The 57,671-nt window shown below is 47.7% G+C and carries 52 protein-coding genes (2 of these 52 only partly in view); 39 read left to right on the plus strand and 13 right to left on the minus strand.

Annotated features, from left to right (window positions below):
* The 4 genes from ACM5Q9_RS01585 to ompA all read right to left on the minus strand — a co-directional run.
* Nucleotides 1-93, minus strand: partial view of an OmpA family protein gene (locus tag ACM5Q9_RS01585; protein WP_418142979.1) — the 5' end (the start) only. 498 nt of this gene lie to the left of the window's left edge; the window shows 93 of its 591 coding nt (coding positions 1-93); its start codon is at nt 91-93; its stop codon lies beyond the left edge, outside the window.
* Nucleotides 86-769, minus strand: coding sequence for an HAD-IA family hydrolase (locus tag ACM5Q9_RS01590; RefSeq protein ID WP_418142980.1), 684 nt, complete (start codon nt 767-769; stop codon nt 86-88). Before ACM5Q9_RS01590 ends, ACM5Q9_RS01585 begins: the two co-directional genes overlap by 8 nt.
* Complete coding sequence (gene ubiG / locus ACM5Q9_RS01595; RefSeq protein ID WP_418142981.1) at nt 757-1,488, minus strand: bifunctional 2-polyprenyl-6-hydroxyphenol methylase/3-demethylubiquinol 3-O-methyltransferase UbiG; 732 nt, start codon at nt 1,486-1,488, stop codon at nt 757-759. Before ubiG ends, ACM5Q9_RS01590 begins: the two co-directional genes overlap by 13 nt.
* Nucleotides 1,489-1,639: 151 nt before the next feature.
* The gene (gene ompA, locus ACM5Q9_RS01600; RefSeq protein ID WP_418142982.1) at nt 1,640-2,203 is read right to left on the minus strand and encodes an outer membrane protein OmpA; all 564 of its coding nucleotides are present in this window, start codon (nt 2,201-2,203) and stop codon (nt 1,640-1,642) included.
* A gap of 502 nt (nt 2,204-2,705) precedes the next feature.
* On the opposite strand from ompA, the gene gyrA reads away from it, so the two are divergent.
* The 21 genes from gyrA (at nt 2,706) to ACM5Q9_RS01705 (ending at nt 24,556) form a co-directional block, all read left to right on the plus strand.
* On the plus strand, nt 2,706-5,387 hold the full coding sequence (gene gyrA / locus ACM5Q9_RS01605; RefSeq protein WP_418143147.1) for a DNA gyrase subunit A: 2,682 nt from the start codon (nt 2,706-2,708) through the stop codon (nt 5,385-5,387).
* A 12-nt stretch (nt 5,388-5,399) separates the two neighbouring features.
* A complete protein-coding gene (gene serC / locus ACM5Q9_RS01610) occupies nt 5,400-6,533 on the plus strand; it encodes a 3-phosphoserine/phosphohydroxythreonine transaminase (RefSeq protein WP_418142983.1) in 1,134 nt (377 codons plus the stop codon).
* Complete coding sequence (pheA, locus tag ACM5Q9_RS01615) at nt 6,526-7,614, plus strand: prephenate dehydratase (protein ID WP_418142984.1); 1,089 nt, start codon at nt 6,526-6,528, stop codon at nt 7,612-7,614. Before serC ends, pheA begins: the two co-directional genes overlap by 8 nt.
* Before the next feature lie 9 nt (nt 7,615-7,623).
* On the plus strand, nt 7,624-8,526 hold the full coding sequence (locus tag ACM5Q9_RS01620; RefSeq protein WP_418142985.1) for a prephenate dehydrogenase: 903 nt from the start codon (nt 7,624-7,626) through the stop codon (nt 8,524-8,526).
* Nucleotides 8,526-9,842, plus strand: a complete 1,317-nt coding sequence (gene aroA / locus ACM5Q9_RS01625; RefSeq protein WP_418142986.1) for a 3-phosphoshikimate 1-carboxyvinyltransferase — start codon at nt 8,526-8,528, stop codon at nt 9,840-9,842. Before ACM5Q9_RS01620 ends, aroA begins: the two co-directional genes overlap by 1 nt.
* Before the next feature lie 6 nt (nt 9,843-9,848).
* Complete coding sequence (gene cmk / locus ACM5Q9_RS01630; RefSeq protein WP_418142987.1) at nt 9,849-10,520, plus strand: (d)CMP kinase; 672 nt, start codon at nt 9,849-9,851, stop codon at nt 10,518-10,520.
* Between the two features lie 188 nt (nt 10,521-10,708).
* Complete coding sequence (gene rpsA, locus ACM5Q9_RS01635; RefSeq protein WP_418142988.1) at nt 10,709-12,421, plus strand: 30S ribosomal protein S1; 1,713 nt, start codon at nt 10,709-10,711, stop codon at nt 12,419-12,421.
* Nucleotides 12,422-12,424: 3 nt separating this feature from the next.
* A complete protein-coding gene (locus ACM5Q9_RS01640) occupies nt 12,425-12,787 on the plus strand; it encodes an integration host factor subunit beta (protein ID WP_418142989.1) in 363 nt (120 codons plus the stop codon).
* Nucleotides 12,788-12,935: 148 nt separating this feature from the next.
* Nucleotides 12,936-13,277, plus strand: coding sequence for a LapA family protein (locus ACM5Q9_RS01645; protein WP_418142990.1), 342 nt, complete (start codon nt 12,936-12,938; stop codon nt 13,275-13,277).
* Between the two features lie 15 nt (nt 13,278-13,292).
* Nucleotides 13,293-14,519, plus strand: a complete 1,227-nt coding sequence (lapB, locus tag ACM5Q9_RS01650; RefSeq protein WP_418142991.1) for a lipopolysaccharide assembly protein LapB — start codon at nt 13,293-13,295, stop codon at nt 14,517-14,519.
* Nucleotides 14,519-15,448, plus strand: coding sequence for a D-glycero-beta-D-manno-heptose-7-phosphate kinase (rfaE1, locus tag ACM5Q9_RS01655; protein WP_418143148.1), 930 nt, complete (start codon nt 14,519-14,521; stop codon nt 15,446-15,448). Before lapB ends, rfaE1 begins: the two co-directional genes overlap by 1 nt.
* A complete protein-coding gene (gene rfaD, locus ACM5Q9_RS01660) occupies nt 15,445-16,437 on the plus strand; it encodes an ADP-glyceromanno-heptose 6-epimerase (protein ID WP_418142992.1) in 993 nt (330 codons plus the stop codon). The genes rfaE1 and rfaD overlap by 4 nt, the downstream gene beginning before the upstream one ends.
* 136 nt (nt 16,438-16,573) lie before the next feature.
* A complete protein-coding gene (locus ACM5Q9_RS01665) occupies nt 16,574-16,993 on the plus strand; it encodes a ComEA family DNA-binding protein (protein WP_418142993.1) in 420 nt (139 codons plus the stop codon).
* Nucleotides 16,994-17,029: 36 nt separating this feature from the next.
* Entirely contained in the window at nt 17,030-17,938 is a 909-nt protein-coding gene (gene cysM, locus ACM5Q9_RS01670; RefSeq protein ID WP_418142994.1) for a cysteine synthase CysM, read from the plus strand.
* A gap of 174 nt (nt 17,939-18,112) precedes the next feature.
* Entirely contained in the window at nt 18,113-19,105 is a 993-nt protein-coding gene (locus ACM5Q9_RS01675) for a hypothetical protein (protein WP_418142995.1), read from the plus strand.
* A gap of 5 nt (nt 19,106-19,110) precedes the next feature.
* Nucleotides 19,111-19,263 carry a cbb3-type cytochrome oxidase assembly protein CcoS gene (gene ccoS / locus ACM5Q9_RS01680; protein ID WP_418142996.1) on the plus strand — a complete coding sequence of 51 codons (153 nt, stop codon included), beginning with the start codon at nt 19,111-19,113 and terminating at the stop codon, nt 19,261-19,263.
* Nucleotides 19,264-19,472: 209 nt separating this feature from the next.
* The gene (gene ccoN / locus ACM5Q9_RS01685) at nt 19,473-20,954 is read left to right on the plus strand and encodes a cytochrome-c oxidase, cbb3-type subunit I (protein WP_418142997.1); all 1,482 of its coding nucleotides are present in this window, start codon (nt 19,473-19,475) and stop codon (nt 20,952-20,954) included.
* A 14-nt stretch (nt 20,955-20,968) separates the two neighbouring features.
* Nucleotides 20,969-21,652: a cytochrome-c oxidase, cbb3-type subunit II gene (gene ccoO / locus ACM5Q9_RS01690; RefSeq protein WP_418142998.1), complete on the plus strand. Its 684-nt coding sequence runs from the start codon at nt 20,969-20,971 to the stop codon at nt 21,650-21,652.
* Between the two features lie 178 nt (nt 21,653-21,830).
* Nucleotides 21,831-22,745, plus strand: coding sequence for a cytochrome-c oxidase, cbb3-type subunit III (gene ccoP, locus ACM5Q9_RS01695; RefSeq protein WP_418142999.1), 915 nt, complete (start codon nt 21,831-21,833; stop codon nt 22,743-22,745).
* Between the two features lie 22 nt (nt 22,746-22,767).
* Entirely contained in the window at nt 22,768-24,285 is a 1,518-nt protein-coding gene (gene ccoG, locus ACM5Q9_RS01700; RefSeq protein WP_418143000.1) for a cytochrome c oxidase accessory protein CcoG, read from the plus strand.
* A 19-nt stretch (nt 24,286-24,304) separates the two neighbouring features.
* Nucleotides 24,305-24,556: a FixH family protein gene (locus tag ACM5Q9_RS01705; RefSeq protein ID WP_418143001.1), complete on the plus strand. Its 252-nt coding sequence runs from the start codon at nt 24,305-24,307 to the stop codon at nt 24,554-24,556.
* A 319-nt stretch (nt 24,557-24,875) separates the two neighbouring features.
* On the opposite strand, the gene ACM5Q9_RS01710 is transcribed toward ACM5Q9_RS01705, so the two are convergent.
* The 3 genes from ACM5Q9_RS01710 to ACM5Q9_RS01720 form a co-directional block, all read right to left on the minus strand.
* The gene (locus tag ACM5Q9_RS01710; RefSeq protein WP_418143002.1) at nt 24,876-25,616 is read right to left on the minus strand and encodes a helix-turn-helix domain-containing protein; all 741 of its coding nucleotides are present in this window, start codon (nt 25,614-25,616) and stop codon (nt 24,876-24,878) included.
* Between the two features lie 240 nt (nt 25,617-25,856).
* Entirely contained in the window at nt 25,857-26,759 is a 903-nt protein-coding gene (locus ACM5Q9_RS01715) for a LysR family transcriptional regulator (RefSeq protein ID WP_418143003.1), read from the minus strand.
* Between the two features lie 84 nt (nt 26,760-26,843).
* The gene (locus ACM5Q9_RS01720; protein WP_418143004.1) at nt 26,844-27,467 is read right to left on the minus strand and encodes a PIN domain-containing protein; all 624 of its coding nucleotides are present in this window, start codon (nt 27,465-27,467) and stop codon (nt 26,844-26,846) included.
* A gap of 293 nt (nt 27,468-27,760) precedes the next feature.
* On the opposite strand from ACM5Q9_RS01720, the gene clpB reads away from it, so the two are divergent.
* From clpB to ACM5Q9_RS01745, 5 genes are all read left to right on the plus strand, one after another.
* Nucleotides 27,761-30,340: an ATP-dependent chaperone ClpB gene (clpB, locus tag ACM5Q9_RS01725; RefSeq protein ID WP_418143005.1), complete on the plus strand. Its 2,580-nt coding sequence runs from the start codon at nt 27,761-27,763 to the stop codon at nt 30,338-30,340.
* A 304-nt stretch (nt 30,341-30,644) separates the two neighbouring features.
* The gene (locus tag ACM5Q9_RS01730) at nt 30,645-30,854 is read left to right on the plus strand and encodes a cold-shock protein (protein ID WP_189383560.1); all 210 of its coding nucleotides are present in this window, start codon (nt 30,645-30,647) and stop codon (nt 30,852-30,854) included.
* 492 nt (nt 30,855-31,346) lie between these two features.
* Entirely contained in the window at nt 31,347-32,189 is an 843-nt protein-coding gene (locus tag ACM5Q9_RS01735; RefSeq protein WP_418143006.1) for an energy transducer TonB, read from the plus strand.
* A gap of 11 nt (nt 32,190-32,200) precedes the next feature.
* Entirely contained in the window at nt 32,201-33,256 is a 1,056-nt protein-coding gene (locus ACM5Q9_RS01740; protein WP_418143007.1) for a MotA/TolQ/ExbB proton channel family protein, read from the plus strand.
* Between the two features lie 16 nt (nt 33,257-33,272).
* Nucleotides 33,273-33,770: an ExbD/TolR family protein gene (locus tag ACM5Q9_RS01745; RefSeq protein WP_418143008.1), complete on the plus strand. Its 498-nt coding sequence runs from the start codon at nt 33,273-33,275 to the stop codon at nt 33,768-33,770.
* 76 nt (nt 33,771-33,846) lie between these two features.
* On the opposite strand, the gene ACM5Q9_RS01750 is transcribed toward ACM5Q9_RS01745, so the two are convergent.
* Together ACM5Q9_RS01750 and glnE are read right to left on the minus strand one after the other, a co-directional pair.
* Entirely contained in the window at nt 33,847-34,515 is a 669-nt protein-coding gene (locus ACM5Q9_RS01750) for an epoxyqueuosine reductase QueH (RefSeq protein ID WP_418143149.1), read from the minus strand.
* A 70-nt stretch (nt 34,516-34,585) separates the two neighbouring features.
* Nucleotides 34,586-37,405 carry a bifunctional [glutamate--ammonia ligase]-adenylyl-L-tyrosine phosphorylase/[glutamate--ammonia-ligase] adenylyltransferase gene (gene glnE / locus ACM5Q9_RS01755; RefSeq protein WP_418143009.1) on the minus strand — a complete coding sequence of 940 codons (2,820 nt, stop codon included), beginning with the start codon at nt 37,403-37,405 and terminating at the stop codon, nt 34,586-34,588.
* 275 nt (nt 37,406-37,680) lie between these two features.
* Between glnE and ACM5Q9_RS01760 the strand changes: the two genes are divergently transcribed.
* Together ACM5Q9_RS01760 and ACM5Q9_RS01765 are read left to right on the plus strand one after the other, a co-directional pair.
* On the plus strand, nt 37,681-41,205 hold the full coding sequence (locus ACM5Q9_RS01760; protein WP_418143010.1) for a YhdP family protein: 3,525 nt from the start codon (nt 37,681-37,683) through the stop codon (nt 41,203-41,205).
* Between the two features lie 23 nt (nt 41,206-41,228).
* On the plus strand, nt 41,229-41,468 hold the full coding sequence (locus ACM5Q9_RS01765; protein WP_418143011.1) for a hypothetical protein: 240 nt from the start codon (nt 41,229-41,231) through the stop codon (nt 41,466-41,468).
* Between the two features lie 153 nt (nt 41,469-41,621).
* On the opposite strand, the gene ACM5Q9_RS01770 is transcribed toward ACM5Q9_RS01765, so the two are convergent.
* Nucleotides 41,622-42,053 (minus strand): hypothetical protein, encoded by a 432-nt coding sequence (locus ACM5Q9_RS01770; protein WP_418143012.1) that lies wholly within the window; start codon nt 42,051-42,053, stop codon nt 41,622-41,624.
* 107 nt (nt 42,054-42,160) lie between these two features.
* Between ACM5Q9_RS01770 and ACM5Q9_RS01775 the strand changes: the two genes are divergently transcribed.
* The 5 genes from ACM5Q9_RS01775 to lon all read left to right on the plus strand — a co-directional run bounded on the left by ACM5Q9_RS01775 (nt 42,161) and on the right by lon (nt 48,328).
* Nucleotides 42,161-42,286 (plus strand): hypothetical protein, encoded by a 126-nt coding sequence (locus ACM5Q9_RS01775; protein WP_418143013.1) that lies wholly within the window; start codon nt 42,161-42,163, stop codon nt 42,284-42,286.
* Nucleotides 42,287-42,391: 105 nt separating this feature from the next.
* Nucleotides 42,392-43,702 carry a trigger factor gene (gene tig, locus ACM5Q9_RS01780; RefSeq protein ID WP_418143014.1) on the plus strand — a complete coding sequence of 437 codons (1,311 nt, stop codon included), beginning with the start codon at nt 42,392-42,394 and terminating at the stop codon, nt 43,700-43,702.
* Nucleotides 43,703-43,704: 2 nt separating this feature from the next.
* Nucleotides 43,705-44,361: an ATP-dependent Clp endopeptidase proteolytic subunit ClpP gene (gene clpP, locus ACM5Q9_RS01785; RefSeq protein WP_418143150.1), complete on the plus strand. Its 657-nt coding sequence runs from the start codon at nt 43,705-43,707 to the stop codon at nt 44,359-44,361.
* Between the two features lie 85 nt (nt 44,362-44,446).
* The gene (clpX, locus tag ACM5Q9_RS01790) at nt 44,447-45,763 is read left to right on the plus strand and encodes an ATP-dependent Clp protease ATP-binding subunit ClpX (protein WP_418143015.1); all 1,317 of its coding nucleotides are present in this window, start codon (nt 44,447-44,449) and stop codon (nt 45,761-45,763) included.
* A 105-nt stretch (nt 45,764-45,868) separates the two neighbouring features.
* On the plus strand, nt 45,869-48,328 hold the full coding sequence (gene lon / locus ACM5Q9_RS01795; RefSeq protein WP_418143016.1) for an endopeptidase La: 2,460 nt from the start codon (nt 45,869-45,871) through the stop codon (nt 48,326-48,328).
* An 89-nt stretch (nt 48,329-48,417) separates the two neighbouring features.
* Here lon and ACM5Q9_RS01800 read toward each other — a convergent pair whose 3' ends face one another.
* Entirely contained in the window at nt 48,418-49,200 is a 783-nt protein-coding gene (locus ACM5Q9_RS01800) for a hypothetical protein (RefSeq protein WP_418143017.1), read from the minus strand.
* A 55-nt stretch (nt 49,201-49,255) separates the two neighbouring features.
* Entirely contained in the window at nt 49,256-49,702 is a 447-nt protein-coding gene (locus ACM5Q9_RS01805) for an OmpA family protein (protein ID WP_418143018.1), read from the minus strand.
* A gap of 637 nt (nt 49,703-50,339) precedes the next feature.
* Between ACM5Q9_RS01805 and thrS the strand changes: the two genes are divergently transcribed.
* The 6 genes from thrS to ptsP all read left to right on the plus strand — a co-directional run bounded on the left by thrS (nt 50,340) and on the right by ptsP (nt 56,368).
* On the plus strand, nt 50,340-52,274 hold the full coding sequence (thrS, locus tag ACM5Q9_RS01810; protein WP_418143019.1) for a threonine--tRNA ligase: 1,935 nt from the start codon (nt 50,340-50,342) through the stop codon (nt 52,272-52,274).
* Nucleotides 52,275-52,302: 28 nt separating this feature from the next.
* Nucleotides 52,303-52,851 carry a translation initiation factor IF-3 gene (gene infC / locus ACM5Q9_RS01815; RefSeq protein WP_418143151.1) on the plus strand — a complete coding sequence of 183 codons (549 nt, stop codon included), beginning with the start codon at nt 52,303-52,305 and terminating at the stop codon, nt 52,849-52,851.
* Nucleotides 52,852-52,913: 62 nt separating this feature from the next.
* Entirely contained in the window at nt 52,914-53,876 is a 963-nt protein-coding gene (gshB, locus tag ACM5Q9_RS01820) for a glutathione synthase (protein WP_418143020.1), read from the plus strand.
* An 8-nt stretch (nt 53,877-53,884) separates the two neighbouring features.
* Nucleotides 53,885-54,298, plus strand: coding sequence for a PTS sugar transporter subunit IIA (locus tag ACM5Q9_RS01825; protein WP_418143021.1), 414 nt, complete (start codon nt 53,885-53,887; stop codon nt 54,296-54,298).
* A gap of 28 nt (nt 54,299-54,326) precedes the next feature.
* The gene (locus ACM5Q9_RS01830) at nt 54,327-54,596 is read left to right on the plus strand and encodes an HPr family phosphocarrier protein (RefSeq protein WP_418143022.1); all 270 of its coding nucleotides are present in this window, start codon (nt 54,327-54,329) and stop codon (nt 54,594-54,596) included.
* Nucleotides 54,597-54,616: 20 nt separating this feature from the next.
* Nucleotides 54,617-56,368: a phosphoenolpyruvate--protein phosphotransferase gene (gene ptsP, locus ACM5Q9_RS01835; protein WP_418143023.1), complete on the plus strand. Its 1,752-nt coding sequence runs from the start codon at nt 54,617-54,619 to the stop codon at nt 56,366-56,368.
* Nucleotides 56,369-56,574: 206 nt separating this feature from the next.
* On the opposite strand, the gene ACM5Q9_RS01840 is transcribed toward ptsP, so the two are convergent.
* Nucleotides 56,575-57,671: the 3' portion of an NAD(P)H-dependent flavin oxidoreductase gene (locus tag ACM5Q9_RS01840; RefSeq protein ID WP_418143024.1), read on the minus strand. 70 nt of this gene lie beyond the right edge of the window; 1,097 of the gene's 1,167 nt are visible here — the last part of the coding sequence; its start codon lies off the right edge, out of view; its stop codon occupies nt 56,575-56,577.

Raw genomic sequence — 57,671 nt, forward strand, 5'->3', positions numbered from 1 at the left:
GCTACCCGGACCGGGGTTAAGAACACAGCCCGAAAGTAGCGTGGAAGATGCCAGTAAGAATTTCAAGGAGGCCCAATGCCAGGAATTAACCATTTTTAACCCCATTTTTTTGAGTCAGGTGTGCAATCGCATCCCAAAGCTCATCGACGCTGTGTACGGTAAGGTCGGCCTGCCACTCATGTATGCTGTCTTTATTGTTGCAATATCCGTAGGAAACGGCAATGGTGGCCATATTGGCAGCTTTGCCAGCGATGATGTCACGCTCGTCATCACCAATGTAGATGCAATGCTCGGGCAGGCTGTTGGCAAGCCGTGCTGCATGTAACAAAGGGGCAGGATGAGGTTTGGAGTAGGGTGTGGTGTCTCCGCACACATTGGCGGCACTGCGGGATGTGAGCTGGAAATGGTCGAACATGGGAAAGGACAGGTCTGCCGCTTTGTTGGTGACAATACCCCAACCCATATTGTTCTGGTTGATTTTGTCCAGCAGTTCATTGATGCCGGCAAACAGCTGGCTGTGATTGGTCATGCAGCTTTTATAATCCTGCAAGAACTGCTGGCGTACTGCTTCGTACTCATCATGATCAGGCAGCAGGTTCAGTGCAGCGCCAAGCAATCCTCGTGCGCCTTGAGAGGCATATGGCCTTAAGGCAGCATATTCAAGGGCAGGCAGGCCCTTGCGGATACGTTGTAAATTGGCCGCATGTGCAAGATCCGGAGCGCTGTCAACCAAGGTGCCATCAAAATCAAAGAAAACTATTCTTCGCATTTACGGGTCGCTATTAAATAATTAACTGAAGTATCACTGCTGAGTTTATATTTCTCGGTCAGAGGATTGTACTCCAGTCCTTTCATGCTGATTAATTCAAGTTTTGCATTACGGGCAGAGGAAACCAGTTCGCTGGGTTTGATGAAACTGCCGTAATTATGTGTTCCTTTGGGAAGCAGATTCATTATGTACTCGGCTCCTATAATGGCATACATGAAAGATTTCATGTTTCGGTTAAGTGTGGAGAAAAATACCCAGCCACCTGGTTTAACCAATTTTGCACAGGCGTCAATGATGGATGCCGGGTCGGGGACATGTTCCAGCATTTCCATGCAGGTGACCGCATCGTATTGTGCCGTGCGTTCCTGGGCGATTTGTTCAACTGCCACTTTAAGGTATTCTACTTTTATACCTGATTCAAGTCCGTGCAATTTTGCAACAGTCAGTGACTTTTGGGCAAGGTCTATGCCTGTCACTTTGGCGCCGGTTGCCGCCATGCTTTCCGAGAGTATGCCTCCGCCGCACCCTACATCAATGATGGTTTTGTTGGCCAGGGGGCCTGCTAATGATTGAATCCATTCAAGCCTGAGTGGATTGATGGCGTGTAATGGCTTGAATTCACTGGTGGGGTCCCACCATTTGGAAGCCAGGGCGCTGAATTTTTCCAATTCAGCCGGATCAGCATTGATGGGTTCGGAAGTGGGGGCGGAAGTATTCATAGGATCTTGTTCTTGAAACCTGAAAATAATCGGGATGTAAACCGTAAGAACCCAAGTTTATCATAGGCCAAGAAAAACTGTCCGGAAGGCAGGCAGTAAAAAGCCCCCAGATGGGGGCTTTTTACTGTAGGCAAAATTAAACTGCCTGCGATTACTTGCGTGAACCGACGATTTCGATTTCTACGCGACGGTTTTTAGCGCGACCTTCACGAGTTGCATTTGATGCAATCGGGTCGTTTTCGCCTTTACCTGAAGCGATAATCTGATCAGCAGGAACGCCTTGGGAGATCAGGTAGTTTTTGACTGATGCAGCGCGACGCTCTGACAAGCCTTGGTTGTATTGTGCTGTACCGATAGAGTCGGTGTATCCAACAGCAATAACTGATTCAAGGTTCAGTTGTTTAGTCTGCTCAGCAACCTGGTCAAGGATCTTGCGACCTTCAGGTTTCAGGGTGGATTTGTCGAAGTCAAAGAAAGTATCAGCGTTAAATGTTACTTTTTGTGCTGTGATGTCGGCTACGCGTTCTGCGCCACAACCTTGAGCGGCTGTTGCAGGTGTCCAGAAGTTGTCGCGCCAGCAATGTTCATTTGTGCCGTTCATCCAAACCAGACCGTATGGGTTTACCCAATTGTCGACAGTTTGCGCTGATGCTACGCCAGAAGTTGCGGCAGCAACCACGGCGAATGCTAATGCGAATTTAGAGGGCTTATTCATGTTTCTCCTCGTTGAGCTTGAAAGCTAAAAAATGACTCGCAGCGAAACCCGCCGCATGATTGGAAATCAGGGTCAGTATAGCAACGCTTGAATGTTCATTCAAAGGGTTAAACTAGATTTTCCCGTGTTCTTGATTAGATCTTACGCGATTTTCCTGTGGCTTGTAGAGCGTAAGCCCAACATTTTTAAAGGTTCTTTTCAATTCTGTCGTTTATATACAAATTTTGTTGGATTTGAGCAACAAGCTATGGGGCAGGGTTTGTGCGTGGTCGGCATTAAAATCTTTAAGCATTTAAAGACGGCTTTAAAGCCTAAAACTTAAAGTAATTGATTTGAAATCAAGACGGGAGTTTCTGGAATAAAATCTTTTTCTGTCAACCAATTGATGTTTGCCGGTACGCTATAAATGTTAGAATCAACGTTTCGCCCAAATTGGCTTTTTCATTATAGGCAAGTGCATTTATTGTGTGTTTGTCTAACCAGATAAAAATTTGTGAGTAATATGGATTCCTTTGCCAAGGAGACGCTTCCAATTTCGTTGGAAGAAGAAATGCGTCGTAGTTATCTTGACTACGCTATGAGTGTGATTGTCGGTCGTGCCTTGCCGGATGTCAGGGATGGCCTCAAGCCAGTTCATCGTCGTGTGCTGTTTGCCATGCATGAGCTCAACAACGACTGGAACAGGGCATACAAGAAATCTGCACGTATTGTCGGTGATGTCATCGGTAAATATCACCCTCACGGCGATCAGGCGGTTTACGATACCATCGTGCGTATGGCGCAGGATTTTTCACTGCGTTACATGCTGGTCGATGGACAGGGTAACTTTGGTTCCGTCGATGGCGACAGCGCAGCTGCCATGCGTTACACGGAAATCCGTCTTGCCAAGATTGCTCACGAATTGTTGGCTGACATAGACCAGGAAACCGTGGATTTTGGGCCCAACTATGATGGTAGCGAACAGGAGCCCCTGCTGTTGCCTTCCAGGTTGCCGAACCTGCTCGTTAATGGCAGCTCGGGTATTGCGGTAGGCATGGCGACCAATATCCCGCCACATAATCTGGCCGAGGTGGTCGATGGTTGCCTGTTCTGCCTGCGCAATCCCAGTTGCAGCATTGACGAATTAATGGAGTTGATCCCGGCACCCGATTTCCCCACAGGGGGCATCATTTATGGCATGTCGGGTGTGCGTGAGGGTTATCGAACCGGACGCGGACGTGTTGTGATGCGTGCGAAAACGCACTTTGAAGACATGGAAAAGGGGAATCGTCAGGCTATTGTGGTTGATGAACTTCCTTATCAGGTCAATAAGAAGACCTTGCAAGAGCGGATTGCCGACCTGGTCAATGAGAAGAAAATTGAAGGTATTTCAGACATTCGCGATGAGTCCGACAAGGACGGTATGCGTCTGGTTATTGAACTCAAGCGCGGTGAAGTGCCTGAAGTGGTCCTGAATAATCTGTACAAGCATACCCAGTTGCAAGATACGTTTGGCATGAACCTGGTGGCCCTGGTAGAGGGGCAGCCTCGTTTGCTGAATCTTAAACAACTGGTTGATTACTTCCTGCAACATCGTCGTGAGGTGGTTACGCGTCGTACGGTATTCCAGTTACGCAAGGCCCGTGAGCGCGGACATGTGCTTGAAGGCCTGGCAGTTGCTTTGGCAAATATCGATGATTTTATTACCATTATCAAGGCAGCCCCCACACCACCGGTGGCCCGTCAAGAGTTGATGGCCCGTAGTTGGGACTCTTCCCTGGTCAGGGAAATGCTGGCCCGTGCCGATGCTGATAACGGTGGCGTGCTGGGCGGAAGTGCTTCTTATCGTCCCGAAGGACTGGCTTCTGTATTTGGTATTCAGGCAGATGGCTTGTATCGCCTAAGCGATGTGCAGGCCCAGGAAATCCTGAACATGCGTTTGCAGCGCCTGACAGGCCTGGAGCAGGACAAGATCGTCAATGAATATAAAGAGATCATGGAAACCATTTCAGATCTGCTTGATATTTTGGCAAAACCCGAACGAATTACCACCATCATTGCTGACGAACTGCTGCTCATCAAGACAGAGTTTTCAACGAATGCTAAAGATGAGCGCCGTTCGGTCATCGAAGCCAATGCCACAGAGCTTGACACCGAAGACCTGATTACACCCGCTGATATGGTGGTGACCTTGTCAAATAGCGGTTATATCAAAAGCCAGCCTTTGTCCGAATACCGAGCCCAAAAACGGGGCGGCAGGGGCAAACAGGCAACGGCCATGAAAGAAGATGACTGGATCGACCAGTTGTTTATTGCCAATACGCATGATTACCTGTTGTGTTTCTCTGATCACGGACGCGTCTATTGGTTGAAAGTCTGGGAAGTGCCGCAAGGTACCCGTGGCTCACGCGGACGTCCAATCGTGAATATGTTCCCCTTGGTTGATGGTGAAAAAATTACGGTGGTCTTGCCGGTCAAGGCATTTGTTGATGACCGTTACGTATTCATGGCAACCTTGCGTGGCACGGTTAAAAAGACACCGCTCTCCGACTTCTCCAATCCTCGCAAGGCCGGCATTATCGCAGTGGCCCTTGATGAAGGAGATCACCTGATCGGCGCGGATCTGACCGATGGCGAACACGATATCATGCTGTTCTCTGATGCCGGCAAGGCCGTGCGTTTTGATGAAAACGATGTGCGTCCAATGGGGCGTACGGCGCGCGGTGTTCGCGGCATGAACCTTGAAGACGGACAAAGCGTGATTTCTCTGCTGGTTGCCGGTGATGAAACGCAAAGCGTGTTAACGGCCACCGAAAACGGGTTTGGCAAGCGGACCTCTATCACGGAATATACCCGTCATGGACGTGGTACCAAGGGTATGATTGCTATTCAAACCAGTGCCCGCAATGGCAAGGTGGTGGGGGCTGTCCTGGTTGAACCGGATGATGAAATCATGCTGATCACGACAGGTGGGGTCCTGGTACGGACCCGGGTATCCGAAATTCGTGAAATGGGTCGGGCAACACAGGGCGTTACCCTTATTAACGTTGATGATGGAAGCCTGTTGTCGGGTGTGCGACGGGTTGTTGAAAGTGATGTCGATAATGATGACGAGGTGGTGTCAGATGCCATTTCTGAAGCGCCTGATGATGCTTCCGGTGCTGTTCCGGATCAGGATGATTCTCAACCTTCAATAGATGAATAAGTGAAAGCGGTTATGAATAAGCAATATTGGAATTTTTCAGCAGGACCATCCATGCTTCCCCGCGAAGTTTTGCAGCAGGCCGCCGAGGAAATGCTCGATTGGCATGGTAGTGGTCAGTCAGTAATGGAAATGAGCCACCGAGGCCCTGAATTTACGCAAATTTGTGACGAGGCTGAAGATGACTTGCGTACTTTGCTGGACGTCCCTGAGGATTATGCGGTCATGTTCATGCAGGGCGGTGCAACGGCTGAAAATGCCATATTGCCCATGAACTTGATTGCAAGAAACGCATCACATTCGGCAGACTATGTGTTAACCGGCATTTGGTCTGGCAAGTCCTATAAAGAGGCAACTCGTTACGGCACCGTCCGCATTGCCGCACAAAGCCATCAGGCCAGGGAAATCAATGGCCAGATGTATGAGCCCTGGACTTGGGTGCCAGCTTTCGAGGAATGGAAAGTCAGCCCGGATGCTTCATATTTGCATTATTGCAGTAACGAAACTATCGGTGGCGTTGAGATTGGTGCCTTGCCCAATATGCAAGCCATAGGTGCTGGTACGGTTCCATTGGTCGTGGACGTATCTTCCCATTTTCTGTCTCGTCCGTTAGATGTAAGGCAGACTGGCATGGTCTATGCCGGTGCGCAAAAAAATGCCGGCCCTGCCGGTGTCACGGTTGTCATTTTGCATCGCGATTTATTGGGTCATGCCTTGCCCTATTGTCCAAGTGCCTTTGATTATGTCAATGTGGCCCGTGAGCGTTCACGTTTTAATACGCCACCAACTTATGCGATTTATGTTGCCGGGTTGGTGTTCAAGTGGTTGCTGGCTAAAGGCGGACTTGCTGCCATCGAGTCTGAAAACATCAGCAAGGCGCAGGCTTTGTACAAGCAGCTTGATAGCAGTGATTTTTATCGCAACTCGGTGCAGCCTGAATACCGTTCCCGCATGAACGTGCCATTTACTTTGTGTGATGACAAGCTGAACGCTGCTTTTCTTGAGGGTGCCCAAAAACAGCATTTATTGAACTTGAAAGGCCATAAATCAGTCGGTGGCATGCGCGCTTCCATTTATAATGCCATGCCTATGGAAGGGGTGCTGGCCCTTGTTGATTACCTTAAAGAGTTTGAACGCCAACATGGATAAATTGCTGCAGGAAAAGCTTAAGCCGCTGCGTGAGCGAATAGATAGTATCGATCATGAAATACTGAGTTTGTTGAATCAACGTGCTCAGGCAGCCATGGATGTGGGTAAGATAAAGCATGAGTTCCAGGCTGATGGTCCTGTGCTTAAACCCGAGCGCGAGGCGCAAATTATCCGTCGTTTGCAGACGCTCAATGAGCGTGGTGTTTTTCCTCGCGAGTCTGTGCATGCTGTATGGGCTGAAATCATATCGGCCTGCCGTGGGCTTGAGCGTGGCTTGACGGTTGCCTATCTTGGGCCAGAGGGTTCGTTTTCAGAGCAGGCCGCATTTGAATATTATGGCCATGCGATACAGAAATTGCCTTGTCCTTCCTTTGATGAGGTGTTTCGTGCTGTAGAAGCAGGGCAGGCTGATGTAGGCATGGTTCCTGTAGAGAATTCGACGGAAGGGGCGGTCAACCGGACACAGGATTTGCTTTTGTCCACCACTCTTAAGGTGCATGGGGAACGTATTATCGCTATTCGTCATTGTTTAATGACACAAGGCGGTGATATGGATAATGTCAGTGTCATCATGGGGCATCCGCAGGCCTTGGCGCAATGTCATAATTGGTTGCAGCAACATTACCCCAATGTAAAAAGGGTGCCGGCGGCCAGTAATTCAGAGGCAGCCAGGCATGCGGCACTAGATCCTACCGTTGCGGCAATTGCCGGAGAGGCTGCGGCGCTTATCTGGAATCTGCCAATTGTTGCGGCAGGCATTCAGGATGATCCCAACAATAAAACCCGATTCCTCGCAATTGGACATCTGGATTCCCTGCAAAGTGGTAAAGACCAAACAAGTCTTATTTTTGCTGTGCCCAATCGGATTGGCGCGGTGTATGACTTGCTTAGTCCCTTTGTCCAGAATAATGTGTCAATGACCCGCTTCGAGTCACGCCCGGCCCGTACCGGTCAGTGGGAATATTATTTTTATGTTGATATTCTTGGTCATCGCAATGATGAAAATGTTGCCAAGGCATTGCTAGAGCTTGAAAAAAAATCCGCTTTCTTTAAGATTCTCGGCTCTTATCCCCTGCAATAAAGGTAATGTATGTCGGTGAATGACACGTTGGCCACATCGGCTGAATCGTTCTTTATACCTGTGGTCAGCGTGGTTGGAGTGGGCCTTATTGGCGGGTCTTTTGCCAAGGCGCTTAAAAATGGTGGTCATGTAGGATGCGTGTTAGGCGTAGGGCGGGATCAGGCCAGCCTTGAAAGGGCGTTACAACTGGGCTTGATTGATCGCATTGCCACCCTTGAGGAGGCAGGTAAAACGTCGGATTTTATTTTGATTTCTACGCCTGCCTCGGTGCTTGGAAGGATTTGTGACGTCATTGGCCCTTTGCTTAAGCCAACAGCGGTGATTACCGATGCGTGCAGTACCAAGGTACAGGTTATCAATGATGCCCGCCGGTCCTTGGGAAACCGCGTTGCGCAGTTCATACCCGGGCATCCCATTGCTGGTTCTGATGAATCGGGTCCTGCTGCAGCTGATCCTTTGCTGTACTGGAATCGCAATGTCATTTTGACGCCATTGCCCGAGAATGCGGATAATGATATTAAACAAGTAAGGCAATGTTGGCAGGCCTGTGGTGCAGTCGTGCGTGAAATCACTGCGACAGAGCATGACCGGATTTTTGCTGCAGTCAGCCATTTTCCACATTATCTCTCTGCCGTTTATATGTCAGTCGTGAGTCGGTCCGACTCGGCAAGCCTGGCCTTGGCGCTGGCCGGTACGGGTTTCCGGGACTTTACAAGAATTGCGGGTGGTTCGCCGGAAATGTGGCGGGATATCTTTATAAGCAATAAAGAAGCCATGCTGAAAGAAATAGATGCTTTTTTGCCGGTGCTTGAACGCACCCGGGCAATGATACAAAACAGTGATGCTGAAGGTTTACATGCATGGCTGGAACAGGCCTCTTTGGCCCGCAAGAAATGGGGAGAAGGTAAATAATGCGTACGCCTTTCATTGATTTGAGTGTCTCGGTAGCGGCCAGTGGCGAGGTGAATCTGCCTGGGTCGAAAAGCATATCCAACCGCGTGCTTTTGCTCGCTGCGCTGGCAGCAGGCAAAACGCGTATAAGTGGATTGCTTGATTCTGATGATACGAAGGTGATGTTAAATGCACTCGAGACGCTGGGTACCCCGGTAGAACGTCATGACCAGCAAACGGTTACGATTGGCGGTCAGGGTGGTTTTTCCAATAGGCAAGCTGATATTTTTCTGGGTAATGCCGGCACGGCGTTCCGGCCTTTAACTGCTGCTTTGGCGGTCTGGGGTGGCAATTACCGCTTGCATGGCGTGCCTCGCATGCATGAACGTCCTATCGGCGATCTCGTTGATGCGTTGCGCTCAATGGGGGCCCGTATCGATTGTGAGCAGAATGAGGGGTATCCTCCGCTTAAAATTGCGCCGGGCAGATTGAACATTAATGGGTCGGTCAAGGTGCAAGGCTCTGTGTCCAGCCAGTTCCTTACTGCCTTGTTGCTGGTTGCGCCTCTGATTGCACAAAAAACCGCGCAAGATGTTGTCCTTGAGGTGGAGGGAGAGCTTATTTCAAAGCCTTACATCCAGATTACCTTGAACATGATGGCCCGCTTTGGTGTAGTGGTGCAGCAACAAGGTTGGGCGCGTTTTACTATCGCCTGCGATGCTGTTTATAAAAGTCCCGGTCAAGTGGAAATTGAAGGTGATGCATCTTCTGCGTCGTACTTTATGGCATTGGGGCTTATTGGCAAAGGGCCTGTGCGTATTAATGGCGTGGGTAAAGACAGTATTCAGGGGGATATCAGGTTTGCTGAAACCATTCAGGCAATGGGCGGGAAAGTTGATTATGGCGATAATTGGCTGGAAGTGAGCGGGCCTGATTTGGCAAAAGGTGAAAAGCTGAAAGCCTTCGATGAGGACTTTAACCTTGTGCCTGATGCTGCCATGACTGCCGCTGTCCTGGCCTTGTATGCCGATGGTCCTTGTCTGTTGCGTAACATAGGTAGCTGGCGTGTCAAGGAAACTGATCGGATTGAAGCCATGCACAAAGAGTTGGCAAAAGTGGGGGCAACCGTTACATCGGGCCCTGACTGGTTAAGGGTTGTGCCGCCATTGGCATCCGGCTGGAAAACGGCGGATATTGAAACTTACGATGATCATCGCATGGCCATGTGTTTCTCCTTGGCGGTGTTCGGTCCGGTGGGCTTGCGTATCCTTGATCCTGATTGCGTAGCCAAGACCTTCCCATCCTATTTTGATGTTTACAAGACCCTTGTGAGGTAATGCGTCATGATAAACGCAAACTTGCCACCTGTTATTGCCATTGATGGTCCGAGTGCTTCAGGCAAGGGAACATTAGCAGGCATTGTCGCCAAAACCCTTGGCTGGCACCAGCTTGATTCGGGCATGTTGTATCGCTTGAGTGCACTGGCGGTCATGAGAAAAGGCATTGAGCCAGGCAACGAGGCGGAGATTGCCGAGGTTGCCCGTAGCCTTGATGTTCGTTTTGACGGTCAGCAGGTGTTGTTGGATAACGACGATGTCAGTGACGTTTTACGTCAGGAAGAGGTGGGGGCATTGGCTTCCCAGATTGCCACTTATCCTTTGCTGCGTCAGGCGTTGTTCGAGCGGCAACGTGCGTTCAGGAAAGCGCCGGGACTGGTTGCTGATGGTCGTGATATGGGGACTGTTATTTTTCCTGATGCAAAATTGAAGATTTTTCTGATTGCAGATGTCAACGAAAGGGCGCAAAGGCGTTATAAGCAGTTGATCGAAAAAGGAATTTCTGCTAACCTAATGGCCTTGTTGGAAGATCTTAAGGCGCGGGATGAACGGGATATGCATAGAAGCCATTCCCCGTTAGTGCCAGCCGAAGATGCAAAAATCATTGATTCCTCAGCGCTGTCAATAGAGGAATCGGTTGCAAAAGTATTGGCTTACTGGTCTGAGGTAAATGCATAAGGCATTTATTGGCATTGCAGTAGGTAAATAAAGGCAAAGCCAGTTGTGGTTTTGCTGTATTGAGGGCTTTCATGGATAGGGGTACAAACTTTTACCCACATGAAAGATATCATTCACTCCGTCGGGAAAATTGTATTTCCTGGTGTGTATTTTTTTTTCAGGCCCGTTGGGCCGTTGGATATAGTTTAATGACATCCGTAACTTTACAAGACGCTATTGGTGGCGAAAGCTTTGCAGACCTGTTTGCTGCAAGTGTTAAAAACCAGGATATGAAATCAGGTGAAGTGATTTCAGCAGAAGTTGTACGCATCGACCACAATTTTGTGGTTGTTAATGCCGGATTAAAATCTGAGTCTTTAATCCCTCTGGAAGAATTCCTGAACGATCAAGGCGAACTTGAGGTAAACGAAGGTGATTTCGTTTCTGTCGCCATTGATTCGCTCGAAAACGGCTACGGAGACACAATCCTTTCCCGTGACCGCGCAAAACGTCTGTCGGCATGGCTGTCTCTTGAACAAGCGCTTGAGTCTGGTGAAATGGTTACCGGTACTATCACCGGTAAAGTCAAAGGCGGCTTGACTGTCATGACTAACGGTATTCGCGCATTCTTGCCCGGTTCACTGGTTGATCTGCGTCCAGTAAAAGATACTACGCCTTATGAAGGCAAAACCATGGAGTTCAAGGTTATCAAGCTTGATCGCAAGCGCAATAACGTTGTTCTGTCACGTCGTTCCGTACTCGAAGTGAACATGGGTGAAGAGCGTCAAAAACTGCTTGAAACCTTGCAAGAAGGTTCAGTGGTTACCGGTATTGTTAAAAACATTACCGATTACGGTGCATTCGTTGACCTGGGCGGTATCGATGGTCTGTTGCATATCACTGATATGGCATGGCGTCGTGTACGTCACCCATCCGAAGTACTGACTGTTGGTCAGGAAGTGGAAGCCAAAGTACTGAAATTTGATCAGGAAAAGAGCCGTGTATCATTGGGTGTCAAACAGCTGGGCGAAGATCCTTGGGTCGGTCTGGCACGTCGTTACCCACAAGGTACACGCCTGTTTGGTAAAGTTACCAACCTGACCGATTACGGTGCTTTCGTAGAAGTTGAAACCGGCATTGAAGGTCTGGTTCACGTTTCCGAAATGGATTGGACGAACAAAAACGTTGATCCACGTAAAGTTGTCAGCCTGGGTGAAGAAGTTGAAGTCATGGTACTTGAAATCGACGAAGATCGTCGTCGTATTTCATTGGGTATGAAACAGTGCCGCGCTAACCCATGGGAAGATTTTGCCATTAACTTCAAACGTGGCGATAAAGTTCACGGTGCCATCAAGTCAATTACTGACTTCGGCGTGTTTATTGGTCTGCCTGGCGGTATCGATGGCCTGGTTCACTTGTCTGACCTTTCATGGACTGACTCTGGTGAAGAAGCGGTTCGCAACTTCAAGAAAGGCGACGAAATTGATGCGGTTGTTCTGGCTATCGATACTGAAAAAGAGCGTATCTCTTTGGGTATCAAACAGCTGGAAGGCGATCCATTCAACAACTACGTATCTTCAAACGATAAAGGTGCGGTTGTTCCTGGCGTTATCAAGTCAGTTGAGCCTAAAGGTGCGGTTGTTACATTGTCTCTGGATGTTGAAGGTTATCTGCGTGCATCAGAAATCTCTACCGGTCGCGTAGAAGATGCAACAGCTGTCCTGAAAGAAGGCGACAATATTGAAGCCATGATCCTGAACGTAGATCGTAAGGCCCGCTCAATCCAGCTGTCTATCAAGGCACGTGATAATGCTGAAACAGCAGATGCACTGCAACGCATGACAGATTCAAGTGCTTCTTCAGGCACAACAAACCTGGGTGCCTTGCTGAAGGCTAAACTTGATCAAGCTAAAGACGAATAAACAGTGACTAAATCAGAGTTGATTGAAGCACTGGCAGCAAGCTATCCACAGCTTGCTGCACGTGACGCGGAATTTGCGGTTAAAACCATGCTGGATGCGCTGACCAATGCCTTGGCAAATGGTCAACGCATCGAGATTCGTGGTTTTGGCAGCTTTTCGTTGTCGCTGCGTGCTCCACGGGTAGGTCGTAATCCCAAGTCAGGCGAGCAGGTGTTGGTACCCGGTAAAAGGGTGCCTCACTTCAAGGCTGGCAAGGAATTACGCGAGCGTGTAGATTCTGTATTCAAAGCTGCCAATGAGCTTAATTCAGAATCTTTGGCTCATGAAGATCTTGAATCGGGTAATATCAAAGTGGCTAATTTTTAGTTGATTTGATGTATCTGTTCAATAAAAAACCCTGAAGTTAAAACTTCGGGGTTTTTTTTTGGTTATAAATAATGAAAGACGAAAATGCGGTATTTTAAAAGGCCGTTTCGCATTACAATGTTTTTTTTCTGGATAAGAGGAAAGGATCATGCATTACTTGATTTGGGCATTGCGCCTGATTATATTTTTACTTGTCGTGTTGTTTGCAATGAAAAATACAGAGCCTGTCTCAGTCAGGTTTTTCTCTGATGTGGCAGTGACCAATATTCCCCTGATTGTTGTATTGCTGGTTACTTTTTTCCTGGGAGCCGTGTTTGCTTATTTGCTTGCTATCCTGGTCCGGATTAAAAAAGCCCGTCAGGTCGGTCAGCTTAAAAGTGAAATTGCCCGTCTTAAAAAAGATGTTGGTGCCAGTAAAGGCAGCCCGTATTCCGAGGCGGGTAATGTACAGGCAAAGAAAACAGACTCAACAGCAATTACAAAGGTCTAGAGGAGTTATAGTTTGGTGGATTATGAAGCCTGGTGGCTGATACTTATACCCATTTTATTTGGTTTGGGATGGATCGCTGCGCGAGTTGATGTGCGGCAAATGATGTCTGAAACACGACAATTGCCCGACTCCTATTTCAAAGGGCTTAATTTTTTGTTAAATGAGGATCATGATAAAGCGATTGATGCCTTTGTTGAAGTGGCAAAGCTTGATACTGAAACCATTGAGCTTCATTTTGCCCTGGGAAGCTTGTTTCGCCGTCGTGGAGAAATAGAGCGGGCGATCAGGGTGCACCAAAGCTTGCTGTCGCGTGCTGATTTGCCCAAAAATGACCGGGATCACGCTCAGCATGAGTTGGCCCAGGATTTTTTCAAGGCGGGTATGTTTGATCGTGCCGAACAGGCCTACAAGGCGGTGCTTGATAGCAGTTTTGCCGTGTCGGCAAACCGTTCGCTTATTCGCATTTACGAGGCTGAACACGATTGGCCCAAGGCTATCGAGGCCGTCAAGCATCTTCACCAAATTCTGGATGAGCCCATTCCACAGCTTATTCACTATCATTGTGAGCTGGCCCAGCAATCCATGCAGTCCAAACAGCCTGATCTTGCTTATATCAATGAAGAATTGAAAAAGGCCGAACAGGCACTGGTCAAACAGAAGGGAGCGCTGCGCTCCAATGCTGCGGCCGTGCGGATTGCCATGCTCAGGGCAAAATTAATGAAAATACAGGGTGATGGACTGGCTGAAAGAAAATGCCTGGAAGGTGTTGTGGCCAATGCGCCAGAATTCGTCGGTTTGATTGCGGGTGATTTGCTGGCAAACTATAAGGCAAGCCAGCAGGCCGCTTCGGGGCTGGATATATTAAAACGGCAGTACATGGATCACCCTTCACTGGACTTGTTTAAAATCGTGTTCAGTGAGCTGCGTGAACAACAAGGTGTGGAGCAAGCCTGGCATTTTGCCTCGGAATCATTAAGGTTGCATCCCTCTTTGCTGGGTCTTGATAAGCTTCTTGAGGTTGAGTTGAAAGCATTGGCGGCCGGAGAAAAGCCGGGGCAAGCTGCCAGGATCTTACCTGATGTGGAGCTGTCCCTTTTGCACAAAATGATCCACAAGCATACGCAAAGGCTTGACAGGTATAGCTGCAGTTCCTGTGGCTTTGAGGCAAGGGTGTTTTACTGGCAATGTCCGGGCTGCAATATGTGGGAAACTTATCAGCCGAAAAAACTGGAAGAAATGTGATGGATTCATTTCCACTGGAAATTATCAAAAAGAAAAAAATCCTGGTGATTGGTGACCTGATGCTTGATCGTTACTGGTTTGGCGAGGTCGAACGCATTTCACCTGAAGCACCGGTACCGGTGGTAAGGGTGGCCCGTCGTGAAGATCGGCTGGGAGGTGCGGCTAACGTTGCCAGAAATATTGTTGCGATGGGCGCAAAAGCTTCATTGCTGGGTATTGTCGGTCCCGATGAGGCGGGTGGGCAAATTCAGTATCTGGCCGATGAGGCAGGAATAGATCCCTATCTTATTCAGGATAAAAGCCTGCATACCACGTTGAAAATGCGCGTATTGGGGCGACAGCAGCAACTGCTCAGGATAGATTTTGAATATCCACCGCAGCCATCAGCCCTGCAAATGCTTGATGAAAAAGCCAAGGCATTGATTGAACAACATGATGTATTGGTGCTTTCCGATTACGCCAAGGGTGCTTTAACGCATGTTGAAGCCATGATTGCCCATGCGGTGGAAAATAAAATTCCCGTGCTGGTTGATCCCAAGGGTGACAATTATGCCCGTTATCGTCATGCCAGTCTTGTCACGCCCAATCGGTCGGAGATGCAGCAGGCGGTTGGTTGCTGGGATTCTGAAGAAAAATTGAATGAGCTGGCGCAGGCCTTGCGCAAGGAGTATTCACTCGAGGCATTGCTGATAACCCGTTCGGAGCAGGGCATGACTTTGTTTAACGAGCAGGGTCGTTTTCATGAGGATGCCTTGGCGCAAGAAGTTTTTGATGTTTCCGGTGCGGGAGATACCGTTTTGGCAACATTGGCAGTGGCTAAGGCGGCGGGCCTGGATTGGCCGCAGGCAATCTATTGGGCCAACAAGGCCGGTAGTATTGTGGTGGGCAAATTAGGTACATCTATAGTAAGTGCGGAGGAATTGTTATGATAGTAGTAACTGGGGCAGCCGGCTTTATTGGCAGCAATATTGTGCGGGGCCTGAATCGAAAGGGAATAACTCGCGTTGTGGCGGTTGATGATCTTACCGATGGTGATAAATTCATTAATTTACGCGATTGTCAAATTGCCGATTACATTCATAAAGATGATTTTCGCAAGCATATCAGCAATGGCAATGTCGGTAATATTAAAGCCATTATTCATCAGGGAGCATGTTCCGATACAACCGAACGTGATGGCCATTTCATGATGGATAACAATTATCGCGTAACGCTGGAGTTATGCAATTTTGCCCAGGCGCGTTCAATTCCATTCATTTATGCTTCATCCGCAGCCGTGTATGGTGCCGGACCGGTTTATACCGAGAGTCTTGAAAACGAAGCACCCCTGAATGTGTATGGATATTCAAAATTCCTGTTTGATCAAGTGTTGCGTAGCCGCATGAATAACCTCACGGCGCAGGTGGTTGGCTTGAGGTATTTTAATGTTTATGGACCTCACGAGCAGCATAAAGGAAGAATGGCATCAGTGGCTTTCCATAATATGAACCAGTTTCTTAAAGAGGGGCATGTGCGCCTGTTTGGTGGTTGGGATGGTTATGGGGATGGGCAGCAAAGCCGCGATTTCATTTCTGTTGAAGATGTGGTGGCCGTTAATTTGTATTTTCTTGAGCACCCTGAAAAATCAGGCATTTTTAATTGTGGTTCGGGGCGTGCGCAGCCATTTAACGATGTTGCCAAGGCTGTCGTTAATACGCTTAGGGAAGAACGTGGTGAGGCAGCTTTATCATTGGAAGAATTGGTTCAGGCTGGCCTGATTCGCTATACGCCTTTCCCCGAAGATCTTAAAGGCAGATACCAAAGTTTTACCCAGGCTGATTTGACGGCCTTGCGCCAGGCTGGCTATACCGCGGACATGCTTGATGTTGAAACGGGTGTCAGTCGTTATGTCAAAGCCTTGCGCCAGAACACTAAATAACGGTTCTGATTTAATTTTCGTTAACAATTAATTTCAAGTCATCTGTAAAAATACAGATGGCTTTTTTTATTCATGTTTGTGTCTGTCAGGCTGGAAAATATAGGATGATGCCATCTTTGTAGAGATTGGGGCTGTTATGAAAGGACTACAGCAATTCGTATCCTGTTGCTTTGCGGTTTTCCTCTGGGTAGGTGTATGCAGTATGGCATGGGCGGTTGATCTCAATTCGGCCAGTCGTGAGCAGTTGGTTTCCATCAAGGGGATTGGACTGAAAACTGCTGAAAACATCATCCGGGAGCGGCAAAGGGGTGGCCCTTTCTTGTCTAGGCAGGATTTATCACTAAGAGTGAAAGGAATTGGTGTCAAAAAGGCTAATAAGCTGTTTGATGCCGGTTTGCAAATAAAGGGCGGGTCTTTGCCTGGGAAAAGTGTAGATAATGCAGTTCATCAGGTTTGGCCGGTTAATAAAAAAGAAAAACAACGTCCGATTTCTGCGGCGGAGCCAAAATTGATCAAGCCAAGAGCGGGAAATGCAGAGTGGGTGGAAAAAGAATAGTGGTCTTGAATAAAAATGGTATATGATTTCACCACTATGAATAAAACTTATCCTACTATTGAAGACATCATCGGTAATACACCGTTGGTAAGGTTGCAACGCCTTCCTGGGGCCTTGGGTGATCCCAGGGGTAATGTTATTCTGGCAAAGCTTGAAGGTAACAATCCAGCCGGTTCGGTCAAGGACAGGCCTGCTTTGTCCATGATCCGGCATGCAGAAGCCAGGGGGCAAATAAAACCGGGTGATACGCTTATCGAAGCAACCAGTGGCAATACTGGCATTGCATTGGCGATGGCTGCTGCTGTCCGCGGCTATAAAATGATACTCATCATGCCAGACAACCTTTCCCTGGAGCGTCGTGCGTCCATGAAGGCTTATGGGGCGGAGCTCATACTCACCAAGGCTGAGCAGGGTGGCATGGAGTATGCCCGTGACTTGGCCATGAGGATGCAGTCCGAAGGCAAGGGGCTAGTACTTGATCAATTTGCCAATCCAGATAACCCGTTGGCACACATAGAAGGAACCGGTCCTGAGATCTGGCAGCAAACCAACGGCGAAATAACGCATTTTGTCAGTGCCATGGGTACAACGGGTACCATTATGGGTACTGGTTCTTATCTCAAGTCAAAAAATCCTGCCATCGAAATTGTGGGGGCCCAGCCAGCACCGGGAGCATCCATACCTGGCATTAGGAAATGGTCGGAAGAATATCAGCCCAAAATATACAATCCTAAAGGGGTGGATAGCTTTGAGTTGATTGGTCAGGAAGAGGCTGAAAACATGGCGCGTCGGATGGCCGCAGAAGAGGGGATATTTGGTGGTATATCCGCAGCGGGTGCACTGGTTGCTGCCTTGCGTGTTGCGCAGCGTACCCGGAATGCTACAATTGTTTATATTGTCTGCGACCGTGGAGATCGCTATTTGTCTCAGGGCGTGTTTAATTAAATTAACAAAACACGACAGTGCAATGGAAATAGCTGGTTATTGAAAACAAAACCGGCTATTTTGACATATAAAATCATAGACTTGTTGGGTTTTTCCCAATTGTTGCTCATGAATCTGCATCGTCTTGATAATTATCAAGACGGCTTGGACAATTAATTAGTACTATCCTATGCTATGAAAGCCGCCTCCATTTTTTCAATTCCTAAAGACCTGCCAGATCATGAGCGGCAAAAACGCCGTCACATGCTTGCAAGTCTTGGTATTGCCTGGTTGGTCATGATGCAGGTAATGATGTTCGCATTTCCCGGTTATGTGCGTGGCGATTACATCGGTACAGAAAGCCTGGCCATGCTTGATGCAGCTATCATTATCATGAACTGGCTCAGTTTTGCGCTAACCATGCCTGTCCTTTTTTATTGTGCCTGGCCAATCTGGCAGGGCGTTTTCAAGAAATCACCTTCACATTCAATGCGCGTTAACATGGACTGGCCAGTTGCACTGGGTATTCTTACCGCGTTTATTCCTAGTGTTATTGCTACCGTTAACCAGCAGGGTGAAGTTTATTTCGAATCTGTTGCCATGTTTGTGGCATTTTTGTTAACAGCCCGTTATCTTGAATTCTGTGCCGAACAGTCGGCCCGGTATTCTGGAATAGGTACACCAGCCAAACTAGAGCTGGCGCGTACTGTTATGACAGCAAAAGCCGATAAAATCGCTTTTGCATTTGTCATTATTCAAATATTGCTGGCTATTGTCAGTGGCATTGTCTGGTATCTGTTTATCGATCCGGCACATGCCTTGCCTGTACTGGTTGCGTTATTCGTCATGAGTTGCCCCTGTGCGCTGTCTATGGCGGTTCCTACGGCTTCCTCCGCCGCTCGTGCAATCTTTCTCAATAATCACAGTTTTTCCCCGGAACAACAAGAATTCGTATTAAGTCTTACCCGAAAAACCGCCAATCAAAATCTTTATGGTTCTCTGGCGTGGCATATTCTCATGGCACCGTTGGCCATGTTCGGGTTGGTGGCGCCTTGGGTCGCGGCCATTACCATGCTGGTATCTTCCTTGGCAGTGGCCTGGAACTCATGGCGTTTATATAAAAAATTCCATAATCAGGGCTTCATCATTGGCCCTGATTGGACGGCAGGGAAAGCCGTCCAGGGATAAATGAAATGGAATCTTTATTTTTATTGCTTCCCATTTCATTTTTATTTGTGATCGGTATCGGTGTTGCACTGTATTGGGCGGTGTTCTCCGGTCAGTTTGATGATACAGAAGAGAATGGGAAATCCATTCTCGAAGATAATGACTCAAATCATACATAATAATTCTCCTGCTAAATAGCTCGCTTTGTTGTATTGCGACACGAGAGCTTGTTTTAACAAGAGTTCATGTAGAATGCGGGTCGACATGGGTATAAATTGCTCTGGATTCTTGTCTTGTTGACTCAAGTCAAACCAAATTTGTAGAAATGTTTCATGATTCTTATCGGTATCACATACAAATGAGTAGTAATTTTTAGAGAGGATGGTCTATGCGTACTCAAAACGCAACTGTTAGTGAAGCTGACACCTTCAATTACAAGGTGGTTCGGCAGTTCGCCATTATGACGGTGATCTGGGGGATTGTGGGGATGTTTGTCGGTGTTTTTATTGCCGCACAACTTATCTGGCCCAATCTGAATCTGGTTGATTGGTTAAGTTACGGGCGTCTTCGTCCCTTACATACCAACGCGGTAATTTTTGCCTTTGGTGGTAGCGGTTTGTTTGCAACGTCATACTATGTCGTGCAGCGTACCTGTCAAACCCGTTTGTTTTGTGACAAACTGGCTGCATTCACCTTTTGGGGCTGGCAGCTGGTTATTGTCGGTGCTGCCATTTCTTTGCCAGCAGGCTTTACGTCCAGTAAAGAATATGCCGAGCTCGAATGGCCTATTGATATCCTGATCACATTGGTCTGGGTTGCTTATGCAATTGTTTTCTTCGGAACCATTGTCAAGCGTAAGGTAAAACATATTTATGTGGCAAACTGGTTCTTTGGTTCATATATCCTGACCATTGCCGTTCTGCACATTTTTAACAATATTGAAATGCCTTGGGGCTGGTTCAAGTCTTACTCTGCTTATGCGGGTGTACAAGATGCAATGGTTCAGTGGTGGTATGGCCACAACGCGGTTGGTTTCTTCCTGACAACCAGTTTCCTTGGCATGATGTATTACTTTGTGCCTAAACAGGCTAACCGTCCGGTGTATTCTTACCGCTTATCGATTGTTCACTTCTGGTCATTGGCCTTTACCTACATGTGGGCCGGCCCTCATCACTTGCTGTATACCTCGCTTCCCGACTGGACCCAAAGTCTGGGTATGGCATTCTCCCTGATTCTGCTTGCGCCATCATGGGGCGGTATGATCAACGGTATCATGACCATGTCAGGTGCCTGGCATAAACTAAGGACAGATCCAGTCCTGAAGTTCATGGTTGTTGCATTGTCTTTCTATGGTATGTCTACCTTTGAGGGCTCAATGATGTCTATTCGCTCAGTGAACGCTTTGTCTCACTATACCGAATGGACCGTTGCTCACGTTCACTCCGGTGCGTTGGGTTGGGTAGCCATGATTACTTTTGGTAGCTTGTATTACATGATTCCCCGTTTGTGGGGCCGTGAAGCCATGGCCAGCAAATCCCTGGTGGAAGCCCACTTCTGGATCGCCACCATCGGTGTGGTCCTGTATATCGCTTCAATGTGGATTGCCGGTGTAATGGAAGGCCTGATGTGGCGTGCTGTTGAACCTGATGGAACCATGACTTATGCATTTGTGCAGGCGCTTAAATCCAAGTATCTGCTGTATATCATTCGTTTCACGGGTGGTGCTTGCTTCCTGGCTGGTGTGATTGTCATGTTGTACAACGTTATTATCACCATCAAAGGGCAAAAACCTGTTAATCCTGCAGTGCCGGTTGGTTCTTCTGAAGATTCTCACCAAGCATCAGCAGTTGGTGCTCCTGCAACAGTGTAATTAGGAGAACTCTAATGGCTAATAAATCAAAAAGCTTTTTCTCACACGAAACCATTGAGAAGAATATTGGGATAATGATTATTCTCAGTATCCTGGTAATTTCATTTGCCGGACTGGTGCAAATTGTTCCTTTATTCTTCCAGCACTCAACCACACAACCTGCCGATGGGGTAAAACCTTACACCCCCTTGCAATTGCTAGGGCGTGACGTGTACATTAAGGAAGGTTGTGTAGGCTGTCACTCACAACAGGTACGCATGTTGCAATCCGAAGTGTTGCGCTACGGTCATTACTCCCTGGCTGGTGAGTCCGTTTACGATCACCCATTCCTGTGGGGTTCAAAACGTACCGGTCCAGACCTTGCCCGTGTGGGTGGCCGTTATTCTGACGACTGGCACAGGCTTCACCTGCGTGATCCGCGTGCTCTGGTTAAAGAGTCCAATATGCCAGGATATAGCTGGTTGCAACATAAAGATATTTCCAACGTTGATCTGAGACCTCGTATGAATGCACTGCGCAAGCTGGGTGTTCCATATACCGATGAGCAGATTGCCAATGCCAATAAAGAACTTGCCGGCAAAACAGAGGAAGATGCTGTTATTGCTTACCTGCAAAGTCTTGGTGTTGGCTTTATCAACGCGTTACGCGCCAAAGAAACTGCCCAACCTGCAACACAGGCAGTTACTACCGGGGGCTAACTGATATGGCTATCATAAATGGTGTATTTACCGTCATATCAATGTTGATGTTTTTTGGAATCATCTGGTGGGCATGGTCAAAGCACCGTGTCAAGGACAATGACGAAGCGGCAATGTTGCCATTCGAATTGCCAGATGAAGGATCAGATCAAGGAAATCGGAATAAGGGGTATGGATCATGAGTGATTTCGTGAGCATTGGATGGAGTTACTGGATTTCCATCATTGCACTGGGTGGTGTTGCATTTTGTCTATGGTTGTTGTTCACGCAACGGTCTTGGCTGGGTGGCGCTCCCAAAGGTGAGGAAAGTACGGGCCACATATGGGATGGAATTGGTGAGTTGAATACACCGATCCCCCGTTGGTGGATCATCATGTACGTTGGCTTGTGTGTTATTGGGCTTAGTATTATGTTCCTGTATCCGGGACTGGGCTCAAACCCTGGTTTGGTTGGCTATACAGCCGCCAAGCAGGTGGAAGATGAACGTGCCGAGTATCTGAAGACCATTGCGCCAATCTACGAGAAGTTTGCAGCAATGCCTATTGATGAGTTGGTTAAAAACTCTGAGGCTCACGTGATTGGTGAACGGTTGTTTCTGAATAACTGCGCACAATGTCATGGTTCAGATGCCAAAGGCCAGCCCAACTATCCCAACCTGACTGATAATGACTGGTTGTACGGTGGTGAACCCGAGGTCATCCTGCAAACCATCACAGAAGGTCGTCATGGCATCATGGCTCCTTTGGGTGCGGCAATTCCCCAGGCAAAAGCCGAGGAAGTGGCCAACTATGTCCGTTCACTTTCAGGGCTGTCACATGACGCTACGCTGGTGCCGGCAGGTCAGGTAACGTTCAATCAGTTTTGTGTCGCCTGTCATGGTGCTGATGCTAAAGGCAATAAAGCCCTGGGTGCGCCTAATCTGACTGATAACATCTGGTTGAGTAGCAGTTCCAAAGATAACATTGTCAATACTATCCTGAACGGACGTGAAGGTCTTATGCCTGCGCAGAAAAATCTTCTCACACCCGACCAGATCCGTATGTTGACATCGTATGTATGGAGTCTCTCCAATAAAGAGGCAGCAGCGCAATAAGCAGTAAATCAAGGAAGAAAGAATGAGTAATGATCGAAGTACCGAAGGCAGAGATTCGGAACAGGCTCCGGCATGGCAACCCGTGCAAATGCAGCGTACCGCTCAGGTGTCAAGTTCAGCAGGGTTGACCGAGGAAGAAAGCAGTAGGGTTATTGAGGAATTCAGGGCAAAAATATACCCTCGATCGGTAACCGGCATCTTCGCACGCTGGAGGATCATTCTCGTTCTTTTTACCCAGATTATTTTTTATGGGTTGCCATGGTTGCAATGGAATGACCGTCAGGCTGTTTTGTTCGACTTGGGCGCCCGCAAGTTTTATATTTTTGGTATGGTGTTGTGGCCGCAAGATGTGTTTTATATGGCCGTCATACTTATTATTTCCGCTTACGGCCTGTTCCTGTTTACGGCACTGGCCGGACGCCTGTTCTGTGGATATGCCTGTCCACAAACGGTATATACCGAAATTTTCATGTGGATAGAACGCAAGGTGGAAGGTGATCGGGTAGCCCGTATTCGCCTTGATGAAGAACCTTGGTCGTTCCGCAAGTTTCGTATTAAGGCAACCAAGCATATATTGTGGATTGCCTTGGCTTGGTGGACGGGTTCAACCTTTATCGGTTATTTTGCTCCCATCCGTGAGTTGGGTGCTGATTTATTCAATCTGGAATTGGGTCCATGGCAATGGTTCTGGATGATATTCTATTCAATAGCAACCTGGGGTATGGCTGGATTCCTGCGAGAGTCGGTTTGTAAATACATGTGCCCCTACGCTCGTTTCCAAAGCGTAATGGTTGACTCAGATACTTTTGTGGTTACTTATGACAAGATTCGTGGCGAACCTCGTGGTGGACGCTCACGCAAGGTAGATCACCATGAGCTTGGTCTTGGTGACTGTATTGACTGTACTGTCTGTGTACAGGTCTGTCCAACTGGCATCGATATCCGTAATGGCCTGCAATATATGTGTATTGGCTGTGGTGCCTGTATCGATGCCTGTGACCAGATTATGGATAAAATGAATTATCCAAAAGGCCTGATCCGTTATACTTCTGAAAATGGCATGCTTGAAGGCCTTGATAATAAACAGGCAAGGAAACGTCTGTTCAAGCCCCGGGTTTATGTTTACCTGACATTGCTGGCATTTTTTATCATCGCTTTCCTGGCCTCTGTTGCCATGCGTACACCGTTACGGATGGATATCATGCGTGATCGCGGGGCATTGGGACGTGAAGTGCCGGGAGGTTTAATAGAAAACGTTTATCGCGTACAGATCATTAATATGACAGAACAGCCGCTAGACCTTGAGATTACCGCCAAAGGCAAGGATATTGAGAAAGCCCATGTCCGTGCGGGTGACAAGGATAATGCTGTTGTGACTGTTGCGCCGTTTGCCAATGAGTGGGTGCCACTGGTTGTCCAGGTTCCTCTGGAAGAGGTTAAGCCTGGTCTGTATGATCTTGAGCTGAAAGTCGAGACGCTGGAAAGTGAAGACGTTGAACTTAAGGCAGAAGAGAAAACAAGCTTCTTTGTTCCTAATTAAATTTTAGCTGGAAATTGATATGTCAACCTACAACGATAATGATCTTGATGTTAATCCCTGGTACAAGGAGCCTTGGCCATGGATTTTAATGGCAGGGCCGGCACTGGCAATAATTGGTTGCATCATTACAATTGTACTGGCATTATCAACGAATGTAGATCAGCAAGTCAGGTTGGATGGCGTCAAGCAGGGGCTTTTTGTCAGTAAAGATGGCAAAGATATTCCCAGGTTTGACGCAGAACCGGAAGTGGAAGAAAGAAAACTCAAATAACAAACGGGGGGTTTATATGCGTACCATAATGTGGATTGTATGGCCGTCTTTTTTAGCGGCCGGGTTGTTAAGCGGTGTGGTATTTGCGCTAGTAGAACCTGCGGATATAAGCATATTTGGTTATATCCCGGTAAGTATTGAATGGGTTTATGCTGGTGGTTTCTTTCTATTCTGGATAATGGCCGCATTTTCCAGTGTATTAAGTTTGTTTATGGTAAATTCACGCGGAAACAATAAGTTGTTTGGAGATAATGAAGAATTTTAGTTTTTATTATTAATATTCAACAATAAAAAAAGTACGAAAATTTCGTACTTTTTTTTATTTTGTTTTGATGTTTGGTTCATGTTTGATCAGGTCATGCAGGCCTGATTTACTTAATAGCTGAACCTGACGCTGGTGAATACGAATCAAGCCTTCCTTGGCAAAGCGTGAAAGCAGGCGGCTTACCGTTTCAAGTGTAAGACCCAGGTAGTTGCCAATTTCTTCGCGGCTCATTCGTAGAATGAACTCGTTGGGTGAGTAACCCAGATTGGTAAATCGTGTTGATAAATTCAACAAGAAGGATGCAACCCGTTGTTCTGAACGCATGGCACCCAAAGACAGGACCAGATTATGAGAGCGCGAGATTTCCTTGCTGAGGATCTTCCAGAATTGCTGTTGTAAGGCAGGAATTTCCTGGGTTAATGTATCCAGATCGCTAAGCCTTAGAACACAGACTTCGGTATCTTCCAGGGCAATAGCATTCGACAAATGCGTGCCTTCGCTAAAACCATCAAGCCCCAGCAACTCTCCGGCAAGAAAAAAACCCGTAATCTGCACGTGACCGCTTTCATTTTCGAGTTGTGTTTTCATGGAACCCGAACGAATGCTGTAAATGGCTGTAAGCGGATCGCCAACCTTGAAGAACAGCGTACCTTTGGGAATACGTATGCGTTCTTTAATCAGTTCGGTCAGTCTGTGCATTTCCGAAGGAGTCAATCCACCTGGAACACAGAGATGTCCTAGCATACAGGTTGAGCAATGAGTTGATTCTTTATTCAATAAAAGGTGTTTGAGCATCCCAATCTTTTCCTTATTGCCATACTCAAGCAACTGAGACAGCAAAGCATATTGTAGCCGTTATGCATCTTTAAATTGTTATTGTTTGGCCTGGATCAATTTTTTTCTTGAGCCATTTTGTTCATGGTTACAATAAAAAACCGAATCTTGTTCCTTTTTTGTTTGCCAGATAGATGAAAGCTTGATTTTACAGTTATATTAAAAATAGCGTAAATATCATATTACAGGCTTGATGTAATATTATTTCCAGTATTTTTTTTGTGCGTAAGTATTTTTAAGTAGCTCGATGAAACTTCGGGTTCTTTGGGGTAAATGCTTTCTGTCGGGCAGCATGGCATAGATTCCGTTTGGAGGGGTATTGTATTCATCCAATATGGTAACTAATCGGCCTTTTTCAATCTCACTGCGTACTTCCCACATGGATCGCCAAGACAGGCCTATGCCGCTTAAAGTCCATTCCAGCAATACAGAACCGTCGGAGCAGGATAATCTTGCCTTGGGTTTAATCGCAATGATCTGGTTGTTTTCCTTGAAAAGCCAGCCCTTATGCTGATTGCCTTGCTTGCCAAATGACAGGCATTCATGATGTTGAAGTTCATCAGGGTGTTGTGGCGTACCGTGCTTTTTCAGATATTCAGGAGAGGCGACTACCACCCGGTGGTTTTCAGCCAGCCTGATGGCAATCAGTTGTGAGTTTTCAAGATCACCGATGCGTATGGCGCAATCATATTGTTCTTCCACCAGGTCAACGACCCGGTCGGTCAGGTCAAGTGATATATGGATGTCCGGGTATTGTTGGCAGAATACAGGAATAAGCGGGGCAACATGTTTTCTTCCGAAGCCAGCTGGCGCTGTAATGCGCAAAGGGCCACTAATCTTGACCTTGCCTTCCGTAATCAGGCTCTCGGTGTCAGCCAGGTCTTTGAGGATTCTTTGCGCTTCCTCCAGGAATATATGTCCTTCCGGAGTAAGCGATAGTTTTCGGGTAGAGCGTATGACTAATTTTACACCCAGCCTTTCCTCGAGTGCATCAATGCGCCTGCCCATCATGGCAGGGGCAATATTTGCCTGCCGGGCTGCCGCAGAAAGGGTGCCTAGCGAAGCTACGGCGACAAAACTTTCAAGTTGCGTAAATCTGCCCATCGTAATCCCTTTGGAAAGTATTCAAGATTGAAACCAAATATTATCAACCAGATGGATGGTCTTTTGTAGGCTTGTGATCATCTGTCAGTATTGCACGGAATCAAGTAATCGTTCTTGTTCCTGTTGAACCAGATTGTTAAGTCGAAACAGGCGTTCGCGCCTGAGTACGGCTTCCAATGGTTCGGGCTGCCGTCCAATTTTCAGGGCATCCTCTGGGATGAGTTCGAACAGGGAGCGCATTTGGGGTTGATAGCGCGCCCAGCACATGACCAGAAACTGGTCTGGATCGTACAGGTACAACCCAAGATTTCTGATTTCGGCCCGGTGAAAGTCCTTGATGTTGCGGGTTAGAATACAGATAGTGCTTTCTGGGTGTTTGTGCTGGATCGCACGTGCCGCAGCAATCACATGCCAGTCTTTTTTATCACTGCGCTTCAGTCCCTCTTCAAAGGCGGTTACATCCCCCATATTGGCGAAAGGGAACTGTTGTTGCATTTGCAGCCATTCAGCATCAAGCATTTCGGGTTCTACATTCCAGATGCGACTGGCGTTGCGCCTGAATTCAACACCTATATATTCAGCCCAAACAGGGTGAAAGTGGCCTGTCTGGGCCATTCGCAGCAATAGACGCCGCAATACATTGGACATCAGTACGCAGGTGTCTATCACAATATGGTTGGGAAAATGCACAGAAAGAGAAGCGGACATTGAAAACCGGCAGTGAAACCATACAATTGCTGATTGCAATTGTTTTGTTTTGTTAAATGGGTAAACTTAGATTTTAACATCTGAAATTATCCTTATGTACAAGCGGGCTTGATCATCGGTTTGATCAAAGTGGCAGGCGTTGTTGTGAATATCGGTATTGATTGAATTGATATAAAAAGCAAGTCATGAATAATTGAAATTTCATATCTTGAAATTTGATCGGTGTAACACTATATAGGTAGTATTCAAAGATAACCCGAGCAGATAGGCTCCACCTTTTATGGGAAAGAATGATGCGATTTGATAAATTGACAACAAAATTCCAGCAAGCTTTGGCTGATGCCCAAAGTGTGGCAACCAGAAATGATAACCCTTATATAGAACCTGTTCATGTGCTGTCAGCTTTGCTGGCGGATGCTGATAGCGGCTCTGCCAGTTTACTGGCAAGATCAGGCGTGGCGGTTAACCGTGTGCTTCCGGCCCTTGATAAGGCCATTAAGGATATTCCCCAGGTTCAGGGGGCAGATGCCAATATCCAGATTAGTCGAGACTTGAACGGTTTGTTGAATAAAACCGATAAAGAAGCGGCAAGACGTGGTGATGCTTTTATTGCCAGTGAATTGTTTTTGCTGGCGTTGGCTGATGACAACGGTGCTGCGGGTCGTATCCTGCGTGATGCCGGTTTGCAGAAAAAAGCACTCGAGGCCGCGATTGAGGCCGTGCGTGGCGGCGAGTCATTGACAGACCAGGAAGGCGAGTCCAATCGCCAGGCACTTGAAAAATACACGACAGATCTGACCGATCGTGCGCGTCAGGGTAAACTGGATCCGGTCATTGGTCGCGATGATGAAATCCGTCGCGCTATTCAGATTTTGCAGCGCCGTACTAAAAATAACCCGGTCTTGATTGGTGAGCCAGGTGTGGGTAAAACCGCGATTGTTGAAGGGCTTGCGCAGCGCATTGTCAATGATGAGGTGCCCGAATCCTTGCGCGGCAAGCGTGTGCTGTCACTAGACCTGGCTGCCTTGCTGGCAGGGGCTAAATTCCGCGGTGAATTTGAAGAGCGTCTTAAAGCGGTTTTGAAAGAACTGGCCCAGGATGATGGTAACAATATTGTCTTTATTGATGAAATCCATACCATGGTAGGGGCGGGTAAGGCGGAAGGCGCAATGGATGCCGGTAATATGCTCAAGCCAGCCTTGTCACGGGGTGAGCTGCATTGTATAGGTGCAACAACGCTTGACGAGTATCGCAAATATATTGAAAAAGACGCTGCGCTTGAGCGTCGATTCCAGAAAGTCATTGTGGACGAGCCTGATGTTGAATCCACGATTGCCATTTTGCGTGGCTTGCAAGAACGTTATGAAATTCATCACGGCGTGGAAATTACCGATCCGGCCATTGTTGCGGCCGCAGAGCTTTCCAACCGTTATATTACTGATCGCTTTCTGCCCGATAAGGCCATTGACCTGATTGATGAGGCGGCGGCTCGTATCCGTATGGAAATTGACTCCAAGCCCGAAGTCATGGATCGGCTCGATCGACGTATTATTCAACTTAAAATCGAGCGTGAGGCGGTGATCAAGGAAACCGATGAGGCTTCACAGCGTCGCCTGAAATTGATTGAAGATGAGCTCGAACAGCTTCAGCGTGAGTATAACGATTACGAAGAAGTGTGGAAGGCTGAAAAAGCCGCGGTGCAGGGCTCCAAGGCGATCAAGGAAGAAATTGACCGGGTACGGGCACAAATGGCCGAATACCAGCGCAAGGGACAGTTTGATAAACTGGCAGAACTGCAATACAGTAAATTGCCAGAGCTGGAAGGACGCCTGAAAGTGGCCGAGGCCGGTACTGATCAGGACGAAAAACCCAAGTTGTTGCGTACTAAGGTAGGTACCGAGGAAATTGCCGAAGTCGTTTCCCGTGCCACTGGCATACCGGTTTCCAAAATGATGCAGGGCGAACGTTCCAAGCTATTGGCCATGGAAGATGAGCTGCATAAACGGGTAGTTGGCCAGGATGAGGCGGTTACGCTGGTGGCTGATGCCATCCGCCGTTCACGGGCTGGATTGTCAGATCCTTCGCGCCCTTACGGTTCTTTCCTGTTCCTGGGGCCAACCGGTGTAGGTAAGACTGAACTGACGAAGGCTTTGGCCGGATTCCTGTTTGATTCCGATGAGCACATGATCCGGATTGACATGAGTGAGTTCATGGAAAAACATTCGGTGGCTCGCCTGATTGGTGCGCCTCCGGGGTATGTAGGCTACGAAGAGGGTGGCTACCTGACAGAGGCGGTGCGTCGTAAGCCATATAGCGTGATTTTGCTGGATGAGGTTGAAAAGGCACACCCTGACGTTTTCAATGTGCTATTGCAAGTGCTTGATGATGGTCGCCTGACCGATGGACAGGGCCGTACGGTTGATTTTCGTAATACGGTTGTTATCATGACTTCCAACCTGGGGTCACATCATATTCAAAGCATGGTGGGGCAATCTTATGATGCGATCAAAGAAGTTGTTTGGGAAGATGTTAAACAGGCCTTCCGTCCGGAGTTTCTGAACCGGATTGATGAAGTGGTTGTTTTCCATGCCTTGGGCAGCAAACATATTGCATCTATCGCAAGTATTCAGCTGGAGCGTCTTGCGCAAAGATTGCATGGCCAGGAAATGGGCCTGGAGGTTTCCGAAGAGGCGTTGGCGTTAATTGCCGAGAGCGGATTTGATCCGGTCTTTGGTGCCAGACCATTAAAACGTGCTATTCAACAACACATTGAGAATCCGATTGCCAAGCGAATTCTTGAAGGGGAGTTTGGGCCAAAAGATACTATTATGGTTAATGTGCAAGATGGCAAGTTTTTGTTTGCCCGGAAGTAAGCGTATAAATCCTTAATATATATGGTCAAATGCCTGATATTGCAGTATTTTTTCTTGTCATGAAGAATGCTGTGTCAGGCATTTTTTGTTACCTTTAATGTATTTCCATACCACTTAGGGTAAATGCCAAGTAAATTTTTGTTGACATGGTTCTCAATAGTCGTCATAGTGTGGGAATAAGATTTTCAAGTTCGTTGATTTTTGCTAGATTCTTTGCTCATGCAGTTTCGTTGTGCTTTTGTCTACTCCTTGATGGTCTTGTGTTTGTTTGGTCTATTCAGACCGTAATTTTAAGGAAATTCAAATGTCAACAGAATCTGGCATCGTTAAATGGTTTAACAACGAAAAAGGCTTCGGCTTCATCAAACCCGCTTCAGGTGGTAAAGACCTGTTTGTACACCACACCGACATCATCGGTTCTGGCTACAAATCACTGCAAGAAAACCAAGAAGTTACTTTCGTGGTTGCAGACGGTCCTAAAGGCCCACAAGCTAAAGAAGTTTCAGCTAAGTAATTCTTAGTTGCTACAAAAAATACCGCCTTATGGCGGTATTTTTTTTGCCCGCTGATTTAAATAAAAAATAATAAGCAGGGTTGTGATTTAGCAACGTTAAAAAATTAAGCAATTTCAATTTATTTCTTAATGAAAATCATACGGTTGTAAATTTTTATTAAAATTGCTTTGATACGAGGAAACTTTATGTAATAATCACAGTTGATTTTAATAATGAGAATTATTATTATTAAGCATCTTGGGTAAAAGTAGTGCCGGAGCAGTCAATCCATATCAAGATATCCAGGTTGGTAGCTAAAGGATGGTTTGCAAAAGGCCGCATGCGGCGGAGTTTGTTTATTCGTCCTGTATTGGTAGTAAATAATACTCAAACGCCAGGCATTGTATCTTTATCAGGTCGGTAACAAAATTTGTTGCATCGCTAGGCTGATCTTTGATTTTAGTTAGTATTAATCAAGGTGCGATTATAGCTAAGCGTTTTAAATAAACAGTATGTATAAATCTTCAAACTTAATTCCGACAGTCCCTTTTTCATTTCGTCTGGCTGGCATTCTTGCTGCTGTAGGTATTTTTGCAGGATTGGGGTTCCTTGTCACACTGGATGCTTCGGCAACCACGGCTAAAGTTGAAGAGGCGCCTGTATTTGTTTCAATTTTCGAGGAACCGGTTGCCGAGGCCCCTAAAGGGGAAATCATGCCCGAGGTCATTCCGCAGCAGCAAGCAGAGCCTGAAGTGGAGGAGGTTATCCCGGAACCGGATCCTGAGCCTGTGGCAGAACCTGAGCCCGAACCCGAACCCGAACCCGAACCGGTAGTTGAGCCGGAACCAGAGCCTGTCCTGCCCATCAAGCCACCAGAGCCTAAACCCGAACCTAAACCAGAGCCCCCCAAAGAGGTTAAAAAAGAAGTAAAACCCAAGAAAAAGGTTAAGCAAGAGAAACCCAAAGCCAAACCGGTGCTGAAGAGCCAGAAGGTGTCTGAAAAAGCTCCTCCGGTTACCAAACCTATTGGTATTCCACAAGGTAATCCCGATGTGAAGCCAGGATCATCAGCGAGTTCTGCGCCGGTTGTGGTAAGACAGGTGGGGTACCGGGTACGTCCTAAAGTCAACTACCCGATCAGTTCGCAACGGCGGGGTGAAAAAGGTACGGTTATTGTGCGTGTCCTGATTGATCGTAATGGAAGTGCCAAAAGTGTATCGGTATTAAAAGGAACACCTTACGATGCCTTGAACAAAGCGGCATTAAATGCCGTGAGCAAAGCACGTTTTAAACCTCATACAGAAAATGGTGTGCCACGAGAAGCCTTGGCAGACATCCCAATTAAATTTGAATAAAAGGAAATAGCATGATTTCGGCATTGCTGACTTCAACATACGGTTCAATTGCACAAATTGTGACCAATTCAACAGATAATACGATTTCAACGGCTACATCCGCCAGCGAAATTGCAGCACCGGTTGCCAACACGGCCGCACAAGCCACTGCGGCAGCCACTAATGTTACCCAAGCGGGTACTGCCGTGGCGGGGAATGTAGCACAGGCAGGTGCTTCCATGGCCGGTAACGTGACAAATGCTACGACTGCTGCCTCCACTGTTGCCACTGATGCTGGTGCTTCCATAGCTAGTAATGTGACAGATGCTACGACTGCGGCGGCCACTGTCGCGACCGATGCCGGTGCTTCACAAATGCTGAATTTTTTGATGCAAAGCGATACTGTTGGCAAAACCCTGTTCGGTGTGCTGGTTTTCATGTCATTGCTAACCTGGTATCTCATTGTGGTCAAGGGCTTGCTTAATTTGCGTGCAAGCCGCCGTAGCAAGGCGTTTCTTTCCCGCTTTTGGAATGCTTCCTCGTTGGAACAGGTAGACAAGGATTTACATAAATTTGGTGCTGGCGACCCATTCTCCCGCTTGGCCAATCAAGCCTTGCACGCGCGTGAGCATCATGCGAAATACGGGATCACCAATTTGTCTGAAGTGGGTTCAAATGCCGATTTTGTTACGCGTACCATGCGTAAGGTCATTGATGAAGAGACTGCCCATCTGGAAAATGGTTTGACTGTTTTGGGGTCGGTTGGCTCAACAGCGCCTTTTGTGGGCTTGTTTGGCACCGTGTGGGGGGTTTATCATGCCCTGATCAATATTGGTATGTCCGATGGTGTGTCCATTAACAGGATTGCCGGTCCGGTTGGTGAGGCCCTGATCATGACTGGGCTGGGGCTGGCGGTTGCCATTCCGGCTGTCTTGGCCTATAACGCTTTTGTACGCCGTAACCGTGTAGTGCTGGCTTCACTGGATGGTTTTGCCTATGATCTATTCGCGTTTGTCACAACAGGCCAGCAGGTGGAAGTATCTTCTGGCAAAGTGCGTGCCTTGCGCAGTAATGGCACACATCATTAATGCTGCGGAGTAAATAATGGCATTTGGAAGCTTCGACCAGAAAAACAACTCTAATCATATGGTGTCGGAAATCAATATGGTTCCGTTAATCGACGTGATGCTGGTTCTATTGGTCATCTTTATTATTACTGCTCCTTTGTTGGCGCACTCCATCAAAATAGATGTGCCACAGGTAAGCAGCACGCCTGTCACTGAAGACCCTAAGTCTATTGACTTGGCGATTGATGCAAATGGCGATATTTTCTGGAATGAGTCTCCGATCCTCGAGGCTGATTTGCGTGAGATGTTTGTATCGCATGCCAAAGAGGTTCCGCAGCCTGAAATCAGGATTCGTGCCGATGCCGATACCCGTTATGAGCAATTGGCCAGGGTGATGGCGATGGCCAAGGGGTCTGGTTTGAAAAAACTGGGTTTCATTACGTCGCCCGGTTCGCGAAGCCAGGGTGGGGCGGCAACATCGGCTGAAGGAGCGGTACCTGCTGCGCCGGCATCCCCTCCGGCACCAGCGCGCTAAATACAGGCGTGCAGTGCATTAAACAAAAAGGCCCGGTGCATATAACACCGGGCTTTTTTATGATCTTAGGTTTTTCTTAGCGCTTGTCTTCGTTGCGATAATAATTGACACCGATTTTAATCCGCTCACGACCCTGGTTTTGCCGGTGGCGGTTGGTGTCGCGCAGTGAGTAAACGCAACCGCAATATTCTTGCTGATAGAATTCTTCGCGTTTGCTGATTTCAATCATGCGGGCAGATCCACCACCTTTGCGCCAGTTGTACGTCCAGTAAACCAGTTCGGGGTAACGGGCAGCGGCGCGCTCGCCGCAGCCGTTAATCTGGTTCATGTCTTTCCAGCGGGAAATACCCAGTGAGCTTGTGATGGTATCAAACCCGTGTTCATGGGCATACAGTGCGGTGCGCTCAAAGCGCATGTCAAAACAGGCTGTACAGCGTTCGCCACGCTCAGGCTCGTTTTCCAGGCCCTTGACGCGTTCAAACCAGTTGTCTACGTCATAATCCACATCGATAAAGGGGACGTTGTGCAGTTGGGCAAAGCGAATGTTTTCTTCCTTTCGAATTTCATATTCCTTTACAGGATGAATATTCGGGTTATAGAAAAAAATCGTGTAATCAATACCCGAAGCGAGCATTGCTTCCATGACCTCGCCAGAGCAGGGCGCGCAACAGGAGTGCAGGAGCACTTTATTGTGTCCTTTGGGTAACTCAAGGACAGGTCTTTTGATATCGGTGACGGTAACCATGGCAGTGGGACAAAAAAATATTACAAACATCCATTTTAGAGTATTTTTGCTCTAAGTCCAGGGCTTTGGCTTATTGTGCTGTATTGCTTGCCTGCTCCCGCGTGCCGGGAAAAACCGTTTCCCACAGTTTGTTCACGGCCTCTCTTTCGGTCAGCAGTAAATGATTGTCTATCCGTGCTTTTTCCTGCCCGCGCAATCTAACGGCATGTTGGGTTTTGCGCAGGGTCCGGTAGGCATCAGCGGTTGCATTGGCCAGTTCTTCCGGAATAAAACCGCCTTCCGCGGCAATTTTAAGCAAGGCAATATTGCCAAGATTATCCAGCAGTCTGGGATATTGATGCGAATAGGCCAGTACCAGATATTGGGTAATGAATTCAATATCGACCATGCCCCCTTGGTCATGTTTAACATCAAACATAGCGGAATTATTGGGGTGCCCGGCTCGCATTTTGGCCCGCATGTCGATAATATCTTTTTTCAGTTGTTCCCGGTCTCTTTCTTGGAGCAGAATATTGCGACGGATTTGCTCAAACCGCTTGCCGATTGCCTTGTCACCTGCACAGAAGCGTGCCCGGGTCAGGGCCTGATGCTCCCAGGGCCAGGCGTGTTCAAGCTGGTATTTTTCGAAAGTTTCAACCGAAATCGCCAGCAGGCCGGCGTCGCCGTCAGGGCGCAGGCGCAAGTCAATTTCATACATCCGGCCTGAAGAGGTCATGCTTGAAAGCCAGGTGCTCAGGCGTCGTCCCAGTTTTGCATAAACCTCAAGGGCGTAATCGGCCGGGTCATCAAAAAGCAGGACCAAGTCCAGGTCGGAAGCGTAACCAAGTTCCTTGCCACCCAGTTTGCCATAGGCAATAACGGCAAAGCGTGGATACTCGGGTACTTCATCACCCAGTTTTTCCGGTTTTGGTTTGACTGCGGGCCAAACGCGTTTCAGGCTTTCTTCCAGGAGCAGGTCGGCCAGGGCAGACAGGTGGTCGGCCAGTTTTTCAACTGACAGGCCGCCAGAAAGGTCTTGGGCAAGTAACTGGAAGCTGACCTGTTTCTGAACATCACGCATGATGTTCATTTGCTGTTCGACATCGGGTAGCCCGTCTTGCAGAACGCAGGCGTCCAGGTCTTTGCTTAGCTGTGTGGCAACATGGGAAAAATCCACGCTTTGCATCAACGTTTGCCAGTCGATCAGGCTATCAAGAAGAATGGGGTTGCGGATCAGGTAGCCGGCCGCCCAATGGCTGGCAGACATGATACGCGCCACTCTTGCCAGGGTTTCGGGATACTCTGCCAGCAAGGCAATGTAGGCGCTGCGCTGGGCAATTGCCTCGATCAGGTCGAACAGGTTTGCGCAGGTCAGTTGCGGATCATCGGCTTTGGCGGCGGTTTCCAGCAATTTGGGCAGCAGTTTCTTCAGCCGTGTTCGGCTTGAGTTTGAAAGGGTGCGGATACGGCTGCTGTTTAACAGTGCCTTGATGCGGTTTTGTATATATTCGTGGCTTTCCGGTGCAAAAAATTGTTGAATCAGTTCAACCAGGTCGGTACTTTCTGGTGTGGGTTGGTGATTGCTGTCGTGCGCTACAGAGGGAGACTCTTCACCCATGCCGGCAATCCTGAACGCATTCCGGAATGCCCGTGACACCACCTGGCGGTGTTCGTTCAGCTGCAACCTGAATGCTTCCGTTTCCATGTTCATGGCATTGGCCAGGGCGGCAAAACGTTGTGGGTCGCTTGGCAACAGATGGGTTTGTTCATCTTCACGGTATTGCAGCATATGTTCTACGCGACGCAGGAAACGATAGGCGTTTTCCAGCAACAGGCCTTCTGCCTTGCTGATCAGTCCCATGTTTATTTCAGCCTGCAGGGCAGGCAGCAGGCCCCTGAGTTGCAAGGAAGGCATTCTGCCGCCACGAATCAGTTGCGACAGCTGCACGGTAAACTCAATTTCCCGGATGCCCCCTTCACCCAGTTTGATATTGTGAATGCTGTCCACACCACTGCGGTTAAGGGCCTTGCGTTGCCAGTCCTGGCGAATGCGCTCTCGCAACTGGCGCAAAGAAGCAAGGGCATCAAAATCAAAATACTTGCGGTATACAAAGGGAGTCCGCAGGCTTTCCAGCTGGGCAAGGTCGTCCTTGGGTGTGCTGTGCTCAAAATATTTGACCGGAATGATTCGCGCCTTGAGCCATGCATAGCGCTCCCACTCCCGTCCTTGGGTAATCAGGTAATTTTCCAGTGCATCCAGGCTCCATGCCAGGGGTCCGGCATCGCCATCAGGGCGTAAACGCAGGTCGGTGCGGAAAACATGGCCATCGGCATTGATTTCGGACAGGACGGGCATCATGCGCTGGGTCAGGCGACCATAAAATTCGTGATGGCTGAGGGGGCGCCTGCCCTTTGTTTCACCTTCCTGGGCGTACAGCATGATCAAGTCAATATCCGAGGATACATTCAGTTCCTTGCCACCTAGCTTGCCCATGCCCAGAATGATCATTTCCATGGGTTTGCCGGTTTCCGGATCAATCGGTTCGCCATGGATAGTCACCAGATCCTGCATGATACTCATGTAAGCCTGCGTAACTGACAAGTCAGCCAGGAAACTCATGCTTTGGGTGACCTCTTCAAAGCATGCCTGGCCGTTGATATCCCGAACCATCAGGGTGCAAAATACCCGGTTCCTGAGCTGGCGCAAAATTTGCTTACATTGCTCGGTTGTCATGGGCTGATTAACAGGCTGGCCGCTTGATTGAACAAGCCATTGCTCAATGAGCTCTGGTGTAATGGGAGACAGCGTGTCCTGGTTTAGTGTGGATTCCAGTTTTTCATTCGTATCTGTTTTTCGGCGCAGGTAACTGGACCACTCAAGGGCGCGGGTCAAGCTGTTAGTAGGCTTCATGCTTTCTCAAAAATGTAAGGATATGTCTAATGATTGTTTCTGTGGCCAGAGGCAATTCAGTAATGGATATAATACACTGTACTGAAATTATCAAGATGTGAGCCGCCCCTGTGAGCGTTGCTAGAAAAATTTTAGGCTATTGCCTCGTCGTTGTTATTGTTTTTTTTGTTTTACTTACGGCCTTGTCTCTGGGAGTAAGGTATTTCCTTGCTCCCAATATTAATCAATGGTTGCCTCAAATTCAGACTTATCTTAGTCAAACACTTGATTTGGATGTGAAGGTAGCGAATTTGTCGCTTGCCTGGGATGACAGGCCATTGTTGCAATTGCAGGATGTAACGGTAGAAAACAGTCAAAAGAGCGAATATTTGAAGATTAAATCAGTCTCGGCAGGGGTGGACTGGTTGAATTTGTTGCGCCTGCGTCCTTTTTTGTCAGAAATCAGTATCAACAATGCCGCTTTGAATATACGCAGGGATGCTGATGGGAGCATACGTTTGCTGGGGCAAAAACTGACTGAACAAGATAATGGCATATTGCCCGAAAAGTCTGTGGATAATGGCGAGTTGCCGTCTCTGGCCGGTTGGCTGTCATCCCTGTCATCGCTTAGCCTGAAAGAGGCTGACCTGATCTGGATTGATGAGCAGCGTCGGGCTCCTCCTTTGGTGTTGTCGGGCGTAACGCTTGATGTAAAACCTGAAAGTGATGGGGTTGATGTTTCAGTGGTGGCCAATTTGCCCGAACAGCTTGGCCAATCATTAACGCTTGATGCAACCTTGACACAGGCGGTGGATGTTGCGGGGCAATTGCAATGGAGTGGTGCAGTCAAGGCAAGATTAAATGGTTTATCTTTGTTGGCTCTGGCGCCATGGTTAAATGTTCCCGAACAGCTTCGGTCAGGCTATTTCAATCATGCTTCTATTGTTGTTGATATAGACAGGAATAAAATCGGCAACATCTCGCTAGATGCCGAGGCAAGGGATTTCAGGTTGGAAGACCATTTAAGAAGGCATTCATTTATTGTTTCTTCCGGTCTTTTGGCATTGAAACTGGATACCAGCCTTGAAAATATTCAGGCGGAAATCAACCGTCGTGCCGGTACGGCAAATGTAGCTCAAATTTCCCCAGGTAACTTGGCCGGCACCAGTCCTTGGGCGTTTTCATTCAAGGCCGGGCAGTTTTTCTATCTGGATAAAACTTCTTTTAACGAACCTGTCAGTCTGAGTGACGTTCAGATAACGGGTAGCTTTCAGCGAAATGAAAACCAGCTGCCGTGGGTAAGCATACAGCAGGGAACCATTCAAAATGAAGATATTAAGATTGATGTCACTGGCAGCTGGCAGTTTGATCCTGATTCAGATAATGGCATTGTTGATCTGCAGGGGAAATTGCACTCCCTGAAGTTGCCCCATTTATACCGTTATCTGCCCAACGTGATTGATGAGGATGCCTTGGACTGGCTAACCCATGCTTTCAAGGATGGCTATCTAAAAGATGCGCCTTTTACACTTAAAGGCGTTGTGGATCATTTTCCTTTCGGGCTTCGGCCACAATCCGGTGATTTTCAGTTAAAGGGTGATTACCACAGTTTGGCCCTTGATTATCATCAGGAGGAAATAAAGGGGCGCAAATGGCCGGTAGTCTATTCGGAAAGCGGTAAATTTGATTTCAATCGTGACAAGATTGCCCTGCAATCGATGCATGCTTATTTCTTGAGTGGTCAAGACGGAAAGATTGACTTGAATGAATTTTCAGGGCTGGTTTCCAATATTGAAAAAAGTACCGAGGTTGAGTTGCAGGCCAATTCAACCGCGGACGCTGGCGCTTATCTTGAGTTTGCCCGAACCACGCCCTTGGGCTATTTGATCAGTAACGCCCTGGATACCGCCCGTGCAACAGGCACCTGGAAAATTCCGTTGCGCTTGTTTATCCCGGTTAATGATGCGGATAATGCCAAGGTAAGCGGAACCATCCATATGCGGGATGCCGATTTTCAGTTCGAGCCGGATTATCCCTGGCTTCGCAAAATGAGTGGCTCATTGCGGTTTGATGAAACCGAACTGGTTACGCAAAAACTTGAGGGGATTATGCTGGGTGGCCCGGTTAAACTGGATGGGAATATCGGGTCTTCTGGCAAAGCCTTGAGCATCAATGGGACATTTACCAGTGAAGGGCTAAGGGAGGTGTTGCCGGTCAAAGGGTTGAACCGGATAAAAGGTCAGGCCAGTTACGAGGCCCGGCTTGATTTTCTGGTAGGCGGGAAGGTTAATGTAAGTGTGGATTCATCCTTGCAAGGACTGGCGCTTGATTTTCCTCCCGAGGTTGGAAAAACAGCCGCTGCTTCAAATCCATTGCGTGCACGCTGGCTAAGTAATGCCAGCAAAAATAATGATAATCAGCGGCTGCTTGAGCTGGATCTGGGCAAGGGCAAAATCAAGGCTGTTTTTGAACGTGATATTCGTTCAATGGTAGGTGCTTTTTTTTCCAGGGGGGCGGTAGGGATATCAGCGGCGCCAGTCATGCCGGCTTCGGGCTTGAAAATAAACGGCAAGCTGGCTTTTCTTGATATCCAGCAATGGCTGGATATTGTTGACGAGTTTGATGCGGGTCAGTCCTCAGGCAAGCGGGTCCCGGTGTTTCCCGATGTGACCGCTTTGCAGTTGGAGGCTGATTCTCTTCGTTATTTGTCGCAGACTATTGCCAAGGCAACGGTCTCTGGCAGTAAAAACCGCAAATCATCAGCATGGGATTTTAAGGTGGATTCCGAAGCGGTGGCCGGTGAGATTGAATGGATCCCAGGCAAGGTTTTTCATGAGGATTCTGTCGTGGCCCGATTTGATCGTCTGGTGCTTAATTCAGAGGCTGAAAATGAAGAAATAAATAGTGGCCCGAATGATAAAAAAACCAACAAGATCTTGCATTTGCCAAGGCTGGACATTAGCGCCAAGCGGTTTTCGATCTTTGATAGCGAGTTGGGTTCGCTTGCCTTGAAAGGACGGAAAAGCAACCGGCAGGACAATTGGCGGATTGACGAGATGACGATCAGTAATTCCGCCGGTTCCATGTATGCCACAGGTATGTTGAAAACCGTAAACAACAGTACAGGACTGGACCTTAAACTGAATATGAATTTTCTGGATCTGGGTAAGTTACTGTCTTTATGGTTAGAAAAAACAGTAGTTGCCGGTGGTAAGGGGCATATAAATGGTGCTTTGAAGTGGCCTGATATTACTGATCTGGACTTGAACCAGATCGATCTTAATCTTGATAGTCAGGTAACTGGTGGCCGATTGCTAAGTGTTGACTCGAAAGTGGTTAAGGCACTTGAGTTGCTGGCTTTGCAATCCATTGCCAGAATTCCCGAGTTCGGCAGTACGTTGGGTAATTCATTCAAGGATGGCGTGAGTTTTGATATGGTCAGGTCTAAGCTGGATATGACGCGGGGCAATGTACAGGTTTCCGATTTTCGTCTTAATGGTCCGGCAGTGGCTATTGTCGCCTCTGGCATGACCAATATAAATACCGAGTCACTTGATTTTCAGGCGGTAGTGGTTCCTAATCTGGATATTAGTGGTGCCGCCATTCTTACTGGCGTGATAGTTAATCCAGTGGTCGGCGTGGGGGCTTTTCTTTCTCAATGGCTATTGCAGGCGCCTTTGCAGCGCTCGTTAACCGCAAGATATTTTGTGCGTGGTACCTGGAGTGAACCTATAATCAACGATGTTGTGTTGCCAACCGAGGAAGAGCTGAAGGAAAAAGAAGCCAGCAAAAAAATTGATGATTTATACAGAAGTAATTGAGTAATTAATTGGACGGGTTTGAAATGAAAAAAACAGGATTGCTTGCCATGGTCATATTATTGGCCGGCTGTGCGGCTCAGGACAATATTCCGGGGCAGGACCCAAGTGTCACCCGTTATATGTGTAGCAAGGTTACTGCTGTGGCTGATGCACAAGATGATACGGGTGTTCCGTCGGAACAAACATATCCTTGCACCAAGGAAGAGTTTGAGTCCATGAACAAGGTATATGGTTCTATGGATGAATTGAAGAAAAGCCTGTAAGTGATGCAAGGTAGTTGCCAGTCATCTATTGGCGGGTGCTTTTGACAAAGGAACGGTTTTCAGACTGGCGTGAACAAAAAAAAGCTTCATGTTTTCATGAAGCTTTTTTGGGGCGCTGGCGTGCGAATAAAACTGCCTCGCTAGCTATCTGGATTATTTTTTGAACAGGAGCTTGTCGAATAACAAGCCGGCAAAAGCGGCAACAGTTGCTACAGCTGCCCAAGGCGTATCAGGGGCAACACCTTGTAGAACAATGACGTAGGCGGCAGTGCCAAAGATGGCACCGAAAACGGCCCTGATTGCAAAATAAGCCCAGTTTTCGTCTTCGATGGCTTTGTTGTTGGCGGGTACTGATGTAAAGCGACAGTGCTCATGGTCAAAAAGGCAGGTCGCGATTGAAATGATAGAGCCAATAGCGCCAAAAAACATGGCGATAAAGCTCACGGACCAGGTGATGAGTGCGGTAAACAGACCGAAAACAATCAGGCCAATGACAAAACCGCCATTTGAAAAACGTGGTTTGCGGAATTCTTGAGTTTGATCGGTTGTTTCTGCGGATGTGTTGTGTTGATCAAAATCAGTCATGAGTTCATACCCCTTGAAAAATAATAAAATGTGTACGTGTAAATATTAGCTTAACGGTTTTTTAAGTACGTATTAAAGTGTATTGATTTAATGCTCGAGGTGCAACAATGAAACGGAATATTCTACTAATCCTTGCGATTTCTTTAACTTTATCCGCTTGCGTATATGGCGTTGGTGCAGCGGGTGGTAGTGGTGGCATGGCGGTTGGCGTGGGGACAGGCGTTGCATTTTGAGTATTTTTGATAAATTAAATATAAAAAAATGATGACTGTCCGGTTTTTTGGGTAAAATGACTGGTTATATTATTAATTTTTCCGCAATATAAAAGGTTTATTTAAATGCAGGCAACGGTAGAAACTCTTGAAGGCCTTGAGCGCCAGGTAAATCTAATCATATCGTTAGACGATATTGAACAGGACGTTAAAAAACAGCTGCAGCGTGTTGCCCGTACTGCCAAAGTACAGGGTTTCCGTCCAGGCAAGGCGCCCATTTCTGTCATCGAACGCAGTCATGGCCCTGGCATCCGCTATGATGTCATCAACCAAAAAGTGGGTCAGGAATTCGACAAACTTATCAAGGAAGCCGATTTGCGTGTTGCCGGCATGCCTTCCATCGAGCCCAAAACTGAAGGTGTTGAAGAGGGTCAGGTTGGTTTTGTAGCTAAATTCGAAATTTATCCTGAAGTTGCCTTGCCAGACCTTTCTTCTCTGGAAGTGGTGCGCTTTACTGCTGAAGTTGGCGATGAAGAAATCAACCGTACCGTAGATATCCTGCGTAAACAACGTGCAACTTACGAAGCCCGTGAAGATCGTCCTGCACAAAAAGACGATCGTGTTACCCTGGACTTTGTTGGCACCATTGATGGCGTTGAATTTGAAGGTGGAAAAGCTGAAAACTTCCCGTTCCTGCTGGGACAGGGTCGCATGTTGCCCGAATTTGAAGAGGCTGCAACAGGCTTGAAAGCGGGCGAAAGCAAAACTTTCCCGCTGTCCTTCCCTGAAGATTACGCAGGCAAGGAAGTTGCTGGCAAAACAGCTGAATTCACCATTACGGTTAAAGAAGTTGCCGAACCGGTCTTGCCAGAAGTTAACGAAGAGTTTGCCAAGTCATTGGGTCAGGCAGAGGGCGATACCGAAAAACTGCTGGCCGAAATCCGTAGCAATATCGAGCGTGAAGTCAAAAACCGTATCCAGGGCCGCACTAAAGGCAGCGTCATGGATGCCTTGGCAAATGCCGCTACTTTCGATATCCCTAAAGCACTGGTAGATAACGATGTTCAGGCTCGTGTTGCCGCTGCTCGCGAAGAGCTCAAGCAACGTGGTGTGCCTAACGCAGACCAAATGCCTATTCCTGCCGAGACATTCAAGCCTGAATCCGAGCGTCGTGTGCGTTTGGGCTTGTTGGTGGGTGAGCTGGTCGAGCAGGCTAAATTGCAGGTTACTCCTGAGCAAGTTCGTGCCCGTATTGAAGAGTTTTCTCAAAACTATGAAAAACCCGAGCAGGTTATTAGCTACTATTTGTCTGATCGCCAGCGTCGTGCCGAAATTGAAGCGGTTGTGCTTGAAGACAATGTGGTTGATCATGTTTTGTCTTTGGCTAAAGTGGCTGAAGAAACCATCGCTTTTGATGAATTAATGGGAACAATGTAATGATGCACCGTTTTACCGATTTTTATGCGTCCATGCATGGGAGCGAGTCGGTGACACCGACCAGCCTTGGCTATATCCCCATGGTTATAGAACAGTCTGGTCGTGGTGAAAGATCATATGATATTTATTCTCGTCTGCTGAAGGAACGTGTTGTCTTCCTGGTGGGGCAGGTTAATGATCAGTCGGCCAATCTCGTGGTTGCGCAATTGCTGTTTCTTGAATCGGAAAATCCAGACAAGGATATTTCCCTGTATATCAACTCACCCGGTGGTGGTGTTTATGCGGGCCTGGCCATTTACGACACCATGCAGTTCATCAAGCCTGATGTCTCTACCTTGTGTACGGGTATGGCTGCCAGTATGGGGGCTTTTCTGCTAAGTTCCGGCGCCAAGGGCAAGCGTTATAGCCTGCCCAACTCTCGCATCATGATTCACCAGCCTTTGGGTGGTGCACAGGGTCAGGCAACCGATATCGAAATTCAGGCGCGCGAAATCCTTAGTTTGCGTGATCGCCTGAACCAGATCCTGGCTAACAATACCGGTCAGCCTATCGAAAGAATTCGTGAGCATACCGAGCGTGATAACTACATGGCGCCCGAAGATGCACTGGCTTACGGTTTAATTGATAAAGTGCTTACCACAAGGGCTGCAGGAGTATAGTTTTGCTATACTATCCTTAAAGGTAACGTTCATGGCCGACCTTTTTATACGGTCGGCCTTTTTTTGCGAGATATATATACTTAATATGGCAGATAAAAACAGTTCTTCCGATGGCAAAGTTCTGCATTGTTCTTTTTGCAACAAAAGTCAGGATGATGTTCGCAAATTAATTTCAGGGCCCGGTTCGATTTTTATTTGTGATGAGTGTATTGCGCTGTGCAATGATATTATCCGGGACAGTGCGCATGAAGATGCTCGCGAGGCTATCAAAACAGAGTTGCCAACCCCTGCACAGATCAAGTCATTCCTGGACCAATACGTCATTGGGCAAGATCAGCCAAAGCGCAGCTTGGCTGTTGCCGTTTACAACCATTACAAGCGTATTCGTCATGCTGAGTTGAATAAAGACGAAGAGGTTGAGCTTTCCAAGAGTAATATTTTGCTCATTGGTCCTACCGGTTCCGGTAAAACCTTGCTGGCGCAAACGCTTGCCCGGCAGCTTGATGTGCCGTTTGTCATGGCCGATGCCACTACCTTGACCGAGGCCGGTTATGTGGGTGAAGACGTTGAAAACATCGTTCAGAAATTGCTGCAAAATTGTAATTATGATGTTGAAAAAGCGCAGCGTGCCATTGTATATATTGATGAAATTGACAAAATCTCGCGTAAATCCGATAACCCGTCCATCACCCGTGATGTATCCGGTGAGGGCGTTCAGCAGGCATTGCTCAAATTAATCGAGGGTACGGTTGCTTCTGTGCCTCCGCAAGGCGGGCGCAAGCATCCTAACCAGGATTTTGTCCAGGTCGATACCACCAATATCCTGTTTATTGTCGGTGGCGCTTTCGACGGCCTTGAAAAAGTCATTAAGAACCGCACGGAAAAATCAGGTATTGGTTTTGGTGCGCAGGTTCAGTCTAAATCAGAAAAAGGTGTTGGTGAAGTCTTTGCCACGGTAGAGCCCGAAGATATCATCAAGTTCGGTCTGATTCCTGAACTGGTTGGCCGTTTGCCGGTGGTGGCCACACTGGAAGAATTAAATGAAGAGGCGATGGTAAGGATCCTGACCGAACCGAAGAATGCCTTGGTCAAGCAGTTCCAGAAGCTGTTTGCCATGGAGGATGTTGAGCTGGAAATTCGTCCTCAGGCATTGGTAGCCATTGCGAGGAAGGCACTGCAACGTAAAACGGGTGCCCGTGGACTTCGTTCCATCCTTGAGTCTGCCCTTATGTCAACCATGTTTGAGCTTCCTTCCCGCAAAAACGTCATTAAAGTAGTGCTCGATGAAGCTGCCGTCAATGGTACCGGTAGCCCATTGCTGCTTTTCAGTGATGATGCCGAAGCAGAAAAAACATCTTCTTCCAATACCAAAACCCGTAATTTAAAAAACGCAGCAGCATAAAACAATATTTGGAGGGCATATGGAGTCAAGCCTTGAATTTTCCGGTTTGGCCTCCATATTCCTACCATTATTATCAATAACAGATTGTTTTCAAGGAAATTGCTTATGTCTGCGAGTCAAATTTTGCCTGCAGAATCAATAGAGTTGCCGTTGTTGCCGTTGCGCGACGTGGTGGTTTTCCCCCACATGGTTATTCCTTTGTTTGTAGGTAGGCCCCGTTCCATCCGTGCCCTCGAGGCCGCCATGGAAGCTGGCAAGCAAATCATGCTGGTTGCCCAAAAGTCGGCAAGCAAAGATGAGCCGGCGCCTGAAGATATATATGAAATTGGCTGTATCGCCACAATTTTGCAAATGTTGAAACTTCCCGATGGTACCGTCAAGGTACTGGTGGAAGGCCTTCAGCGTGCGCATGTTGAGGAAATTCGGGATACAGAGTCCAATTTCATCGGCAAAGTGATGCCTATTGTTCCATCTAGCGAAGATACGGCAGAACTGGAGGCATTGCGCCGTACGGTCATATCCCAGTTTGATCAATACGTTAAACTTAACAAAAAAATACCACAAGAAATTCTTTCTTCTTTAAATAACATAGAAGAAACAGATCGTTTGGCAGATACCATTGCTGCACACTTGCCTTTAAAGCTTGAGCAGAAACAGCATCTGCTTGATGAGCTTGATGTTACCGGTCGCCTTGAGGCGCTGTTAGGCCAGATCGAAGCAGAAATTGATATCCTTCAGGTTGAAAGGCGCATTCGTGGTCGCGTTAAAAAACAGATGGAAAAAAGCCAGCGCGACTATTACCTGAATGAACAGGTAAAAGCCATCCAGAAAGAGTTGGGCGAAGGCGAAGAGGGTGCTGACCTTGAAGAGCTTGAAAAGAAAATTGAAGCTGCGCAAATGCCTAAGGAGGCACGGGCTAAGGTGGATGCCGAGCTGAAAAAACTGAAGCTGATGTCACCTATGTCAGCCGAAGCAACTGTTGTCAGGAATTACATTGATACCCTGATCGGTTTGCCTTGGAAGAAAAAAAGCCGCATCAATACTTCGCTTGAAAATGCTGAAAAAATCCTTAACGATGACCATAACGGGCTTGAGAAGGTAAAAGAACGCATTATTGAATACTTGGCTGTCCAGCAGCGCGTTGATAAAGTCAAGGCGCCTATCCTGTGCCTGGTGGGACCTCCTGGGGTGGGTAAAACTTCCTTGGGCCAATCCATTGCACGCGCAACCAACCGCAAATATGTGCGCATGGCGTTGGGTGGTGTTCGTGATGAGGCCGAGATTCGTGGTCACCGCCGTACCTATATCGGTGCAATGCCAGGCAAGATTTTGCAAAACATGAGTAAGGTTGGTGTGCGCAATCCTCTGTTCCTGCTTGATGAAATAGACAAGCTGGGCATGGATTTCCGTGGTGATCCGTCTTCTGCTTTGCTTGAGGTGCTGGATCCTGAACAAAACCATACGTTCCAGGACCATTATGTGGAAGTGGACTACGACTTGTCTGATGTCATGTTTGTGGCAACCAGCAACTCCCTGAATATTCCGGCTGCCTTGCTGGACCGGATGGAAGTGATTCATCTGTCAGGTTACACCGAGGATGAAAAAGTGCATATTGCACTTGATCACCTGATTCCAAAGTTGATGAAAAACAATGGCGTCAAAGAGGGTGAGCTGAAGATTGAAGAAAGTGCGGTACGTGATATTGTTCGTTATTACACGCGTGAAGCGGGTGTGCGGTCGCTTGAGCGTGAGCTGGGCAAAATCTGCCGTAAAGTAATCAAGGCAATTCTCATGGGGGCTAAGTCCACTTCCAGGACAGCGGCCAGCAAAGCTACCGCGCCAGTTATCGTTGTCACCAATGAAAATCTTGGCGAGTATTTGGGTGTACGTAAATATGCCTTTGGCATGGCCGAGAAAGAAAACCAGGTTGGCCAGGTAACCGGTTTGGCCTGGACAGAAGTGGGTGGTGATCTGTTAACCATCGAGGTTGCAGCGGTAACCGGTAAAGGGGTTATCCAGCATACGGGCTCTTTGGGTGATGTCATGAAGGAATCCATGCAGGCAGCCCGAACGGTGGTCCGCTCACGTGCGCACAGGCTTGGTTTTGCCGATAGCATTTTCGAGAAAAAAGATATTCATATTCACGTTCCCGAGGGTGCAACGCCTAAAGATGGTCCTTCTGCGGGTATTGCCATTACAACAGCACTGGTCTCTGCTTTGTCTGGCATTCCTGTGCGGGCGGATGTGGCCATGACCGGTGAGATTACCTTGCGCGGTGAGGTCCTGGCTATTGGTGGTTTGAAAGAAAAGCTGCTGGCAGCCCATCGTGGTGGTATCAAAACGGTTCTTATCCCCGAGGAAAACGTCAAGGATTTATCTGAAATCCCCGATAATGTCAAAAATCATCTTGAAATTATTCCGGTACGTTGGATAGATCGTGTTCTTGAGGTGGCATTGGAGCGTTTGCCAACACCTTTGTCAGAGGCGGAAATTGCCAAGCTGGCCCAGGAAGCATTGGCTGCAAGTAAAACTGCTGCCGGTGTAGATAACCAGGTAAAACATTAAAACATTAAAATATTTAAGCTTTAATGTTGGCTAGAAATAAAAAATCCAGATGAAAATCTGGATTTTTTATTTCCTGGCGCTTTTATGGCTTAAAAGCCAAGGTCGTTGCGAAGGCGTTCTTTTTGCTGACGCAAGTTTTGTAGTCGTTCAAACTCGGGATTTGACGAATTTACATTGCCGGAATTCAGATTGCTGTTAGTGACTGGCGCAGGGAAATTGTTGAATGGAGAGCCTTCTCCTGTCTCGAAAGGTGCTGGCTCGGGAATGGTGGCCGGTGTGGTGCCGGGTGCGGGGAAACTGGATTGAGGGACGGGAAAACCGCTGTCAATCGGGGTGTCATCAATAGGGTTGTTATCAAGGGGGCCGGTGGCTTCAAATAATTGTTCATTTGAAGCGGGGTTGACGGGCGTGGGGAATGGGCTGGGCGGTGCCAAAGGCACCGGAGGAATAACTTGCCTTAAATCTGGATTGGTTTTTAGGGCAGAGGTTTCATCGGTTTTTTCAGTGGGAGCAGCGTTGGTAAACGGCTCTGCAGCGGCTTTCGGTGTTTCAGGCACTGATGAAGGTGTATTGGCGATGGCCGGCTCTTTTTTCTGGGGCAGTGAGGGTTGGTTCAGGCTGGCTGGTTCCTTGCTGGTTGCAGCAGGCAGGTTGGCGGGTGTTTCTGTTGTGGCAGGATTATTTTCGGCAGGTAATTCAATGGTGCCTGAAACGGTTGGTCCGGCCTGGCTACTCTTGTTCTGGCTTTGGCTGCTTTCTATTCCCTTGACGGGGGCGCGGGTAAAAACATCATAAACAGATCGCCCAATGAAAAATAGTATGCCAACTGCCACAACGGCCAGAATGGTATTAGAAATAATCGGTTTAGCCATGCTTTATTAATGAGTAGTGGTAATGGGTTGAGAGAACGCTTAAGTGAAAGTCTGGTTAATTGAAAATATTATTGCCGTATTTGTAGAGGTCATCAAAGAAGCGCTCTATGGTACTGACATTCATTTCACTGGTGCTTTCACCCAGAATAATGATTTTGGTTTTGTACTGGTTGCCAGCGTTGGTGCCGGTTTGTCCATTATAGGCGTTAGGCTGGGTGTAAGCCAGCCTGCTTTTATCAATGCCACGGTTGGTCAGGGCTTTCATGAGGGTTAGTGAGCGGACTTCCTGCAATTCCTGGTTCAGTTCGGCAGAGCCCGCATTTTCAGAAATACTGTCGATAAGTACTTTGCGATGGGGGCGATCTTTGAGCAATTCGGCTACTTTATTCAGATAAGGGCCCGAATTAGAGGAAAGGACCGCCGAGCCTGGCAGGAACAAATCACTGTCTCGTGAGGTCAGTGCGACGCCACGGGCATCTTGGGTTATTTGTAGGTGGCTCATGCCATTATTGCCAGTCGTTAAGCTGGAGCAGGCACTTAACAGGCAAAAAAAAGCAAGGGCGAAGCCAAGGCGTATGGATTTGGGTAGTTGCATTAGGCTAAATATTTAGAATAAACAATAGCTTAAATTGTAACCCAGATTGTGGCTGTAATTGTTTTAGCAGGTTTGTCAGTTGAGCAATAATGTAACCAGTCCTGATGGCTGTTGATGTTCTTTTGACTGGCTGAATATTCTTCTTGGGCATTTTTTTAAGGCTGTCTGAGAGGAAAAGGGAGGGCAGGTCATGGTTAAGCTTACGGTCTTGTTATTTCATTTTTGCTGGCAATTGGATGGTGGGGTCAAGCAGAATGCGGGTCAAATGCGCTTGATTTGGTCTGTTTTACAACATTTGCTGATGTTTTTTCTGTGCAAACACGGCTTTTAATATGCCAAAAGACAGAAAATGTTAGAATCAAAATGTTAATGTATTTAGTAGAGACTGAAATAAATGAAATTCTTAACTGCACGAACTACGAGAACGGAAACCAAAAATTTCTAGTCGCGATCGTGAGAGTTTATATTTTGAAAATTTTCTAGCAGTCTCATCACTAGCGCGACTAAAAATAGTCGCGTTTTTATTTTTTATTAAGGCATTTAAATGATTCAGATTACCTTACCAGATGGTTCTCAGCGCCAGTTCACCAACCCGGTCAGTGTGGGTGAAGTGGCTACGACTATCGCGCCCAGTCTGGGTAAAGCGGCCCTCGCGGGTAAGGTGGCTGTAGGGTCAGAAGAAGCCAGGCTGGTGGATACCAGTTTTGTTATCACAGAAGATGCAAAGCTGTCGATTGTGACTGCCAAAGATCCTGAAGGCCTGGATCTTATCCGTCACTCTACTGCCCATTTGCTGGCTTATGCCGTGAAATCGTTGTTTCCCGAGGCGCAAGTAACCATTGGGCCAGTGATCGATAACGGTTTTTATTACGATTTTTCATACAAGCGTCCTTTTACGCCAGAAGACTTGCAAAAAATTGAAAAGAAAATGCAAGAACTGGCCAAAAAAGACGAAGTGGTTACCCGTGAAGAATGGCTGCGTGATGATGCGGTTGCTTTTTTCAAGGAGCAGGGCGAGCACTACAAGGCTGAAATCATTGCTTCCATTCCGTCTAACGAGCCTATCAGCCTGTATCGTGAGGGTGATTTCATCGACTTGTGTCGTGGTCCTCATGTCCCTTCAACCGGCAAGCTTAAAGTATTCAAGCTGATGAAAGTGGCTGGCGCTTATTGGCGTGGTAATAGCAATAATGAAATGCTCCAGCGTATTTATGGTACTGCCTGGGCCAGTAAGGAAGAGCAGGCGCAATATCTGCACATGCTTGAAGAGGCCGAAAAGCGGGATCATCGCAAATTGGGCAAAGAGCTTGATCTGTTTCACTTCCAGGATGAAGGTCCGGGACTGGTTTTCTGGCATCCTAAGGGCTGGAGAATATGGCAGCAGGTTGAGCAGTACATGCGCAATGTCTATATAGAGAATGGTTATCAGGAAGTAAAAGCGCCGCAAATCCTGGATCTTTCCCTGTGGAAGAAAACCGGGCATTGGGACAACTACAAAGAGAACATGTTCACGACCGAATCCGAGAATCGGGTTTATGGCCTTAAGCCAATGAACTGTCCTGGTCATGTCCAAATTTATAATTCCGGGCTGCATTCATACCGTGAATTGCCAATCCGCTATGGCGAGTTTGGCCAGTGTCATCGTAACGAGCCCTCCGGTTCTTTGCATGGCATGATGCGTGTGCGAGGCTTTACCCAGGATGATGGTCATATTTTCTGTACTGAAGACCAATTGCAAGATGAATGTGCGAACTTTACGACATTGTTGCAAAAAGTTTATCGTGATTTTGGCTTTACCGATGTGCTTTATAAAGTGGCCACCCGTCCTGAAAAACGTATTGGTGATGATGCCATTTGGGATAAGGCTGAAGAAGCGCTGATGGAAAGCTTGCGCCGTTCCGGTTGCGAGTTTGAAATCTCTCCCGGAGAAGGCGCTTTTTATGGTCCTAAAATTGAATATACCCTGAAAGACGCCATTGGCCGTCATTGGCAATGTGGCACGGTTCAGGTTGACTTTTCCATGCCGGTACGCTTGGGTGCCGAATATGTCGATGCCTCCGACCAGCGTCGCGCACCCGTCATGGTGCATCGCGCTATTCTGGGCTCACTCGAGCGTTTTATTGGTATGCTAATTGAAAACTATGCGGGTGCACTGCCGCCATGGCTGGCACCCGAGCAAGTGGTTGTATGCCCGATTTCCGAGGTGTTTTCCGAGTACGCCAATAAAGTGGTGAATACGCTTACCCAACAGGGTTTCCGTGCTTCTGCCGATTTGCGTAATGAGAAAATCACTCGTAAAATCAGGGAAAACAGTATGCAGAAAGTTCCTTACATCCTGGTTGTCGGGGAAAAGGAACAGGAAAATGGTGCTGTGGCTGTCCGTGGTCGCGGTAACCTTGATTTGGGTGTACTATCTGTCGATGATTTCGTCGCGCGTCTTCGCACTGATGTGGCTTTACGTCAGGATGTCAAGGCGTAATTTATTATCTTTTTAAGGAGTTGTTAACATCGCAACCGAAAAATCCCACCGCATAAATGCTGAAATACGCATTCCTGAAGTTCGTCTGATTGGTCTCGAAGGAGAACAGTTAGGTGTAGTTAAAACACTTGAAGCCATTCGCATGGCTGAGCAGGCTGACGTGGATCTCGTCGAGATCGCGCCTAATGCATCACCTCCTGTTTGCCGTTTGATGGATTACGGCAAGTTCAAATACCAGGAGCAAAAGCGTTTGCAAGAAGCCAAGGCCAAGCAGAAAGTGATTCAGGTCAAGGAAGTCAAGTTCCGTCCTGCCACCGATGAGGGTGATTATCAGGTCAAGCTTCGTAACCTGCGTCGTTTTATCGACGATGGTGACAAGGCCAAGGTAACTCTTCGTTTCCGCGGACGTGAAATGGCTCACCAGGAACTGGGTATGCGTGTGTTAGAACGAATCCGGGAAGATCTGGGCGATACCGTTCAGGTAGAGGCAATGCCCAAGCTCGAAGGACGTCAAATGGTAATGGTGCTGGCTCCACGTAAAAAAGCCGTGGCTGGCAAACCTGAATCTACCAAGTAATTCAGTTTTATGACTCAATATATCCCGCTTTAACCGGCGGGAATTTCTTTGGAAGTATAGCAATGCATGTATTATTCATCGTAGACCCATTACCCTTGTTAAAAGCATATAAAGATACATCGGTCGCCATGATGCGTGCATTGATTAAACGCGGGCATTCCATTAGCGTTGCCTTGCAGGGTGATCTGTTCATTGAAACCGGGCGGGTTTTTGTCCGTTCGCGTTCCATTCAAATTGAAGATAATGCCAATTTGCATGGCCATGCCTGGTGGGCCTATACTTCTGAAGACAATGAACTGCCTTTGGTGCATTTTGACGCAACCATCATGCGTAAAGATCCTCCATTCGATATGGAGTACGTGTATTCTACCCATCTGCTGGAATATGCCGAACAGCAAGGTGCCAAAGTATTCAATTCTGGGGCGGCCATACGCAACCATCCCGAAAAATTGTCGATTACCGAGTTTTCCGAATTTACGGCGCCAACCCTGGTTACCCGTGACATGGCGCGAATCAGGCAGTTTCACGCCCAGCATCAGGATATTGTGGTCAAGCCGCTTGACGGCATGGGCGGTAGTGGTGTTTTTCGTGTCCTGCAAAACGAGGCCAATTTAAACGCAATCCTCGAGTTGCTTACCCAGGATGGTAACCGAACGATTATGGCGCAGCGCTTCATCCCAGAGATTACCAATGGTGACAAGCGTATTTTGCTAATCGACGGAGCACCGGTTCCTTACGCACTTGCGCGTATTCCGCTAGCTGGTGAAACCAGGGGGAATCTGGCAGCGGGTGGACGTGGCGTGGCCCAAAAACTGACAGAACGCGATTTGCATATTGCGCAAAGCATTGCACCGGTATTAAGGCAAAGGGGCTTGTTGCTGGTGGGTCTTGATGTCATAGGTGATTATGTCACTGAAATCAATGTGACCAGCCCAACCTGCTTCGTTGAAATTACAGAGCAAACCGGCTTTGATGTGGCTGATCACTTTGCCCAGGCACTTGAAAAAGCCGTTTTGTCGGCTTAAGGTTTTTTATGACAGCGATTGCAATAATTGCGCATGTTCCTTTGGCGTCGGCCTTGCATGATTGTGCCACCCATGTTTATGGAAATGTAGAAAACTTCGTTTTTTTTGATATTGAACCTGATGTTGATCCAGATCAAAAAGTTGGTGAAATTGTTGCGCAGTTAAGAAGTGTGGCTGGCGATAATAATGCTGTGTTGGTTCTTGCTGATTTGGGCGGAGCGACCCCTGCCAATATTGGTGCAAGGGCAGTGCAGATTTTACAAAATGCCGGTGTAAAGTCGCATATTCTTTCGGGTACTAATGCATGCATGATTTTAAATGCCATCCGTTACCGTGAAAAAAACCTGGAAGAATTGTGCGAATCTGTTTTCGAGGGTGGCAAAAAAGGCATGAAATGCATTGATCTTGCCAACGATCAGTAATTCCTGTTACTAACATATAAGATGAATTATGGCTTCAGTAGATATTATTATCAGCAACAAACTAGGTCTGCATGCCAGGGCTGCCGCAAAGCTAACGCAGTTGGCAAGCTCGTTTAGCAGTGAAGTTTTTATCAGTCGTGCTTCACAACGCGTCAATGCTAAAAGCATCATGGGTGTCATGATGCTGGCGGCGGGCAAAGGTACTGCTGTCACGCTCGAAGCAATAGGTGAAGATGCTTCGGATGCTCTTCAGCAAATAGAGGCGTTGTTCAATAGCAAGTTTGGTGAGCCGGAATAAACGGTATTATTGGGTAGCATATGAGAGAGTCAAAGACCTGCCGTCCAACCTCAGTCATGTTGAAGCGTGGCAAGGGGGTTGCCCGGGGGTTCGCTATTGGTCGTGCGGTTATTATGGGGGCAGCTACCCTGGAGGTTGCTCACTATCGTATTGCCACTGAAGATATCCCGCAGGAATGTGCTCGTCTTGATGCTGCCCTGGAAACGGTTTACAAAGACCTCCAGCATATTATCAAAACCCTGCCAGCAGATGCACCCAAAGAATTAATTCCCTTGTTGAATGTTCACAGCCTGCTAGTTTCTGATCCCATGCTGTCGGAACAAACCCGGGAAATCATTGCCAGTCGCCAATACAATGCCGAATGGGCTTTAAGTACCCAAGGGCAATTGCTGGCAGATCAATTCTCGGTAATGGAAGATGAATATATTCGGGAACGTGCGGCTGATGTCAATCAGGTTATAGAAAGGGTGCTGAGGGTTTTATCTGGCATGGGGTCCTCCTTGTTGCCCGATATGTCCTTCGACATGGATATTAATTCTTCCATTGTGGTGGCGCATGATATTTCTCCGGCCGACATGCTTAAGTTGCGCGGGGCCCGTTTTGCCGCCTTTGTAACCGATCTGGGTGGTGCTACCTCACATACCGCAATTGTTGCGCGTAGCATGAATGTTCCGGCAGTAGTTGGCTTGGGCAATATTCGTAGTCTGCTACGTGACAAAGACATGTTGATCGTCGATGGAGAGACAGGAATTGTCATTGTTAATCCGTCTGAGCTTATTCTGGCAGAATACCAGAAGAAACAGGATGCTTATATTCGGGAACGTGCCGAGCTGATTGTTCATAAAGACGAGCCGGCTATTACCCTTGATGGTAAAAAAATCAAGCTTGAAGCCAATATAGAGCTTCCACACGAGGCCGATGAGGTGATGGCGTTGGGGGCTGATGGGATTGGCCTGTTTCGTAGTGAATTCCTGTTTATGGGGCGAGAAAACTTGCCTGATGAAGAGGAGCAATACGAGGCCTATTCATATGTTCTGAAAACCATGCAGGGTAAGCCTGTAACCATTCGTACGCTAGATATTGGTTCGGACAAGACCCTTGATGGTGAAGCGACGGTTGCTGCCAATCCGGCTTTGGGCTTGCGGGCAATCAGGTATTGCCTGTCCCGTCCTGAAATGTTCCAGACCCAATTAAGGGCTTTGCTTCGGGCTTCAGTGCATGGGCGGTTAAGAGTCCTGATTCCTATGCTTTCCCACATGCATGAGTTGCATTCTGTCAAGCAGGCACTTGAGGTTGCCAAAAAGCAGTTGGCTGAAGAGGGTCATGCTTACGCTGAAAATATTGAATTGGGTGCCATGGTTGAAATCCCGGCGATTGCCATTGCCATAGAGCCGTTTATGAAACAGCTTGATTTTGTTTCAATCGGCACGAATGACCTGATTCAGTATACGCTGGCCATCGATCGGGTTGACAACGAGGTTTCCGATTTGTATGACCCTATGCACCCGGCGGTTTTGCGCCTGATTTCCCAAACCATACAGGCCGGTGAGAGGGCGGGAAAAGATGTGGCGGTATGCGGAGAAATGGCGGGTGAGTCGCGTTACACGCGTTTGTTGCTCGGCCTTGGCTTAACCGAGTTTTCAATGCATCCTCAGCAGTTGCTTGATGTGAAGAAAATAGTCCGTACTTCGCATACTAATGCCTTAAGAAGCAAGATTGCGACATCCCTTAATCATGCCGAGTATATTGACCTGAATATACTGGACATCTAAGCCGTTACCTTTGCACCAGAAGGGTGCATATTAATTTTGTATTCACACAAATTAGTACATAAATGGGCATTACTGCCCATTTTTTGTTCCGGCTCTTTATATTGGCTTATGCCTTTCAGTAAATAAAAAAAGACCGGCATAAAACCGGTCTGAATTTTGAACACTGAGGAAGGAAGGGCCGGTCTGTGCCGGTTAGATAAACTGTTTTAGCCTGGTATGACGGGTTTTTGGCCGGTCATCAAATACTGGATGGTTTCATAGACGGTGCGAATTTGGTCGCCAAACGGCAGGGGATCTTTGCCACGGAAGAAAAGCCCTTTGCGAATATCGCCGGAATAGGCATCGCTAAGGCGTTGATCAATGCAGAACTGGCCAATTTTACTAATGCCATCCCGAAGGCCGCATACGCTAAGACAGTTCATGCTTTGCACGCAGCGACGAGGATCTGCCTTGGCATTGTCCTGTAGTTTTTGTTCGTTTTTAAGGTATTTTTTAAGGTAGGGTGTTAGTACTGCCCTGGCAGGCAAGCCCGCTACTGACATGAACTCAACGATATCTTCTTCTTTGGCTTCTGAAAGGGTTTTCTTGAAGTTAAGATGTGCATCGCCTTCTTCGGTAACGGCAAAAGCAGTACCAATTTGAACGGCATTGGCGCCCCAGTCTTTAAGTGCAGTCTGGATTTTCTTGAAATTGGCCATGCCACCGGCAAGAATAAGGGGGATTTTCTCGCTTTCAAGGCCCAGTTGCTTGAAAACCTGTGAGGTTTCTTCAAGTACTCTTCTAAAACTGAACCGGTCGCTGTTCAGGTCAGACATTGAGGTTGAACCTAAGTGCCCGCCAGCATGGTTGGGGTGCTCGATGACGATGGCATCGGGAAGTCGGTTTTTTTTCATCCAGCGTTTAAGCACAATGTTAATGCCACGTGATTCTGACAGGATCGGAATGAGTGCGACATTAGGGTGGTCGGCGGCTAGATCGGGTAATTCAAGGGGTAGGCCAGCACCCATGACGATGGCATCGGCACCAGACTCGCAGGCTTGGGTAGCAAGCGCAGAGTAGTCGGATACCGCTTTCATGACATTAACCGCAATCATGCCCTTGCCGTTGGTTTGGGCCTTGGCTGCCTTGATTTCGCGGTCCAGAGCAATACGATTAAGTTTGTCGTAGTTTTCTTGTACTGGGGTTTCTTTTGATTTTGCCAAAAGATCCGGGTGCAGGTGACGTAAATCGATGCTGGCAATAGTGCCAATGGCATTTTCGCGGGCTACGGCGCTTGCCAGTTTGTGGGCGGAAATACCAACGC

The organism is Advenella sp. RU8, from assembly GCF_048381675.1.
GTDB lineage: Bacteria > Pseudomonadota > Gammaproteobacteria > Burkholderiales > Burkholderiaceae_B > Advenella.

Excerpts from the sequence above, each read along its gene's own strand:
- serC (WP_418142983.1), top strand. The coding sequence starts at position 5,400 with ATGAATAAGCAATATTGGAATTTTTCAGCAGGACCATCCATGCTTCCC.
- cysM (WP_418142994.1), top strand. The coding sequence starts at position 17,030 with ATGAATAAAACTTATCCTACTATTGAAGACATCATCGGTAATACACCG.
- thrS (WP_418143019.1), top strand. The coding sequence starts at position 50,340 with ATGATTCAGATTACCTTACCAGATGGTTCTCAGCGCCAGTTCACCAAC.
- ACM5Q9_RS01620 (WP_418142985.1), top strand. The coding sequence starts at position 7,624 with ATGTCGGTGAATGACACGTTGGCCACATCGGCTGAATCGTTCTTTATA.
- ccoN (WP_418142997.1), top strand. The coding sequence starts at position 19,473 with ATGCGTACTCAAAACGCAACTGTTAGTGAAGCTGACACCTTCAATTAC.
- clpB (WP_418143005.1), top strand. The coding sequence starts at position 27,761 with ATGCGATTTGATAAATTGACAACAAAATTCCAGCAAGCTTTGGCTGAT.
- ACM5Q9_RS01770 (WP_418143012.1), bottom strand. The coding sequence starts at position 42,053 with ATGACTGATTTTGATCAACACAACACATCCGCAGAAACAACCGATCAA.
- rfaD (WP_418142992.1), top strand. The coding sequence starts at position 15,445 with ATGATAGTAGTAACTGGGGCAGCCGGCTTTATTGGCAGCAATATTGTG.
- glnE (WP_418143009.1), bottom strand. The coding sequence starts at position 37,405 with ATGAAGCCTACTAACAGCTTGACCCGCGCCCTTGAGTGGTCCAGTTAC.
- ACM5Q9_RS01745 (WP_418143008.1), top strand. The coding sequence starts at position 33,273 with ATGGCATTTGGAAGCTTCGACCAGAAAAACAACTCTAATCATATGGTG.
- ACM5Q9_RS01735 (WP_418143006.1), top strand. The coding sequence starts at position 31,347 with ATGTATAAATCTTCAAACTTAATTCCGACAGTCCCTTTTTCATTTCGT.
- cmk (WP_418142987.1), top strand. The coding sequence starts at position 9,849 with ATGATAAACGCAAACTTGCCACCTGTTATTGCCATTGATGGTCCGAGT.
- ACM5Q9_RS01590 (WP_418142980.1), bottom strand. The coding sequence starts at position 769 with ATGCGAAGAATAGTTTTCTTTGATTTTGATGGCACCTTGGTTGACAGC.
- ACM5Q9_RS01805 (WP_418143018.1), bottom strand. The coding sequence starts at position 49,702 with ATGAGCCACCTACAAATAACCCAAGATGCCCGTGGCGTCGCACTGACC.
- ACM5Q9_RS01800 (WP_418143017.1), bottom strand. The coding sequence starts at position 49,200 with ATGGCTAAACCGATTATTTCTAATACCATTCTGGCCGTTGTGGCAGTT.
- ACM5Q9_RS01765 (WP_418143011.1), top strand. The coding sequence starts at position 41,229 with ATGAAAAAAACAGGATTGCTTGCCATGGTCATATTATTGGCCGGCTGT.
- ccoG (WP_418143000.1), top strand. The coding sequence starts at position 22,768 with ATGAGTAATGATCGAAGTACCGAAGGCAGAGATTCGGAACAGGCTCCG.
- ACM5Q9_RS01750 (WP_418143149.1), bottom strand. The coding sequence starts at position 34,515 with ATGGTTACCGTCACCGATATCAAAAGACCTGTCCTTGAGTTACCCAAA.
- rfaE1 (WP_418143148.1), top strand. The coding sequence starts at position 14,519 with ATGGATTCATTTCCACTGGAAATTATCAAAAAGAAAAAAATCCTGGTG.
- gshB (WP_418143020.1), top strand. The coding sequence starts at position 52,914 with ATGCATGTATTATTCATCGTAGACCCATTACCCTTGTTAAAAGCATAT.
- clpP (WP_418143150.1), top strand. The coding sequence starts at position 43,705 with ATGCACCGTTTTACCGATTTTTATGCGTCCATGCATGGGAGCGAGTCG.
- ACM5Q9_RS01775 (WP_418143013.1), top strand. The coding sequence starts at position 42,161 with ATGAAACGGAATATTCTACTAATCCTTGCGATTTCTTTAACTTTATCC.
- ACM5Q9_RS01720 (WP_418143004.1), bottom strand. The coding sequence starts at position 27,467 with ATGTCCGCTTCTCTTTCTGTGCATTTTCCCAACCATATTGTGATAGAC.
- ACM5Q9_RS01730 (WP_189383560.1), top strand. The coding sequence starts at position 30,645 with ATGTCAACAGAATCTGGCATCGTTAAATGGTTTAACAACGAAAAAGGC.
- ccoO (WP_418142998.1), top strand. The coding sequence starts at position 20,969 with ATGGCTAATAAATCAAAAAGCTTTTTCTCACACGAAACCATTGAGAAG.
- rpsA (WP_418142988.1), top strand. The coding sequence starts at position 10,709 with ATGACATCCGTAACTTTACAAGACGCTATTGGTGGCGAAAGCTTTGCA.
- ccoS (WP_418142996.1), top strand. The coding sequence starts at position 19,111 with ATGGAATCTTTATTTTTATTGCTTCCCATTTCATTTTTATTTGTGATC.
- pheA (WP_418142984.1), top strand. The coding sequence starts at position 6,526 with ATGGATAAATTGCTGCAGGAAAAGCTTAAGCCGCTGCGTGAGCGAATA.
- ACM5Q9_RS01825 (WP_418143021.1), top strand. The coding sequence starts at position 53,885 with ATGACAGCGATTGCAATAATTGCGCATGTTCCTTTGGCGTCGGCCTTG.
- ACM5Q9_RS01710 (WP_418143002.1), bottom strand. The coding sequence starts at position 25,616 with ATGCTCAAACACCTTTTATTGAATAAAGAATCAACTCATTGCTCAACC.
- ubiG (WP_418142981.1), bottom strand. The coding sequence starts at position 1,488 with ATGAATACTTCCGCCCCCACTTCCGAACCCATCAATGCTGATCCGGCT.
- ACM5Q9_RS01830 (WP_418143022.1), top strand. The coding sequence starts at position 54,327 with ATGGCTTCAGTAGATATTATTATCAGCAACAAACTAGGTCTGCATGCC.
- ACM5Q9_RS01665 (WP_418142993.1), top strand. The coding sequence starts at position 16,574 with ATGAAAGGACTACAGCAATTCGTATCCTGTTGCTTTGCGGTTTTCCTC.
- aroA (WP_418142986.1), top strand. The coding sequence starts at position 8,526 with ATGCGTACGCCTTTCATTGATTTGAGTGTCTCGGTAGCGGCCAGTGGC.
- clpX (WP_418143015.1), top strand. The coding sequence starts at position 44,447 with ATGGCAGATAAAAACAGTTCTTCCGATGGCAAAGTTCTGCATTGTTCT.
- ccoP (WP_418142999.1), top strand. The coding sequence starts at position 21,831 with ATGAGTGATTTCGTGAGCATTGGATGGAGTTACTGGATTTCCATCATT.
- ompA (WP_418142982.1), bottom strand. The coding sequence starts at position 2,203 with ATGAATAAGCCCTCTAAATTCGCATTAGCATTCGCCGTGGTTGCTGCC.
- ACM5Q9_RS01705 (WP_418143001.1), top strand. The coding sequence starts at position 24,305 with ATGTCAACCTACAACGATAATGATCTTGATGTTAATCCCTGGTACAAG.
- ACM5Q9_RS01645 (WP_418142990.1), top strand. The coding sequence starts at position 12,936 with ATGCATTACTTGATTTGGGCATTGCGCCTGATTATATTTTTACTTGTC.
- tig (WP_418143014.1), top strand. The coding sequence starts at position 42,392 with ATGCAGGCAACGGTAGAAACTCTTGAAGGCCTTGAGCGCCAGGTAAAT.
- lon (WP_418143016.1), top strand. The coding sequence starts at position 45,869 with ATGTCTGCGAGTCAAATTTTGCCTGCAGAATCAATAGAGTTGCCGTTG.
- gyrA (WP_418143147.1), top strand. The coding sequence starts at position 2,706 with ATGGATTCCTTTGCCAAGGAGACGCTTCCAATTTCGTTGGAAGAAGAA.
- ptsP (WP_418143023.1), top strand. The coding sequence starts at position 54,617 with ATGAGAGAGTCAAAGACCTGCCGTCCAACCTCAGTCATGTTGAAGCGT.
- ACM5Q9_RS01715 (WP_418143003.1), bottom strand. The coding sequence starts at position 26,759 with ATGGGCAGATTTACGCAACTTGAAAGTTTTGTCGCCGTAGCTTCGCTA.
- ACM5Q9_RS01740 (WP_418143007.1), top strand. The coding sequence starts at position 32,201 with ATGATTTCGGCATTGCTGACTTCAACATACGGTTCAATTGCACAAATT.
- ACM5Q9_RS01675 (WP_418142995.1), top strand. The coding sequence starts at position 18,113 with ATGAAAGCCGCCTCCATTTTTTCAATTCCTAAAGACCTGCCAGATCAT.